Source organism: Nonomuraea sp. NPDC047529 (genome assembly GCF_040642995.1).
In the GTDB taxonomy this organism is placed as follows: Bacteria; Actinomycetota; Actinomycetes; order Streptosporangiales; family Streptosporangiaceae; genus Nonomuraea.
This window is the reverse complement of sequence record NZ_JBEYTJ010000001.1, coordinates 278698-334109: the sequence shown is the minus strand read 5'-3', so window position 1 is coordinate 334109 and position 55412 is coordinate 278698. Positions and strand designations below refer to the sequence as shown.

General features: G+C 70.5%; 53 protein-coding genes (2 of these 53 only partly in view). 25 read left to right on the top strand and 28 right to left on the bottom strand.

The window, feature by feature from the left end; genetic code table 11:
* The 4 genes in view from ABZ815_RS01705 to hisC are tightly spaced (at most 31 nt apart) and all read left to right on the top strand, a layout consistent with a single transcriptional unit that may run on beyond the window.
* Window positions 1–1624 carry the 3' portion of a DUF4434 domain-containing protein gene (locus tag ABZ815_RS01705; protein WP_357692837.1) on the top strand. The gene continues 173 nt to the left of window position 1, outside the view, so only the last 1624 of its 1797 coding nucleotides appear in the window; the start codon falls outside the window, past its left edge; it ends in the stop codon at window positions 1622–1624.
* 31 nt (window positions 1625–1655) lie between these two features.
* A complete protein-coding gene (locus ABZ815_RS01700) occupies window positions 1656–2312 on the top strand; it encodes an NUDIX domain-containing protein (protein WP_357692835.1) in 657 nt (218 codons plus the stop codon).
* Window positions 2309–2824, top strand: a complete 516-nt coding sequence (locus ABZ815_RS01695) for a GNAT family N-acetyltransferase (protein ID WP_357692833.1) — start codon at window positions 2309–2311, stop codon at window positions 2822–2824. Before ABZ815_RS01700 ends, ABZ815_RS01695 begins: the two co-directional genes overlap by 4 nt.
* A gap of 26 nt (window positions 2825–2850) precedes the next feature.
* On the top strand, window positions 2851–3909 hold the full coding sequence (hisC, locus tag ABZ815_RS01690; RefSeq protein ID WP_357692831.1) for a histidinol-phosphate transaminase: 1059 nt from the start codon (window positions 2851–2853) through the stop codon (window positions 3907–3909).
* Here hisC and ABZ815_RS01685 read toward each other — a convergent pair.
* Window positions 3906–4844 carry an EamA family transporter gene (locus ABZ815_RS01685; RefSeq protein WP_357692829.1) on the bottom strand — a complete coding sequence of 313 codons (939 nt, stop codon included), beginning with the start codon at window positions 4842–4844 and terminating at the stop codon, window positions 3906–3908. The two genes, hisC and ABZ815_RS01685, sit on opposite strands and share 4 nt — an antisense overlap.
* A gap of 160 nt (window positions 4845–5004) precedes the next feature.
* Here ABZ815_RS01685 and ABZ815_RS01680 point away from each other — a divergent pair, with 160 nt between their 5' ends.
* Complete coding sequence (locus tag ABZ815_RS01680; RefSeq protein ID WP_357692827.1) at window positions 5005–5463, top strand: rhodanese-like domain-containing protein; 459 nt, start codon at window positions 5005–5007, stop codon at window positions 5461–5463.
* A gap of 292 nt (window positions 5464–5755) precedes the next feature.
* On the opposite strand, the gene ABZ815_RS01675 is transcribed toward ABZ815_RS01680, so the two are convergent.
* The 4 genes from ABZ815_RS01675 to purD all read right to left on the bottom strand — a co-directional run bounded on the left by ABZ815_RS01675 (window position 5756) and on the right by purD (window position 10640).
* Complete coding sequence (locus ABZ815_RS01675) at window positions 5756–7045, bottom strand: GTP cyclohydrolase IIa (protein ID WP_357692825.1); 1290 nt, start codon at window positions 7043–7045, stop codon at window positions 5756–5758.
* Between the two features lie 201 nt (window positions 7046–7246).
* Window positions 7247–8512 carry a UDP-N-acetylglucosamine 1-carboxyvinyltransferase gene (gene murA, locus ABZ815_RS01670; protein ID WP_357692823.1) on the bottom strand — a complete coding sequence of 422 codons (1266 nt, stop codon included), beginning with the start codon at window positions 8510–8512 and terminating at the stop codon, window positions 7247–7249.
* 77 nt (window positions 8513–8589) lie between these two features.
* Window positions 8590–9426, bottom strand: coding sequence for a phosphoribosylaminoimidazolesuccinocarboxamide synthase (locus ABZ815_RS01665; protein WP_357692821.1), 837 nt, complete (start codon window positions 9424–9426; stop codon window positions 8590–8592).
* Window positions 9423–10640, bottom strand: a complete 1218-nt coding sequence (gene purD / locus ABZ815_RS01660; RefSeq protein WP_357692819.1) for a phosphoribosylamine--glycine ligase — start codon at window positions 10638–10640, stop codon at window positions 9423–9425. Before purD ends, ABZ815_RS01665 begins: the two co-directional genes overlap by 4 nt.
* A 473-nt stretch (window positions 10641–11113) precedes the next feature.
* Here purD and corA point away from each other — a divergent pair, with 473 nt between their 5' ends.
* A complete protein-coding gene (gene corA / locus ABZ815_RS01655) occupies window positions 11114–12130 on the top strand; it encodes a magnesium/cobalt transporter CorA (RefSeq protein ID WP_357692817.1) in 1017 nt (338 codons plus the stop codon).
* Window positions 12131–12167: 37 nt separating this feature from the next.
* Here the strand turns inward: corA and ABZ815_RS01650 are convergent, their stop codons facing one another.
* On the bottom strand, window positions 12168–13076 hold the full coding sequence (locus tag ABZ815_RS01650) for a glycerophosphodiester phosphodiesterase family protein (protein ID WP_357692815.1): 909 nt from the start codon (window positions 13074–13076) through the stop codon (window positions 12168–12170).
* A gap of 268 nt (window positions 13077–13344) precedes the next feature.
* On the opposite strand from ABZ815_RS01650, the gene ABZ815_RS01645 reads away from it, so the two are divergent.
* Window positions 13345–13881 carry a GNAT family N-acetyltransferase gene (locus ABZ815_RS01645; protein ID WP_357692813.1) on the top strand — a complete coding sequence of 179 codons (537 nt, stop codon included), beginning with the start codon at window positions 13345–13347 and terminating at the stop codon, window positions 13879–13881.
* Here the strand turns inward: ABZ815_RS01645 and ABZ815_RS01640 are convergent.
* From ABZ815_RS01640 to fbaA, 6 genes are all read right to left on the bottom strand, one after another.
* Window positions 13874–14509, bottom strand: coding sequence for a restriction endonuclease subunit S (locus tag ABZ815_RS01640; protein ID WP_357692811.1), 636 nt, complete (start codon window positions 14507–14509; stop codon window positions 13874–13876). The genes ABZ815_RS01645 and ABZ815_RS01640 overlap by 8 nt on opposite strands.
* Complete coding sequence (locus tag ABZ815_RS01635; protein WP_357692809.1) at window positions 14503–16140, bottom strand: N-6 DNA methylase; 1638 nt, start codon at window positions 16138–16140, stop codon at window positions 14503–14505. The genes ABZ815_RS01640 and ABZ815_RS01635 overlap by 7 nt, the downstream gene beginning before the upstream one ends.
* Window positions 16140–16781, bottom strand: coding sequence for a hypothetical protein (locus tag ABZ815_RS01630; RefSeq protein WP_357692807.1), 642 nt, complete (start codon window positions 16779–16781; stop codon window positions 16140–16142). Before ABZ815_RS01630 ends, ABZ815_RS01635 begins: the two co-directional genes overlap by 1 nt.
* A 268-nt stretch (window positions 16782–17049) precedes the next feature.
* Complete coding sequence (locus ABZ815_RS01625) at window positions 17050–18333, bottom strand: adenylosuccinate synthase (RefSeq protein ID WP_357692806.1); 1284 nt, start codon at window positions 18331–18333, stop codon at window positions 17050–17052.
* Window positions 18334–18450: 117 nt separating this feature from the next.
* Entirely contained in the window at window positions 18451–18861 is a 411-nt protein-coding gene (locus ABZ815_RS01620; protein ID WP_357692805.1) for a DUF3151 domain-containing protein, read from the bottom strand.
* A 34-nt stretch (window positions 18862–18895) separates the two neighbouring features.
* On the bottom strand, window positions 18896–19918 hold the full coding sequence (fbaA, locus tag ABZ815_RS01615; RefSeq protein ID WP_352357541.1) for a class II fructose-bisphosphate aldolase: 1023 nt from the start codon (window positions 19916–19918) through the stop codon (window positions 18896–18898).
* Between the two features lie 126 nt (window positions 19919–20044).
* Here fbaA and ABZ815_RS01610 point away from each other — a divergent pair, with 126 nt between their 5' ends.
* Window positions 20045–20755, top strand: a complete 711-nt coding sequence (locus ABZ815_RS01610) for a DedA family protein (protein WP_357692803.1) — start codon at window positions 20045–20047, stop codon at window positions 20753–20755.
* 54 nt (window positions 20756–20809) lie between these two features.
* Here the strand turns inward: ABZ815_RS01610 and pyrE are convergent, their stop codons facing one another.
* Window positions 20810–21343 carry an orotate phosphoribosyltransferase gene (pyrE, locus tag ABZ815_RS01605; protein ID WP_357692801.1) on the bottom strand — a complete coding sequence of 178 codons (534 nt, stop codon included), beginning with the start codon at window positions 21341–21343 and terminating at the stop codon, window positions 20810–20812.
* Between the two features lie 10 nt (window positions 21344–21353).
* Window positions 21354–22052, bottom strand: coding sequence for a hypothetical protein (locus ABZ815_RS01600; RefSeq protein WP_357692799.1), 699 nt, complete (start codon window positions 22050–22052; stop codon window positions 21354–21356).
* Window positions 22053–22159: 107 nt separating this feature from the next.
* Here ABZ815_RS01600 and ABZ815_RS01595 point away from each other — a divergent pair, with 107 nt between their 5' ends.
* Together ABZ815_RS01595 and ABZ815_RS01590 are read left to right on the top strand one after the other, a co-directional pair.
* Entirely contained in the window at window positions 22160–24502 is a 2343-nt protein-coding gene (locus ABZ815_RS01595; protein WP_357692797.1) for a sigma-70 family RNA polymerase sigma factor, read from the top strand.
* A gap of 186 nt (window positions 24503–24688) precedes the next feature.
* The gene (locus tag ABZ815_RS01590) at window positions 24689–25939 is read left to right on the top strand and encodes an NYN domain-containing protein (protein WP_357693539.1); all 1251 of its coding nucleotides are present in this window, start codon (window positions 24689–24691) and stop codon (window positions 25937–25939) included.
* A 52-nt stretch (window positions 25940–25991) separates the two neighbouring features.
* Here ABZ815_RS01590 and ABZ815_RS01585 read toward each other — a convergent pair whose 3' ends face one another.
* Together ABZ815_RS01585 and ABZ815_RS01580 are read right to left on the bottom strand one after the other, a co-directional pair.
* On the bottom strand, window positions 25992–26621 hold the full coding sequence (locus ABZ815_RS01585) for a response regulator (RefSeq protein ID WP_357692795.1): 630 nt from the start codon (window positions 26619–26621) through the stop codon (window positions 25992–25994).
* A 3-nt stretch (window positions 26622–26624) separates the two neighbouring features.
* Entirely contained in the window at window positions 26625–30818 is a 4194-nt protein-coding gene (locus ABZ815_RS01580) for a HAMP domain-containing protein (protein WP_357692793.1), read from the bottom strand.
* A gap of 462 nt (window positions 30819–31280) precedes the next feature.
* Here ABZ815_RS01580 and ABZ815_RS01575 point away from each other — a divergent pair, with 462 nt between their 5' ends.
* Complete coding sequence (locus ABZ815_RS01575) at window positions 31281–32483, top strand: SpoIIE family protein phosphatase (protein ID WP_357692791.1); 1203 nt, start codon at window positions 31281–31283, stop codon at window positions 32481–32483.
* A 49-nt stretch (window positions 32484–32532) separates the two neighbouring features.
* Here the strand turns inward: ABZ815_RS01575 and ABZ815_RS01570 are convergent, their stop codons facing one another.
* The 3 genes from ABZ815_RS01570 to rho all read right to left on the bottom strand — a co-directional run bounded on the left by ABZ815_RS01570 (window position 32533) and on the right by rho (window position 36588).
* The gene (locus tag ABZ815_RS01570; protein WP_357692789.1) at window positions 32533–34299 is read right to left on the bottom strand and encodes a prolyl oligopeptidase family serine peptidase; all 1767 of its coding nucleotides are present in this window, start codon (window positions 34297–34299) and stop codon (window positions 32533–32535) included.
* Between the two features lie 145 nt (window positions 34300–34444).
* Entirely contained in the window at window positions 34445–35455 is a 1011-nt protein-coding gene (locus tag ABZ815_RS01565; protein ID WP_357692787.1) for a putative RNA methyltransferase, read from the bottom strand.
* Between the two features lie 20 nt (window positions 35456–35475).
* Window positions 35476–36588, bottom strand: a complete 1113-nt coding sequence (rho, locus tag ABZ815_RS01560) for a transcription termination factor Rho (protein ID WP_357692785.1) — start codon at window positions 36586–36588, stop codon at window positions 35476–35478.
* Between the two features lie 394 nt (window positions 36589–36982).
* Here rho and ABZ815_RS01555 point away from each other — a divergent pair, with 394 nt between their 5' ends.
* From ABZ815_RS01555 to ABZ815_RS01545, 3 genes are read left to right on the top strand one after another with little or no spacing between them, the layout of a single operon-like run.
* Entirely contained in the window at window positions 36983–37123 is a 141-nt protein-coding gene (locus ABZ815_RS01555) for a hypothetical protein (protein ID WP_357692783.1), read from the top strand.
* Between the two features lie 10 nt (window positions 37124–37133).
* Window positions 37134–37874 (top strand): MBL fold metallo-hydrolase, encoded by a 741-nt coding sequence (locus ABZ815_RS01550; RefSeq protein ID WP_357692781.1) that lies wholly within the window; start codon window positions 37134–37136, stop codon window positions 37872–37874.
* A gap of 24 nt (window positions 37875–37898) precedes the next feature.
* A complete protein-coding gene (locus ABZ815_RS01545; RefSeq protein ID WP_357692779.1) occupies window positions 37899–38765 on the top strand; it encodes a hypothetical protein in 867 nt (288 codons plus the stop codon).
* Window positions 38766–38823: 58 nt separating this feature from the next.
* Here the strand turns inward: ABZ815_RS01545 and ABZ815_RS01540 are convergent, their stop codons facing one another.
* A complete protein-coding gene (locus tag ABZ815_RS01540; protein ID WP_357692777.1) occupies window positions 38824–40725 on the bottom strand; it encodes a nitrate- and nitrite sensing domain-containing protein in 1902 nt (633 codons plus the stop codon).
* A gap of 62 nt (window positions 40726–40787) precedes the next feature.
* On the opposite strand from ABZ815_RS01540, the gene ABZ815_RS01535 reads away from it, so the two are divergent.
* Window positions 40788–41201 (top strand): hypothetical protein, encoded by a 414-nt coding sequence (locus ABZ815_RS01535; protein WP_357692775.1) that lies wholly within the window; start codon window positions 40788–40790, stop codon window positions 41199–41201.
* A gap of 2 nt (window positions 41202–41203) precedes the next feature.
* On the opposite strand, the gene ABZ815_RS01530 is transcribed toward ABZ815_RS01535, so the two are convergent.
* Window positions 41204–41638 carry a hypothetical protein gene (locus ABZ815_RS01530; RefSeq protein WP_357692773.1) on the bottom strand — a complete coding sequence of 145 codons (435 nt, stop codon included), beginning with the start codon at window positions 41636–41638 and terminating at the stop codon, window positions 41204–41206.
* A gap of 74 nt (window positions 41639–41712) precedes the next feature.
* Between ABZ815_RS01530 and ABZ815_RS01525 the strand changes: the two genes are divergently transcribed.
* Window positions 41713–42240, top strand: a complete 528-nt coding sequence (locus ABZ815_RS01525) for a DUF6886 family protein (protein ID WP_357692771.1) — start codon at window positions 41713–41715, stop codon at window positions 42238–42240.
* Here ABZ815_RS01525 and ABZ815_RS01520 read toward each other — a convergent pair.
* The 4 genes from ABZ815_RS01520 to lysS are packed head-to-tail and all read right to left on the bottom strand — an operon-like array spanning window position 42215 to window position 46144.
* On the bottom strand, window positions 42215–43177 hold the full coding sequence (locus tag ABZ815_RS01520; RefSeq protein ID WP_357692769.1) for a 2-dehydropantoate 2-reductase N-terminal domain-containing protein: 963 nt from the start codon (window positions 43175–43177) through the stop codon (window positions 42215–42217). The two genes, ABZ815_RS01525 and ABZ815_RS01520, sit on opposite strands and share 26 nt — an antisense overlap.
* Window positions 43178–43196: 19 nt before the next feature.
* Window positions 43197–43925, bottom strand: a complete 729-nt coding sequence (locus ABZ815_RS01515; protein WP_357692767.1) for a glycosyltransferase family 2 protein — start codon at window positions 43923–43925, stop codon at window positions 43197–43199.
* A gap of 60 nt (window positions 43926–43985) precedes the next feature.
* On the bottom strand, window positions 43986–44534 hold the full coding sequence (locus tag ABZ815_RS01510; protein WP_357692765.1) for an AAA family ATPase: 549 nt from the start codon (window positions 44532–44534) through the stop codon (window positions 43986–43988).
* Window positions 44531–46144 carry a lysine--tRNA ligase gene (gene lysS / locus ABZ815_RS01505; RefSeq protein ID WP_357692763.1) on the bottom strand — a complete coding sequence of 538 codons (1614 nt, stop codon included), beginning with the start codon at window positions 46142–46144 and terminating at the stop codon, window positions 44531–44533. The genes ABZ815_RS01510 and lysS overlap by 4 nt, the downstream gene beginning before the upstream one ends.
* A gap of 89 nt (window positions 46145–46233) precedes the next feature.
* On the opposite strand from lysS, the gene ABZ815_RS01500 reads away from it, so the two are divergent.
* Window positions 46234–46749 (top strand): DinB family protein, encoded by a 516-nt coding sequence (locus ABZ815_RS01500; RefSeq protein ID WP_357692761.1) that lies wholly within the window; start codon window positions 46234–46236, stop codon window positions 46747–46749.
* Between the two features lie 3 nt (window positions 46750–46752).
* Here ABZ815_RS01500 and ABZ815_RS01495 read toward each other — a convergent pair whose 3' ends face one another.
* Entirely contained in the window at window positions 46753–47865 is a 1113-nt protein-coding gene (locus tag ABZ815_RS01495) for an ROK family transcriptional regulator (protein ID WP_357692759.1), read from the bottom strand.
* A 90-nt stretch (window positions 47866–47955) separates the two neighbouring features.
* Here ABZ815_RS01495 and xylA point away from each other — a divergent pair, with 90 nt between their 5' ends.
* Genes xylA through ABZ815_RS01480 form a run of 3 tightly spaced genes read left to right on the top strand, consistent with a single transcriptional unit; the run spans window position 47956 to window position 50947 of the window.
* Window positions 47956–49107 carry a xylose isomerase gene (gene xylA / locus ABZ815_RS01490; protein ID WP_357692757.1) on the top strand — a complete coding sequence of 384 codons (1152 nt, stop codon included), beginning with the start codon at window positions 47956–47958 and terminating at the stop codon, window positions 49105–49107.
* Window positions 49104–49847, top strand: coding sequence for a sugar phosphate isomerase/epimerase (locus ABZ815_RS01485; RefSeq protein WP_357692755.1), 744 nt, complete (start codon window positions 49104–49106; stop codon window positions 49845–49847). The genes xylA and ABZ815_RS01485 overlap by 4 nt, the downstream gene beginning before the upstream one ends.
* On the top strand, window positions 49844–50947 hold the full coding sequence (locus ABZ815_RS01480) for a Gfo/Idh/MocA family oxidoreductase (RefSeq protein ID WP_357692753.1): 1104 nt from the start codon (window positions 49844–49846) through the stop codon (window positions 50945–50947). Before ABZ815_RS01485 ends, ABZ815_RS01480 begins: the two co-directional genes overlap by 4 nt.
* Window positions 50948–50951: 4 nt before the next feature.
* Here the strand turns inward: ABZ815_RS01480 and ABZ815_RS01475 are convergent, their stop codons facing one another.
* Entirely contained in the window at window positions 50952–52232 is a 1281-nt protein-coding gene (locus ABZ815_RS01475) for an esterase-like activity of phytase family protein (protein ID WP_357692751.1), read from the bottom strand.
* Between the two features lie 228 nt (window positions 52233–52460).
* On the opposite strand from ABZ815_RS01475, the gene ABZ815_RS01470 reads away from it, so the two are divergent.
* The 4 genes from ABZ815_RS01470 (at window position 52461) to ABZ815_RS01455 (ending at window position 54143) form a co-directional block, all read left to right on the top strand.
* Window positions 52461–52739, top strand: coding sequence for a hypothetical protein (locus ABZ815_RS01470; RefSeq protein WP_357692749.1), 279 nt, complete (start codon window positions 52461–52463; stop codon window positions 52737–52739).
* An 88-nt stretch (window positions 52740–52827) separates the two neighbouring features.
* Window positions 52828–53190 carry a nuclear transport factor 2 family protein gene (locus ABZ815_RS01465; protein WP_357692747.1) on the top strand — a complete coding sequence of 121 codons (363 nt, stop codon included), beginning with the start codon at window positions 52828–52830 and terminating at the stop codon, window positions 53188–53190.
* Window positions 53191–53436: 246 nt separating this feature from the next.
* Window positions 53437–53772 carry a hypothetical protein gene (locus ABZ815_RS01460; protein WP_357692745.1) on the top strand — a complete coding sequence of 112 codons (336 nt, stop codon included), beginning with the start codon at window positions 53437–53439 and terminating at the stop codon, window positions 53770–53772.
* Window positions 53773–53789: 17 nt separating this feature from the next.
* Complete coding sequence (locus ABZ815_RS01455) at window positions 53790–54143, top strand: YbaB/EbfC family nucleoid-associated protein (protein ID WP_357692743.1); 354 nt, start codon at window positions 53790–53792, stop codon at window positions 54141–54143.
* A gap of 15 nt (window positions 54144–54158) precedes the next feature.
* Here ABZ815_RS01455 and ABZ815_RS01450 read toward each other — a convergent pair whose 3' ends face one another.
* Window positions 54159–55067: a hypothetical protein gene (locus ABZ815_RS01450; RefSeq protein ID WP_357692742.1), complete on the bottom strand. Its 909-nt coding sequence runs from the start codon at window positions 55065–55067 to the stop codon at window positions 54159–54161.
* Window positions 55068–55280: 213 nt separating this feature from the next.
* Between ABZ815_RS01450 and ABZ815_RS01445 the strand changes: the two genes are divergently transcribed.
* Window positions 55281–55412, top strand: partial view of a hypothetical protein gene (locus tag ABZ815_RS01445; protein ID WP_357692740.1) — the beginning only. 141 nt of this gene lie beyond the right edge of the window; only the first 132 of its 273 coding nucleotides appear in the window; it begins with the start codon at window positions 55281–55283; its stop codon lies beyond the right edge, outside the window.

Below are 55412 nucleotides of genomic sequence, written 5' to 3'. Positions count from 1 at the left end.
CTGTGGAACGTTCGACACCACCACCAAGAACTTCTACGCCGTCACCGGCTACTGGATCACGCCGAAGTCGAACCCCTGCACCTGGCGTCACCAGCTCCAGGAGATCCACCGGGCCGGCGGCGACACGATCATCAGGATCGGGTACGGCCTGCAGTTCCGCGGCGTCTCCGACACCGGCGAGGTGCTGGCGAAGGACGGCTCGCTCGACCCGCTGTACAAGGCGTGCGAGGAAGACGGCCAGAGCTGCCGCGACGCGCTTGAGCAGGACCTGAGGAAGGCCAACCCCGGGAACCGGGTCGGGCGCACGTACGTCTACCGCACCGACGAGGCGTTCGGCGACGACCTGTTCCGCTGCCCCAAGATGGAACACCGGGTCAAGGTCGGCGACCGGATCTACTACCGCATGGTCACCCCGCCCGACGGCTCCGACGACTCCACCTGCGACTTCAGCAAGAAGGCCACCTCCTACGACATGATCCTGGTGGCCGGCTCGGCCAAGGACAGCCTGAAGGAGCTGCTCGACCTGGCCGACCAGTTCGGCATGCGGGTGTTCCCCGCGCTGCCGCTCGCCCCGCGCGACCCCGCGACGCCGACCAGGGCGAACAAGCGGCACATCGGCACCCTCACCACGCTGACCCGGCGCATCCTCCAGGACTACGGCGTGCGCTTCGCCGACCGGCAGGCGCTGGGCGGCGTCTACCAGCCGTTCGAGGTGCAGATGGGCGCCACGCTGGCCACCAATCCCACCCTTGAGGTGTACGCCGACCAGCACCGGATCGTGGAGCAGGAGCTGGGCAAACCGATCCTGATCAGCCCGTACCTCGACGCCCGCAAGCGGGTCGGCTTCGGCCAGACGCCGGCGCAGGTGGCCGAAGCGTTCAAGGCGCTGGCAAGGACCGGCGTCGGCATCATCGCCCCGCAGGACAGCCGCGGGACGGGCAAGGTCGGCCTGTTCTGGCCGGACGAGCGCGACACCGAGGTGGACGACCGGCTGCGTCCGGTGGTGGGAGAGGCCGCGTACGGCACCGCGTACCACGGCTCGACCCGCGACTACTACCGGGAGATGGCCAAGGCGCGCGACGAGATGCTCCAGGCCGGTCACGAGGTGGAGCTGTGGGCGAACGTGGAGGCGTTCGAGCCGTCCGGCAAGCAGCCGTGCGCCCCGCAGGGCACCCGCGGCCAGACCGACAAGAAGCGCCTCGACCAGGCCGTCACGATGGCCGGCCGGTACGTCCAGAAGATCGTCTCCTACATGTGGAGCGACTTCATGACCTGCGGCGACCCCTCGCTCCAGGACGAGATCGCCTCCGACTGGCAGCGCCCGATCGCCGTGGACGCCATCAGGCGGCCCCGCGACCCCCAGGACGGCGTCGAGGTGCGCGGCTACAACCTCGACGGCAGCACGGTCCTGCTCGAATGGTCCGGCGGCACCAAGGAGCTGGTGGTCTCGGCCGTCGGCTGGCTGGACAAGGACCCGCTGGACGAGCACCCGGCCCGGATGGCGACGGCCTGGGTGCCGTTCGACTGGACCCAGGTGCCGCCCGGGGAATGGGTCAAGATAGGGATCAAGGGGGCGTCGGGTAAGCAGGCCACGACGCCGCTCCACGTACGCATATCCGCATAGGGCAGACGGGACTCCGTGTAACGTGCCGTCCATGGTCCCGAGCATCCCGGTCAGCGTCGACCTGGTCGTGCTCACCGTACGCAACCATGCTCTCAGCGCTCTGGTGTGGCGGCGCGACAACCCGCCGTTCCTGCGCCGCTGGTCGCTGCCCGGCGGCTTCATCCAGCTCGACGAGGACCTGCCGGCCGCCGCCCACCGCGTCCTCGCCGAGCGCGCCGGCCTCCCGGGCGCCCCGGTGCACCTGGAGCAGCTCCAGACGTACGGATACCCCGACCGCGACCCGCGTCAGCGCGTCCTGAGCGTCGCCTACCTGGGCCTGGCCCCCGACCTGCCGGCCTCGGAGAAGGCGCACATGAGCTGGCAGCCGGTCGAGGCGCTGAACGTCATGGCCTTCGACCACCGCCGCATCATGCTCGACGGGGTCGAGCGGGCCCGGGCCAAGCTGGAGTACACGTCCCTGGGCGCGGCCTTCTGCCCGCCGGAGTTCACCGTCGCGGACCTGCGCCGGGTGTACGAGATCGTCTGGGGCCGCCCCCTCGATCCCCGCAACTTCCACCGGAAGGTCACCAAGGCCGAGGGCTTCCTGGTGGAGACGGGCGCCACCACCACCAGAGACGGCGGCCGCCCCGCCAAGCTCTACCGCCGCGGCCCGGCCGAACTCCTCCACCCCCCTATGCTGCAGGAATGACCTCCCACCCGGACTGCGCTGCGGACGTCATCGAGACCCCTCGCCTGACCCTCGTACCCCTGCGGGTGGAGCACGCCGCGGAGATGGCGGCCGTGCTCGCCGACCAGCGCCTGCACGAGTTCATCGGCGGCGTCCCCGCCACTGAGCAGGAGTTGCGCGCCCGCTACGAACGCCTGGTCGCGGGCCCGTCCGGCTGGCACAACTGGGTGCTGCGCCTGCGCGCCGACGGCCGCCTGACCGGCTACGTTCAGGCGACCGTCGACGAAGGGACGGCCGAGATCGCCTGGGTGATCGGGGTGCCGTGGCAGGGCCGAGGTCTGGCCGCCGAGGCCGCCCGCGCCCTGGTCGCCTGGTGCGACGCCCAGGGCATCGGCACGGTCGTCGCCCACGTCCACCCCGACCACGCAGCCTCCGCCGCCGTCGCCGCCCGCGCCGGTCTGCACGCCACCGACCTCGTCCACGACGGCGAGACCCGCTGGGAACGCCGTCATCCGCTCCCGTCCCGGTGCTGATGAAGCGCCTGGCCTAAGGTGGTTGTATGCCTCGTTTCCGCCACATCCTGGACACCATGCCCCCCTACAAGCCGGGCAAGGCCGTGGTCTCCGCCGACGGCCGGTCGTACAAGCTGTCCTCGAACGAATCCCCCTACGACCCGCTGCCCTCCGTGGTGGAGGCAGTCGCCGAGGGCGCCCGTCAGATCAACCGCTATCCCGACCCCGGCGCGGTCAAGCTGACCGAGGCCATCGCCGAGCGGTACGACGTGCCGTTCGAGCACATCGCGCTCGGCGCGGGCTCGGTCACCGTCGCCCAGCAGTTGTTCGAGTCGGTCGGCGAGCCCGGCGTCGAGGTCGTCTACGCGTGGCGGTCGTTCGAGGCGTACCCGCTGCTGGCGGACCTGTCCGGGGTGACGTCCGTCCAGGTGCCGCTCGCGGGCGAGGACCACGACCTGGACGCCATGGCGGAGGCGATCAACGACCGTACCCGCATGGTCTTCGTGTGCAACCCCAACAACCCCACCGGCACCGCGATCCGCCGCGACGCGCTGCTGTCCTTCCTCGACCGCGTGCCGGAGAACGTGCTCGTGGTGCTGGACGAGGCCTACCGCGAGTACGTCCGCGACGAGGACGTCCCCGACGGCCTGACGCTCTACCGCGACCGCCCGAACGTCTGCGTCCTGCGCACGTTCTCCAAGGCGTACGGGCTGGCGGGCCTGCGGGTCGGCTACCTGATCGGGCCCGAGCCGGTGGCGGCGGCCGTCCGCAAGACGATCATCCCGTTCGCCGTCAACCACCTCGCGCAGATCGCCGCCGTCGCCTCCCTCAAGGCCGAGGACGAGCTGCTGGAGCGGGTCGAGCGGGTGGTCGAGGAGCGCAGCCGCGTCCGCGAGTCGCTGATCGAGCAGGGCTGGACGGTGCCGCCGACCGAGGCGAACTTCGTCTGGCTGCGGCTCGGCGAGCGCACCCTCGACTTCGCCGCCGCCTGCGCGGTGGAGGGCGTGGCCGTGCGGCCGTTCGCGGGGGAGGGCGCCCGGGTCTCCATCGGCGACCCCGAGGCCAACGACGCCTTCCTCACCGCGGCCAAGGAGTTCCGCGGTTAGGCGCTGACCTCTTGGGCGAGGGCCGCGGCCCTGGTCCTGGCGCGTCGCTCGGTGGAGACCACCAGGGCGACGCCGACCAGGATCACCGCGCCCCCGGCGATGATCTGCGGGGTGACGTGCTCGTTCACGATCAGCACGCCGAGGAGCACGGCGACGACCGGGTTGACGTACGCGTACGTGGACACCAGCGAGATCGGCGCGTTCCCCAGCAGCCAGGTGTAGGCGGTGAAGCCGACCAGCGACCCGACCAGCACCAGGTAGGCCAGCGCCATCCAGGAGCGTCCGGAGATCGCCGTCAGGTCGAGCCGTTCGCCGAGTGCGGTGCCGGTCACGGCCAGGCCGGCGCCGCCGACCAGCATCTCGATCGTGCTGGCCGCGAAGGGGTTGGCGGGCATGGGGATGCGCGCCGACAGGAACGAGCCGATCGACCACGAGAACGAGGCGACCAGGATCACCACGATCCCGGTGGTGTCGACCGACTGGCCGCCGGTCACCGACAGCGCGGCGACGCCGCCGAACCCGACGAGCACGCCCGCCAGCGTCAGCACGGCCGGCCGGTCCCTGACCATGATCCGGAACACGACCAGCCAGAGCGGCACGGAGGCCACGAGCAGCGCGGCCAGGCCGCTGGAGATGTGCTGTTCGGCCACGGCGACCATGCCGTTGCCGCTGGTCAGCAGGAGCAGGCCGACGAGCCCCGCCCCGCAGAACTGCCGCCACGACACCCGGAACGGCTCAAGGCCCTTCCTGATCATCAGGAAGCCGCCCAGCAGCAGCGCGGCCGTCACGAACCGCAGCGCGCCGCTCAGCATCGGGGGCATGGTCTCGATGGCGATCCTGATGCCGAGGTAGGTCGAGCCCCACACCACGTACACGATCGCCAGGGCGCTCCAGACCAGGAGGGTAGCCCGGCTGTCAGTGGTGTTCGCACTCATGGGTCATGACCTTACCGGGCCACTCGGACATAACACCGGCGAGTATCAGACTTCGGACCCTGGCGGGATATTAGCGATAGGCGGCTTTCGCGCCACTGTTGAGGAGGGCGGGCCGGCTGAGACGATCGCGACTGTCCAGCAATGAAGGGATATGTCGTAGATGTCAGCCGTCACCTCCACCCCGGCCGCCCCCAACGCCGCCGCCCTCGCCCACTTCGCCGCCCGCCTGTCCTTCGAGACCGACGTCTCGGACGTGGCCGCCGACCTGGCCGCCGGCGCGCCGGGCGTGGTGGTCGTCGACTCCCGCAGCCGGGAGAGCTGGGACCAGGGGCACGTCCAGGGGGCGGTGCACCTGCCCACGGCGGAGATCGCCACAGGGGCCGCCGGCCTGATCCCCGCGGGTGTCACCGTCGTCACCTACTGCTGGGGCCCCGGCTGCAACGGCGCCACGCGGGCCGCCCTGGAGTTCGCCAGGCTCGGGTACGCGGTCAAGGAGATGCTCGGCGGCTTCGAGTACTGGGCCAGAGAGGGTTTTCCGGTCGAGACCGCGTCCGGCGTCACGCGGCGGCCGATCGACGCGCTGACGGCGCCGGTGTCCGGGATCGCGTGCGCCTGCTGAAAGCGCCCCCAGTCCAGCCGAAACGACCGGCTATATCCAGACATGTCGGTCGGCTGATCAGCCCCGTCAGGTGGCCCACAGCCCCTTGCAGACGTATTCCGCGTGAAGGGGAGGGGAAAGTTTGGCGCCCCCGTCCGAATCCCGTCGATCGGGGGCGTTGTGAACATACCCGGATCTACTCGGGTCAACCAATAAGTCCCCAAGAGTCAACAGGATTGTCTGTACCTTTGACTCCCGAGGTCAAGAATTCGGCACCCGTCGCCCCGGAAAGGGGGCGACGGGCCCCGTACGGTCACCGCGGTCCGAGCTTCTCCACGATGAGCCGGTAGAGCTGACGCGGACGCCCCGGCTGCGGGGTGCGGTTCGGCGGTAGCGGCCACGCGAGTCCCTCGTCAACCAGCGTGCGCAGCAACCGCCGAGCCGTGCGTGGCGTCACCCCGAGCATCTTGCCCGCGCCCTCGGCGTCGACCACCGTGTCGCCGCCTTCGAGCTTGGCCGCCAGCCTGGCCAGTACCTCCACGCCCTTCGGTTTGAGCGCGTTCGACCCGGTGGGTGGCATCCGAGGGGCCGGGATGAGGGCCCGGCCCTCGCGGTCCACCGCGAACCCCTGGGCCTGCTTGCCCGCCTGGGTGCGGGCCAGCGCGGCCCGCGCGTGCGACTCCGCGTCGTGTGTCGTACGCCCCATCCCGACGCCCACCTCGACCGCCAGCCCCAGCTCGTCCCGGATCCTGGCCGCGAAGGGCAACACCCTGAACCCGTCGGTGGCCGCGGCGATCGAGCCCCTGGTCGCGGTGACCAGGTAACTGTGATCGTCGATCGGCCAGACGGTCGCGTTGATCCGGTTCGCCTCCTGGACCAGCAGCCGGTGCAGCGACAGCCGCAGCTCGTCGCGCCAGTAGCGTGGCGCCGCGCGCCGCACGGGCTCGCGCAGCGTCGGCACCTCCACCAGCACCACGGTGAGCTGTGACTCCTCCAGCCGGTGATGCGCCCCGAGCAGCGCCGCGGTGTGCAGCGCCGTCCGGACCGCCGCCGAGGTCGGCCTGATCCTGATGACCGGTACGCCCGCGGCATGCAGGCGTTCGGCCACCGCGGGCAGGCACGTCAGTGCTCCCGAGGTGGCGCCCTGGCGGGCCAGCCGTTCGTGGTAGGCCGCGATCGTGCCCGTGGCGCCGGGCTCGTCGCGGCTGTGCACGTCCGTGGCCGGTATGCCGAGGTCGGTGTACGCCTCCTCGACGTCCGCCCTGCTGACCACGTCCACGCTGACCCGTTGCGGGTCCATCCGGGTGTCCAGCGCCGCCTTGGCCAGCGCCGCCACCAATGCCGCTCCACCAAGTTGCACGTAGGTCGCGGGCATCGTCAGCACGCCTGATCGCCTGGCCAGGTCATAAGGGACCGGGCTGGCGAACAGACATGCGTCGACACCGGGACCGAGCCGCGTCACCTTGTCGGGCGCCTCCTGTTCGTCGCGGTACGCGGCCGCGACCAGGCGACACGGCAGCGGTGCCGCGGCGTGACCCATCAGCATGACTCGCTCGACCAGGTCGTGGGGTCCGACCACGCCGATGGTGAGGTCCGGTGTCATGGCGCCCGGGCGTGACACTCGGGGAGTTTCTTCGGCCCTCTCGACCAATGTTCGTCCCATCCTGCCGTCCGTTGCAGTGCTCTCTTTTGGAACGATCGCTCGCGGGGGCCGTAATGTCACGCCCGACTTTTCCGGAAAGTCGTTCTGGTTGACCGCCCGACAAGAAGTCTCAGCAGCTCAACGCGGTTTTTCTCATCTTTTTTAGCGCTCAGAAATCTCTCGTGTAATGTCCGCGCCGAGCGCGCGCATTCGCGACGCGAGATGTGCGTGGCCGCGATCGATGAGGTATCCCGACTCGATGACGGTCTCTCCTTCGGCCGCCAGACCGGCGAGCACGAGCGCGATACCGGAGCGCAGATCGTGCGCCGTGACTTGCGCGCCGGTGAGCGGCGTGCGGCCGCGTACGACGGCCCGGCTGCCGTCGACCTCGACGTCGGCGCCCATCTTGTTGAGCTCGCCGGCCAGGGCGAAGCGGCCGTCGAAGATGCGCTCGTGGATGTAGCTGGTGCCGTCGGCCAGGGCGGCCACGGTCATCATCGGCGACTGCAGGTCGGTCGCGAACCCCGGGTAGGTGTCGGTGATGATGTTGATGGGCCGCAGCGGGCGGTCGCACCGCACATGCAGCACCGCGCCCTGCCGGGCGAAGTCGACGCCCATCTGCTCCAGCTTGTAGCGGACGACGCCCAGGTCGAGGCCGGTGCCCACGAGGCTCAGCTCGCCGCCGGTGATCGCCGCGGCCATCGCGAACACGCCCGCGTCGAGCCGGTCGGGCATCACGGTGTGCTCGACGGCGTGCAGCTCCTCCACGCCCTCGACGGTGATGAACCCGGTGCCGCCGCCGCTGATGCGCGCGCCCATCTTGGTGAGCATGTCGATGACGTCGAGCACTTCGGGCTCAAGGGCCGCGTTCTCGATCACCGTCGTGCCCTTGGCCAGGGCGGCGGCCATGATCAGGTTCTCGGTGCCGGTGTGGGAGGGGGTGTCGAGGTAGAGCGTCGCGCCGGTCAGGCCGCTGGCCTTGACGTGGATGACGGTCTCGCCCTCGTCGACGACCGCGCCGAGCCGCTTGTAGCCCAGGTAGTGGAAGTCGAGGTTGCGGCTGCCGAGGTTGCAGCCGCCGACGCCCTCGACGATCGCCTCGCCCAGCCGGTGGAGCAGCGCCGGGGTGAACAGCACGGAGCCGCGGAACCGGCGCGCGATCTCGGCGGGCAGCACCGGGCTGCTCAGCCTGGAGGCGTCGATGACCAGCGTGCGCTCGGACTCGTGCAGCTCCACGTACGCGCCGATCGCCTCGGCCAGCTCGATGGCACGCCGGACGTCCTCGATGATCGGCACGTTCCGCAGCACCGTACGGCCCTTGGCGGCCAGCAGAGCCGCGCCGATCATGGGAAGCACGGCGTTCTTCGCGCCCTGGATGAACGCGGTTCCACGCAGTGCGTTGCCACCGCGCACGCGGTAACGGACCATTCGTGCGGCTCCTTGAAATCAACGGTGAGGCTCGATCGGGCCAACAGTAGTCGCTAACACCAGGTGGCCCAGCCGAATCATCCGCTAAAGGAAGCCCCCGTGATGCGCTCATACGCTTCCAGGTATCGCTGCCTCGTGCGCTCGACAACATGGTCGGGAAGTCGAGGCGGGGGGTTTCCGGAGGATTTGTCCCATCCGGATTCGGGCGAGAGCAGCCAATCACGTACATATTGCTTATCGAAAGAAGGTTGCGCCCGGCCCGGCTTCCACTCGTCGGCCGGCCAGAACCGCGACGAGTCCGGGGTCAGCACCTCGTCGCCCAGCGTCAGCACGCCGTCGGCGTCCCAGCCCAGCTCGATCTTGGTGTCGGCCAGGATGATGCCGCGCTCACGGGCGATCTCCGCGCCGCGCGTGTAGACGTCGATGGTGATGCGCCGCAGCTCCTCGGCGGTCTCCGCGCCGACCTCGGCGACCACCTGCTCGAAGGAGATCGGCTCGTCGTGCTCCCCCTGCGGGGCCTTGGACGAGGGGGTGAAGATCGGCTCCGGCAGCCGGGAACCGTCCTCCAGCCCGGCGGGCAGCGGCACCCCGGACACCGTGCCGGTCGCGCGGTACTCCGACAGGCCGCCGCCGGTCAGGTAGCCCCGGGCCACGCACTCCACCTGGACCATGCGCAGCGGCTTGCACACCACGCTGCGCGCCTCCTCGCCCCCGGACACGATGTGGTTGGGCACGACGTCCTTGAGCTGGTCGAACCACCACAGCGACATCTGCGTGAGGATGGCGCCCTTGTCGGGGATGTCCGGCTCCAGCACGTAGTCGAAGGCCGAGATCCGGTCGGAGGCGACCATCAGCAGCAGGCCCTCGTCGGTCTCGTAGAGGTCGCGTACCTTGCCGGAGTGCAGGTGCTTCATCGGGCGATGTCCGTCCTGTGGTGCGAGCCGCGCAGCTCGACGCGATCAACGAGGTCGTAGGCGTTGCGGCGGGCGCTCTCCTGGTCGGGGCCGCTGCCGACGACGGTCAGCACGCGGCCGCCGTTGGAGACGACCTCGCCGCCGGGGCCGCGCGTGGTGCCGGCGTGGATGACGTACGCGTGCTCGGTCTCGGCCAGGCCGGTGATCACGTCGCCCTTCACCGGCGCGTCGGGGTAGTTCTCCGCCGCGATCACCACGGTCACCGCCGAGCCGTCCTTGAACACCGGGTCGGGGCCGAGCTCGCCGGTCGCGCACGCCATCAGCAGCCCGCCGAGCGGCGTCTCCAGCCGGTCGAGCAGCACCTGCGTCTCGGGGTCGCCGAAGCGGGCGTTGAACTCGACCACCTTCGGCCCCTTCGAGGTCAGGGCCAGCCCCACGTAGAGCACCCCCTGGTACGGCAGCCCGCGCCGCCCCAGCTCGGCGATCGTCGGATGCACGACCTCGCGCATGACCTGCTCGGTGAGCCCTTCCGGAGCCCAGGGAAGCGGCGTGTACGCGCCCATGCCGCCGGTGTTGGGCCCCTCGTCGCCGTCGTAGGCCCGCTTGAAGTCCTGGGCGAGCTGGAGCGGCACCGCCGTGCTGCCGTCGCAGAGCGCGAACAGCGACACCTCGGGCCCGTCGAGGAACTCCTCGATCACCACCCGCTCGCAGGCCCGCGCGTGCTCCAGCGCCTGGTCGCGGTCGCGCGTGACGACCACGCCCTTGCCCGCCGCCAGACCGTCGTCCTTGACGACGTAGGGGGCGCCGAACTCGTCGAGCGCCGCGGCGGCCTCGGCCTCGGTCTCGCACGTGCGCGCCCGGGCGGTCGGCACGTCGGCGGCCTTCATGATCTCCTTGGCGAACGCCTTGGAGCCTTCGAGCATGGCCGCCTCGCGGGTCGGCCCGAAACAGGCGATGCCGGCCTCGCGCACGGCGTCGGCCACGCCCGCGACGAGCGGCGCCTCCGGCCCGACCACGACGAGGTCGGCCCCCAGCCGCGCGGCCAGCCCGGCCACCTGCGCGGGATCGACGGGATCGACGGGATGAACGGTCGCGACGCCTTCGATGCCCGCGTTACCGGGAGCACAGTGGAGCTCGCTGACCTGGGGATCGAGTTTGAGCGAACGGCACAGGGCGTGCTCACGCCCTCCGGAACCAATGACTAGAACGCGCACGTGCCCCATTGTCGCAGGCCCCGCCGCCCCGCCCGGCGCGGGTCTCGGGCACGTCCCGGGGACTTCGCGGGCACCGCTGATGCCGGAACAAGTGCGCATCTTTGTGTGGTTCTACCTGATCCCAGAGCCCTCCGGCGAGTATCGTCGTTTGGGTTCACCCGCCTGTGGTAGGTTAAGGCGGCTTTGCGGCGTCTCTTGTGATTGGAGGTGGTCCGGGATGAAACCTGGTGATCCCAGCAGTACGTGCTCTCCCACGTACGCCCCAGTTACCCCCGACCACTCCAATCCGGCAGCCTGATCGTGCCTCCACGCATTTGTGTCGATTGAGGTGACTTTTCATCGCGCGTGGAGCGTGCCAGGTCGGGCGGAAAGGGACTGCCATGCGCTCGTCCACGCTTTTCCGTCGCATCAACCGTCACCCTGTTCAGCCGCACGTCGCACGTCCGTCGGCCAAGCCGGCGCGTGAGGTCTGCGTGCCCCCTGTCGACTCCATCGTCGAATTCGGCGCCTACATCCAGGGCAAGAAGGTCTGTGCCCCGGGCATCGTCGAGTCCCTCGAACTCGTACGCGAGCACAACAACAAGGCCGACGGCGCGAACGCGTTCGTCTGGGTCGGCCTGCACGAGCCCGAGGCGCCCGAGGTGGAGTGGCTGTCGGAGGTCTTCGGCCTGCACCCCCTGGCCGTCGAGGACGCGGTCAAGGCCCACCAGCGTCCCAAGGTCGAGCGCTACGGCGAGTCGCTGTTCATGGTCCTGAAGACGGTCGCCTACCTCGACCACGACGAGCTGACCGCCAACAGCGAGATCATCGCGACCGGCGAGATCATGGTGTTCCTCGGGGTCGACTTCGTGGTGACCGTGCGCCACGGCGAGCACTGCCCGCTCACCCTGGTCCGCGAGCGCCTTGAGGACAAGCCCAAGCTGATGAACCGCGGCCCGGCCGGCGTGCTGCACGCCATCGCCGACCACGTCGTCGACCAGTACCTCCAGGTGGCCGACCTGATGCAGCTGGAGCTCGAAGAGGTCGAGGCGACCGTCTTCGCCGACGTCAGCTCCCGCGACATCAACCGGATCTACCAGCTCAAGCGGGAGATGCTGGAGATGAAGCGGGCCGTCACCCCGTTGCAGTCGCCGCTGTCGGCGCTGCCGCAGCGCCGCGTCATCCCCTCGGAGATGCGCGAGTACTTCCGCGACGTCGGCGACCACCTGTCACGCGTCTGCGAGCAGGTCGAGGCCTCCAACGAACTGTGCAGCTCGATCCTTCAGGCCGCGCTGGCCCGCTCGAACGCCCTGGCCAACGAGGACATGCGCAAGATCTCTTCGTGGGTCGCCATCCTGGCCGTGCCGACGATGATCGCCGGCATCTACGGCATGAACTTCGACTTCATGCCCGAGACCAAGCAGGTCTGGGGCTATCCGGCGGTGCTGGCCGTCATGATCACGGCCTGCGTGCTGCTGCACCGCGGCTTCCGCCGCAACGGCTGGCTCTGAAGCGGCTTCCGCCGCGACGGCCGGCTCCGAGCCGCGCTCAGACGCTCACGGGCTTGAGCGGCCGAACCCCCTCCGGCAGCTCAAGGCCACGCTCGCGCCACAGCTCCCGCATGCGGTCGGGATAGTCGGTCACGATCCCGGCCACGCCGAGGTCGATCATCCGCCCGGCCAGGGCCTGTTCGTTGACCGTCCAGACCGCCACGTCGAGGTCCGCCGCGGCCGCCTGGGCCATCAGCTTCTCGTCGACCATCACGTGCTCGGGCGAGAGCGTGGTGGCGCCGGCCTCGCGAGCGGCGGCGGGGACGTCGTCGCCCAGCCCGCCCTCGTGCCAGTGGAGCGTGTCGAGCTCGATCAGCGCGAACCGCCTGGTCACCGGGGCGAGCCGGGCCGCGTGCCCGATGACGCGCCAGTCGAAGCTGAGGACGGCGGCGTTGCCCAGCCTGCCGTGCCGGTCGAGCTCCTCCACCACCAGCTCGGTGAACATCTCGGGGTCGGCCGTCAGCTCCGGCCTGGTGGGGTCGGACTTCAGCTCGACGTGCAGCCGTACGTGCTCGGCCTCGTAGGCGTTGACCAGCCCGAGCACCGCGCCGAGCGTGGGCATCCTGGTCTCCGGCATGGCGACCTGGGTGAGCGCGAACGGGTCGTCGAGGTGGCGCGGCAGGCGTACGCCCACGTCGAGCGTACGCAACTGGGCGAGGCTGAGCGCGTTGATCGGCTTGCCCACGTACGGGAAGAGCGGATCGCCCTGCCGCAGTGGCCGGCGGTCGGCACTGGTGACGGCCGACACGGTGAGGTCGTGCGTGAGCACGAGGCGGCGATCGGCGGTGAGGGCGACGTCGAGCTCAAGCGCATGGACGCCGAGCTCCATCGTGCGGCTCAGCCCTGGCAGGGTGTTCTCCGGCCACAGGCCCCGCGCTCCCCGGTGACCATGAATCTCAACGCGCACACCGGGGACACTACCCGGCGCGAGCCCAGCTGAGGCAGTGCCACGCCGTGTCCTTTTTATCCTGCTACGCCCTGGTCGAAGGCTGAAGGCCGCCAAGCGAACCCTCCGGCCGCTTATTACACGATAAATGCAACTACCTTGCAATAAGCTGGAACCCATGACGGAGGTTCTCAAACACGCCCATTCCGCAACAGTCCGGGCATGGGTGGATGGCTGGGCGATCTCCCGCAGCGCACCGCGGCCCGTCCCCGAACCATGGGGCCTCAGAGTGGACGTCGGCCTCCCCGGCCACGTGGCGCGGCACATCGTCGCCACCCCGACCCCGGAGATCCTGGCCCACCTGACCGGCACGCTCACCGTCCCCGGCACCTGGCTCAAGCTCTGCGCCCCGGCCGAGTCGGTCACTCCCTCGCTGCCCCCGGAGTGGTCCGTGCAGGAGCAGGAGTACATGATGACCACCGCTTCCCTGCCGCGCATCACCCCGAAGGCCCCCGCGGGCTACACCCTGGCCGTCACCACCAGGGCCGGGGTGACCGTGGCCCGGCTGCTCACGGCGGCGGGCGAGGTGGCGGCGCGCGGCCAGTTCGCCGTCGCGGGCCGCGCCGCCGTGGTCGACCAGGTGGAGACGGCCGCCGAGCACCGGCGCCGCGGCCTCGGCACGGTCGTCATGAACGCGGTCGCCGCCGCCGCCGTGTCCCGTGGCGCCCGCACCGGCGTCCTGGTCGCCACCGCCGCGGGCCAGGCCCTTTACGAAACCCTCGGCTGGACCCTGCACACCCCGATGACCGCCGCCGTCCTCACCTGAGAGGACTTTCCTCTTCGGCCGCGATCGTGACCGTTCCGGAGAACAACAGCGGAATCGTCGCGTCCCGAAGAGCTGCAGTGGTCCTGGCGATCCGTTCGTGGGCCGCCACCTTCTCGTTCAGGACGTGGAGGGTGCGGCCGATCGACCTTTGGACCTCGAAGGGGGCGAGCGCGACAGGCAGGGTGCCGAGGACGCCGGTGCTGACATTGGGAATGGGGCTGCGTACCGCGTTGCGCTCCAACCAGTCCAGCACAGCCGGATGGCTCAGGTAGGAGTCGAGGTAGCGCGCGTCCACGTCGCCACTGGGACGGATCCTGATGATGCCGGTGCCGAACACCCAACCCTCATGTTCCGAGGTCGCCGACGCGTGTCGGCCGATCGCGCCGGTTCGCACACAGGCAATGTCTCCGGGCTTGAGCTGGTAGCGGGCCAGCCTTCCGCTTTCCTCGTCGCTCACGTGATCGAAGGTTCCAGTGATGCGACCGCCGACGAGATTCTTGGGTTTGATCACGGTAGTGCGCCCGTCAGGGCTCTCCTGCAGCGCGGCACCGGCCGTGAGTTCGCAGATCTCGGCGAGATTGGTCTCGGTCCAGCCGGCGGGCAACTCACCGATCAACGCGCTCACCATGTGAGTCTCTTCAACGCCTGGTCGGCTTCGGCGTCCGCCTTCGCCGCTGCCACATGCAACTGGTCCAGTTCTCGGAGCAGTGTCTCGACGTCCTGCCCTCCGTGCTCCGAACGGCTTGGAAGCTCTGGTCTGACGTACCTGCTGGGATTGAGGTTGTAGTTCTGTCGCCCCAGCTCCTCGATGGTCTCTGCCGAAGAGGGCGGCACCTCGCGCCGCGGCGCCCTCTCCGCGCGCCAGTCGGCGAGGACGCCGGCGATCGCTTCGTGATCCTCGTTCGACAGCTCACGTTGGTAGCGGCGGGAGAGCCGCCCCATCGCCGTCGCGTCCACGAACAGAACCTCCTGTCGCGGCCTTTCCTCCCGGCCCAGCACCCAGACGGTGGCGCCGATGCCCGTTGTGGGGAAGAGGCGTGGAGGCAGGGCTATGAGTGCTTCCACCATGCCGTCGTTCACGAGAGCCTTGCGAATCGCGCGCTCGCGCGGGTTCTCGGAGAAGGCGGTGCCGGGCACCATGAGAACCGCGGCTCTCCCGCCGGGCGACAGGCGTTCCAGCACATACTGCAACCAGGCGAAATTCGCGTTTCCGCGTGGAGGGGGGCCGTAGCGCCATGGCCGCCGGTACGCCGGATCGTCTTCGCACCAGTTTCTGACGTTGAAGGGAGGGTTTGTGATGATGTGGGAAAAGCGCTCATGAGGAGGCCGCGGGTCGCACAGCGCCTCCAGGGTCTGGATGCCGAGTCGGGCGTCGACGCCGTGCAGTTCCATGTTCATCCGGGCCAGGGGCAGGCTGTCCCGCTGGAGCGTGTCGCCACGGATCGTCAACTGTTGTTCGGGATCCGTCTCCTGCGCGCGCTCGACGGCCGCGAGAAGCAGCTCTCCGGATCCACAGCTCGGGTCATAGACCTGTGCCGGCGCCTCGGCTGCGGTGACGTCGACCAAGACACGCGCCACAGAGCGTGGTGTGTGAAATTCGCCGCTACGCTTGCCTTCCCATAGTGCGAAGCGATCCATGAAGACGCGAAAGGCCTCGGCGGCGCCCATCGTACGGACCGCCCTGTCAACGATGCCGGCGACTTCGGCGAGCATCATGTGCCCGCGCTTGATGTCGGGCAGCATGCCGTCCATCTCCCATGCCAGCTTTCGCAGGGCGTCGGTGGCCCACGCCGACTCGCGTCCTCTGTCACCAGATGCATCTGTCCAGCCGGCCCCGTCGCGTTCCCGCGCGTAAATCAGGCCAAGTACCAGATTGCGGTAAGAGCCCACGTCATGGACGCCGCGCAAGCGCTCCAGGCCCCTCCACAAGTCCTCCTCGGGGGTCACCAGAGAAGCGGCGGCCGGCAGCGCGGGTGGGGCATCCACGGTGCCACCCGGCTTCGGCGCCGCAAGGTTTCTCCGGAAGCGCTGGCCGAAGGTGGTTCCCAACTGTTCGTCAGGCAGCAGTCGATTGACCGCGATCGGCCGGTGGTCGAGCCAGGACGCGATCGAGTCGACAGGGAAGTAGTCCTCGCCGCCGATGCGCTCCGGTTGGGGGAACCCCTTGTGACGGCGTTCCCAGTTGCTCACCGCCGGCCGCTTCACCTGGGCGAGCCGAGCAATGTCGGGCCGCGACACGTAACCGTCGGGTGCGGCCATCACCGCGCGCCTTCCGGACGGCGGGCCAGCACGCCGGGCAGGCGGTCGATGGTTTGGAGCCATGTGACGAGCTTCGGTTCGACGTGGCCGAGCAGGCGATAGATCTTGGCGTGATCGGCAGCCAGATGCCGGTGGTGCACGGGCTCGTGATGCATGATCCGGTTACGCAGGAGCAGCATGGCCTGGAGGTTGTCACGCAGCGGCTCCCTGGCCCCCTTGTAGTGCGGGAAGGCGCGGTGGAGAGCGGGCACCCACAAGTGGCGGTCATACCGACGTCCCAACAGCGACACCCAGAAGCCGAACGACAACTCGGCGACCACGTTGTCCGCGCCGGGGCGACGGTTGTTCCTGCGGTGCAACTCGCTCTCCACCCTGAGCACCTTGTCGGCGTCATGCTCCTGCAACGGAGCCACGTGCCACCAGTCGGCTCGCCCGAACCTCTCGCACAGTTCACGATGCTCGGCGTTCCGCAGGCTGATCTCCAACCAATGCAACGGCTGGTAGAACGCTTCGGACACTTCGACGTTCCACTGGTACAGATTCCAAGCAGGCGAACTGTCTCCGCTGAACGCGGCAAGGTACGGCGCGAAGCGTGGCTCGGAGATCGTTCGCTCGATCCACCCAGGCACGTCAGTACGCATGGCGAAACCCTCCAGAGCACGGCTGACTCGTAGCGGCACCTCGGGGTATGCTGTAGTTTGTACGCCCCGGGTCCGCCTCTGCTCCGCATGCCGCCCGGGGCACGGCTTTTTCTGCGATCGCAGTTGTACGAGCTGCCGCCTCAGAGGGCATTCGCTGTACCTTGACGGTACACCGCGCCCTTCCCCCGCGATCAAGCGTATGGCAATACAAAAACTGTTAACCCTCGACGATAGGGGGACGGCAACGCCGTCCCCCTTACGGTCAGCCTCAGACCAGCGAGCGGACCACGACGGTCTGGTCTCGGCCCGGGCCGACGCCGATCGCCGAGATGGGCGCCCCGCTCATCTCCTCCAGCGTCCGCACGTACGCCTGCGCGTTCGGCGGCAGGTCGTCGAACGACTTGGCGTTGGAGATGTCCTCCTTCCAGCCCGGCAGCTCCTCGTAGACCGGGACCGCGTGGTGGAAGTCGGTCTGGGTCATCGGGATCTCGTCGTGCCGGACGCCGTCGACCTCGTACGCCACGCACACCGGGATGCTCTCCAGCCCCGACAGGATGTCGAGCTTGGTGAGGAAGTAGTCGGTGATGCCGTTGATCCGGGTCGCGTAGCGGGCGATCACCGCGTCGAACCAGCCGCAGCGCCGGTTGCGGCCGGTGGTGACGCCGTACTCGCCGCCCGTCTGGCGCAGCCACTCGCCCGTCTCGTCGGTCAGCTCCGTCGGGAACGGCCCCGAGCCCACGCGGGTCGTGTACGCCTTCAGAATGCCGATGATCTTCGTGAGCCGGTTCGGCGGGATGCCCGCCCCGGCGCACGCGCCCCCGGACGTCGGCGAGGAGGAGGTGACGAACGGGTACGTGCCGTGGTCGATGTCGAGCAGCGTGCCCTGACCACCCTCCAGCAGCACGAACTTGCCCTCATCCAGCGCCTTGGAGAGCACGAGCGAGGTGTCGGCGATGTGCGGCTTGAGCCGTTCGGCGTAGGCCAGGTACTCCTCCAGCACGGCGGCCGGGTCGATGCCGCGCCGGTTGTAGACCTTGGTCAGCACCTGGTTCTTCTCGGTCAGCGCGACCTCGATCTTCTTGGCCAGGATGCCCGGGTCGAGCAGGTCCTGGACCCGCACGCCCATCCGGGCGATCTTGTCGCCGTACGCGGGGCCGATGCCGCGTCCGGTGGTGCCGATCTTGGCCTTGCCCAGATAGCGCTCGGTGACCTTGTCCAGCGCCTTGTGGTGCGGCATGATCAGGTGCGCGTTGGACGAGATCAGCAGGCGCTCGGCGGAGATGCCCCGCGCGGCCAGCCCGTCGATCTCGCTCAGCAGCACCCCCGGGTCGATCACCACACCGTTGCCGATCACCGGTACGACGTCCGGCGACAGGATCCCTGTCGGCAGGAGATGCAGAGCGTATTTCTGGTCACCGATGACGACGGTGTGTCCCGCGTTGTTGCCACCCTGATAACGGACGACGTAGTCGACGTCGCCACCGAGCAGGTCGGTGGCCTTGCCCTTGCCTTCATCGCCCCACTGGGCCCCAACGAGAACGGCAGCCGGCATTGTTCAGTCTCCCGAGCACAAAACGAAACCCCTGGCGCAAGTGCGACAGGGGCTCTTGCGTAGAGAGACTACCCGAGTCTGCCTATTCGTCCCAAGGCGCGTGCCCCCAATGGGGTGCTAACCCTTGGCCAGCGCCTCATATCCGGTTTCGGTGCTGTCCTTGAGGAACTGCAGGCAACGCTCGGCCTCGTCCTTCTCGCCGATGGACTGCGCGGCCCTGGACAGGGCGTAGAGGCAGCGCAGGAAGCCGCGGTTGGGCTCGTGCTCCCAAGGGATGGGACCGTGGCCCTTCCAGCCGCTCCTGCGCAGCTGGTCGAGGCCGCGATGGTAGCCCGTGCGGGCGAAGGCGTAGGAGGTGACGGCGTGGCCCTGCGCGAAGTATTCCTCCGCGAGCGCGGCCCAGGCCGCCGGGTGGGCCGGGAAGCGGGCGGCCACGTCGGCGGCCTTGGCCCCTGATTCGAGCGCCTCCCTGGCCTCGGGCAGGTCCGGCAGGTGAGTCGGGGGCGGCCCGGCGAGAAGGTTATCCATAGGACAAGTCATACCCGCCGTGCCGCCCAAGTGGCTAGGAGATCTTCGTCCCACTGCTCTTGAGGTTGTGGCAGGCCTCCGCCACGCGGGCCGCCATGCCGGTTTCGGCGCTCTTGCCGTAGGCGCGCGGGTCGTACGCCTTCTTGTTGCCGACCTCGCCGTCGACCTTCAGGACGCCGTCGTAGTTGCGGAACATGTGGTCGGCGATCGGCCGGGTGAAGGCGTACTGGGTGTCGGTGTCGACGTTCATCTTCACGACGCCGTAGGAGATGGCCTCGTGGATCTCCTCCAGCAGCGAGCCGGAGCCGCCGTGGAAGACCAGGTCGAACGGCTTGTCCTTGCCGTACTTGGCACCGACCGCGTCCTGGATCTCCTTCAGCACGCTCGGCCGCAGCTTCACGTGGCCCGGCTTGTAGACGCCGTGCACGTTGCCGAACGTGGCGGCCAGCATGTAGCGGCCCCGGTCGCCCACGCCGACGGCCTCGGCCGTGGCCAGCGCGTCCTCGGCGGTGGTGTAGAGCTTCTCGTTGATCTCGCCGACGACGCCGTCCTCCTCGCCGCCGACCACGCCGATCTCCATCTCCATGATGATCCGGGCGCGGGCGCACTTGTCCAGGAGCTCCTTGGCGATCTCCAGGTTCTCCTCCAGCGGCACGGCCGAGCCGTCCCACATGTGCGACTGGAAGAGCGGGTCGAGGCCCTTGGACACCCGCTCCAGCGAGATGTCGATCAGCGGCCGCATGTAGCCGTCGAGCTTGTCCTTGGGACAGTGGTCGGTGTGCAGCGCCACCGTGACCGGGTACTTGGCGGCGACGACCCGCGCGTACTCGGCCAGGGCGGTCGCGCCCGTCACCATGTCCTTGACCGTCGTGCCGGAGAGGAACTCGGCGCCGCCGGTCGACACCTGCACGATGCCGTCGCTCTCGGCCTCGGCGAACCCGCGCAGGGCGGCGTTCAAGGTCTGAGAAGAGGTCACGTTGATCGCCGGATAGGCGAACCCGCCCGCCTTGGCACGGTCGAGCATTTCGGCGTAGACCTCTGGAGTCGCGATGGGCATGAGTCATCTCCCTGAGAAGTACGGCTTCGCGCCTGCCCAGTATCCCGGCTCCCCACCTCAACTGGTAGTGACAACGCGAGCCGGATGGCCACATCCGATTCGCTCGGCTCCAGGTAGGCTCACGGGGTGGACTGGCTCTGGAATCTCCTCGACCCGACGTGGTGGCTCACCATCCTCGGCGCCTTCGCCACCATCGGCGTGCTGGCCATCATCTTCGCCGAGACGGGTCTGCTGCTCGGCTTCTTCCTGCCGGGCGACTCGCTGCTGGTGGCGGCGGGGATCTTCAGTTCCGCGTCGCTGGTCGTGGGCGAGGCGCCGCCGATCTCCTTCCCCGTCCTGGTGATCGGCACACCGCTGTGCGCCATCGCGGGCGCCCAGCTCGGCCACTTCCTGGGGGCCAGGTTCGGCAGGAAGATGTTCGACAGGCCGGACTCCCGGCTGTTCAAACGCGAACACGTGATGCGGGCCGAGGAGTTCTTCCAGAAGTTCGGGCCGGCCAGGGCGGTGGTGCTGGCGCGGTTCGTGCCGATCGTCCGCACGTTCATGAACCCGGTGGCCGGCGTGCTGGAGATGCCCGCCAGGCGGTTCTTCCTGTGGAACGTCATCGGCGGCGTGGTCTGGGTCGAGGGCCTGGTGCTGCTCGGCTACTTCCTCGGCAGCAAGGTCGACCCCAAGCAGATCGACAAGTACATCCTGCCGGGCGTGTTCATCATCGTCTTCATCTCGCTGATCCCGATCATCATCGAGGTCGTCAAGAAGCGCCGCGAGCGCAAGCGGATGCCCCTGCCCAACGGCAAGCACCACCGCGTGCCCTCCAGCACCGACCCTCAGCACTGATCCCGCCGTCGACCGTCCCTCGCGCCCCGGGTGAGCAGGGCGCGAGGGAGGCCGTCACAGTCCGAGGTCCCGGAGGGTGAAGGCGGTGCGGTAGTCGAGCCCCTCCTCCGCCATCCGCGCGCCCGCGCCCCGGTCGACGATCGTGGCCACGGCCACCACCTCGGCGCCCGCCTCCCGCAGCGCCTCGACGGCGGTCAGCGGCGAGCCGCCGGTCGTCGAGGTGTCCTCCACGGCCAGCACCCGGCGCCCCTTCACCTCGGGCCCCTCGATGCGGCGCTGCATGCCGTGCGACTTCTGCGCCTTGCGCACCACGAACGCGTCGAGCGTGCGCCCGCGCGCCGCCGCCGCGTGCAGCATCGCGCAGGCCACCGGGTCGGCCCCCATCGTGAGCCCGCCCACGGCGTCGAAGTCGAGATCGTCGGTCAGGTCGAGCATCACCTTGCCGACGAGCGGCGCGGCCACCCCGTCGAGCGTGATGCGTCGCAGGTCGAGGTAGAAGTCGGCCTCCTTGCCCGAGGAGAGCGTGACCTTGCCGTGGACGACGGCCTTGCGCTTGATCTCGGCCAGCAGGTTGTCGCGGTCTGTCATGCGCCCAAGCTTAGGGTCCCAGGGTCAGCGTCCTGATGAGAGCGAGGGCCTGCGCGTGCGCGCGGGGGAGCCGGCGCACGCGGACGCGGGGGTGGCGGCCGTACAGGATGTCGGTGGTGCGCAGGCGGGCGAGCCGGTCGGGCAGCCGCTCGTCCTCCGTGGTCACCGCGCCCACGCGGACGGGCGCGAGCAGCGCCAGCGTCTCGCCGCCGGTGAACACCTTGCGCAGCGCCGTCGCCAGGTTGAGCGCCGCCGCCAGCCGCTCGGCCGGCTCGCCGATCGGCCCGTACGGCTCGGCCACCACCAGCAGGTGCCCACCCGCGGCCGCCCCCCGGTAGAGCTCGCCCAGCCTGGTACGCAGGTAGCCCACCGTGGCCAGCCCGGTCAGCGGGTCCTCGCACCGCAGGTCGTTCATGGGCGCGAAGCTCTGCTCGGCCCACCCCGCCGCGTACGCCCGTACCAGGGGGAACGACGGCTCGCCCTGGTCGGTGACGGCGAACAGCGCCGCCAGGTCGTTCAGCCCCTCGGTGATCCCCACGCCCGCCTCCGCGCGCGCCGCCCCCAGCTCCTCGCAGGCGCGCGGCAGGTCGCCGCCGCGCGTCGCGGCCTTGATCGCGTACTCCACGGCCGGAGCCCACCAGTCGTCGGCCAGCGACCATCCATCCGCCGTGCTCCGGCCGCGCCAGCGCGTCCGCACGTCCTCGCCCATGCGTGCCTCCCCTAGGTCCTCAGAGGTAAAGACGGCGCTGCGGTTTAGTCATGACGGAGAATGCGGAATGATTGCGCGGGGCAACCCACCGTAATCGTGAGGTCACAATGAGTGTGGAATCGCCGCGTAGCGATGCCGACCTTCTGAAGGAGGTCAGGGCCGGAGACGCGACCGCGTACGGACGGCTCTACGAGCGTCACGTGGCCGCGGCCCGCGCGCTGGCCAGGCAGTTGGTCAGGGGCGAGTCCGAGGTCGAGGACGTCGTGGCCGAGTCGTTCACGAAGATCCTCGACCTGGTCGGCAGGGGCGGCGGGCCCGAATCGGGGTTCCGCACGTACCTGCTGACCGTCGTGCGCCGCACCGTCTACGACCGCGGCCGGGTCGAGAGCCGCCAGGTGACCACCGGCGAGATCGAGCGGTACGACCCGGGCGTGCCCTTCGCCGATCCCGCGCTCGTCGGCCTCGAACGGTCGATGATCTCCCGCGCGTTCCTGTCGCTGCCCGAGCGCTGGCGGGCGGTGCTCTGGCACACCGAGGTGGAGAAGTGCAAGCCCGCCGAGGTCGCGCCGCTGCTCGGGCTGTCGGCCAACGGGGTGGCGGCGCTGGCCTACCGGGCGCGCGAGGGGCTGCGGCAGGCGTACCTGCAGATGCATCTGCGCGCGGCGCCGCAGCACGAGTGCCGTCCGGTGCTCGGCAAGATGGGCGCCTACGTCAGGGGCGGCCTGGCCAGGCGCGACTCGCGGGCGGTCGACGACCACGTGAACGGCTGCGAGGAATGCCACGGCGTGCTGCTCGAACTGACCGACGTCAACCGCGGCCTGCGCGTCATCGTCGGCCCGTTGATCGCCGGGCCGGTGTTCGGCGGTTACGCGGCGGCGTTGGCCAAGGTGGGCGCGGCCGGCGGAGGCACGGGCTGGCTGCTGCGGCTGTTCGGGCTGCTGCGGCGGACGCCCTCGCGGCAGCAGGTCGTGGTGGCGGGCGGCGTGGCGGTCGCGTCCGCGGCGGTGGCGGCGTTCGTGCTGGTGTCCGGGGAGTCGCCGGCGGTCAGGCAGCCGGCGCCGCCGCCCGCGCCCGTGGCCCAGCGGCCTCCGGCGTCGGTGCGGCCGGTGCCGCTGCCCGTGCCGAGCGAGCCGCCCGCGCGCGTGCCGCCGCCGGAGGAACCGTCGGGCAGGCCGCGGCTGCGGGCCACGATCGGCGCGCTCGGCGCCCTCGTACGCGCCCAGCCCGGCATCGTCGGCATGCGCCTGCGCAACGACGGCGACGGCCCGAGCGGCGAGCTGGCCGCGACCGTCGAGCTGCCGCCCGGCGTGACGCTCCTCCCGTCCGCCCGGCGCGGCCAGGGGGTGGCGCTGCTCGATCCCGTGGGCACGGTCGACGGCTGGTCCTGCCGGCAGGCCGGTCAGGGCGCGCGGTGCGCCAGGCAGCCGCTCGCCGCCGGGCAGGGCACGGCGCTGTTCCTGCGCGTGCTGGTGTCGGAGCAGGCGCCGGAGGGCGCCGGGCCCGCCGTGCGCGTCGACGCGGACGGCCTGCACGTCAAGGCGCGGGCCGAGCAGGGCGTGCGCACGGCGGGGGCGTCGGCCAGGTTCGCCACCGAGGGCAGGGTCGCCGTCAGGGCGATCGGCAACACGCTGCTCACCTGCCCCGAGGAGCACGACGGCTGTGCCGAGGCCAGGCGCCGCCAGGGCGACCAGCGCGACAACGACCTGTGGCCGATGACCGCGCTCGACCAGGACGCCAGCCCGGCCACCACCGCCTCCAGCGCGGCCCGGCTCACCCTGCCCAAGGACGGCCGGGTCGTGTGGGCGGGCCTCTACTGGTCGGCGAGCGGCGCGGCGGCGGGGCCGGTCAAGGTCAGGGCGCCTGGGCGGCGCACGTACGTGTCGGTCCGGCCCGACCACGTCACGACCCTCGACATGCCGCTCGGCCCGGCCTACCAGGCGTTCGCCGACGTCACCGCGCTGGCCGGGCAGGCGCGGCCGAGCGGCCTGTGGTGGGCGGCCGACCCGCCGATGGCGGAGGGGGCCTCCAGCCACGCCGGGTGGAGCCTGGTGGTGATCGTGTCCGGGCCGCGGCAGCCGTACAGCCAGGCCGTGGTGCTCGACACGGCCACCGTGATCGGCGGTCCGGTCAGGAAGGTGCGCATGCCGCTCGGCGGCCTGAGCCCGGCCGCCGCGCCCGCCAGGGCCGAGCTGGTGACCTGGGAGGGCGACGCCGACCTCGGGGGCGACAAGGTCTCGCTCGGCACCGGCGCGATCACCCCGGCGGGCGGCGACCGCGACCGCGCCAACGTCTTCGACGGCTCCTCCAACGGCGCCACGGGGATGACCTTCGGCGTCGACGTCGACACGGTCGACGCCGAGCTGGGCCGCGACCCGGGGCTGACGATCGTGGCCGACAGGGACGTCGTGCTGTTCGGCGTGGCCGCACTGAGCGTCAGGGCGCGCTCATGACCACGAACAGGACAAACTGGTACGGTCTGCCTAAAACCTCCGGTCGGACGGCGGCCCGCGGTCGAATCGTCGGGATTCACCCTCGCGCGATCACCTGCTTTCATTACCCTGAGAGAGGGCCGCCGAGTCCGGTCTCTGACGGTGCAGAGCCAGCAAGGTCGGACCACCAGGAAAGGGGCGGTGTCAGTGGATCGCTGCGCGCTGTTCGTGGACGCCGGCTATCTGCTGGCAGACGGAGCGATGGCCGTGCACGGCACTCGCCATCGCGAAGCCGTCGCCTGGGACTATCCCGGGCTCCTCCAGCTGATGACCAACCTGTCGCGCGAGCGCACGGGCCTGCCGCTGCTGCGGTGTTACTGGTACGAGGCGACCGTCGAGGGCCGCCGCACCCCGGAACACGACGCGCTGGCCGACATCCCGGGCCTCAAGCTCAGGCTCTCGCGCATCCGGCCGGGCCGCCGCGAAGGCGTCGACGCCCAGGTCCATCGCGACCTCATGACCCTGGCCCGCAACAACGCCATCTGCGACGCCGTCGTCGTCAGCGGCGACGAAGACCTGGCCCAGGTGGTGTGCGACGCCCAAGACCTCGGCATCAGGGTCACCGTCATCCACATCGCAGCCGACGGCGGGTGGGCCGTGTCCCGGTCGCTTCGGCAGGAGTGCGACGACCTGGTCGAGCTGGGCGGCGTCCACCTGCGGCCCTACGTCACCATGGTGAGCGGCGTCACCGAGTCCTCCAACGGTCACCACCAGCCGCTCAGCAACGGGCACGCCGCGCACTCACTGCCGCCCGCCCCGCCGGCCTCGGCGCCGCCGTCCCCGACGGCCTCGCTGCCACCGGGCTCGTCGTCCTCGGGCAGCCACGCGGCCAGTCCGCCCTCCGGGAGCCACGCGGCGCCCTCCGCCGGGCAGCCGTCCGCCAACGGGCCCGCTTCCTCGGCCGGGCGGGGGCAGGCGTCCACGCCGCCGGTGCTGCCGTCCTACTCGGGGTACCAGGAGCAGCCGCCGTCCATCCCGCCGTCCGCCGCGCCGGCGACCGGGCCGTTGCAGCAGCCGCAGTCCGCCTCGCCCAGCACCGGGCAGTTCGCCACTCCGTCGTCGGGGGGCGCGTACCAGCCGTCGCAGCTCGGGCCCTACACCGGGCCGCAGGCCGCCCCGGTCTCGCCGCCGTCCGCGGCGACCGCCGGGGCCACCACGCTGGCCGACGCCGTCAAGGCCGCCCACCGCGAGGGGCACGACTTCGGCGAGTCCGTGGCCCGCGACGCGCCCGCGCTGTGGCTGGAGGCCGTGCTCGCCCGCAAGCCCCGCATGCCCTCCGACCTGGAGGCCCGCCTGCTGCAGGGCTCCTCGCTGCCGATCGACTTCCTCCTGCACGACGAGGTCCGCCACGCCCTGCGCCGCGGCTTCTGGGACGCCCTCGAACGCGCCCGCCACTGACCGCCACGCCCGGGCGCCGTAGGTGGCGGCCCGGGCGTCCGGTGGGACGGCGTCAGGAGAGCGCGTCGAAGCCCGCGCGCAGGTGGGTGAGCCGGTCGGCCAGGTCGCCCAGCGGGACGGCGAGCGCCGGATCCTGCGACTTGCGGGCCAGCTCCCGTACCCGGGCCAGCTCGTCCTCCGCGGCGGTGAGCCGCCGGGACAACTCCGGCAGGACCGAGGCGTGGTCACCCGCTCCCGGCGGCAACTCGGCGGTCAGCCGCTCCCGGAGCAACGACGCCTGCTCGGCCAGTCGCTTGTTCATGTTGTAGAGCTCGGTGAACACCGACACCTTCGCCCGCAGCACCCACGGGTCGAACGGCTTGGTGAGATAGTCGACCGCCCCGGCCGCGTAGCCGCGGAAGGCGTAGTCGGGAGCGCTGTCGACCACGGTCAGGAAGATGATCGGGATGTTCCTGGTCCGCTCCCGCCGCTTGATGTGGGCGGCCGTCTCGAACCCGTCCATGCCCGGCATCCGGACATCGAGCAGGATCAGCGCGAACTCGGTGTTGAGCAGCGCCTTGAGCGCTTCCTCGCCGGACCTGGCGCGTACGGGCACCAGGTCGAGCGAGCTGAGGATCGCCTCCAGGGCGATCAGGTTCTCCTCGCGGTCGTCGACCAGGAGGATCTTGGCACGGTCAGGCATCGATCACGACCCTTCGGCGGTTGAGGGCGATGAGTCGTTCGTGGCTCCTCGCCCACGGCTGAGCCAGCCGCGCAGCCGTTCGAGCAGGCGGTCCACGTCGACCGGTTTGGGCACGTAGTCGGACGCGCCCGAGGCGATGCTCTTCTCGCGATCACCTCGCATGACCTTGGCGGTCAGCGCGATGATCGGCAGATCGGCGAACTGCGGCATGCGCCGGATGGCCGAGGTCGTGGCCCAGCCGTCCATCTCCGGCATCATGATGTCCATCAGTACGAGCGCGACGTCCTCGTTCCGTTCGAGCTGTTCGATCCCCTCACGGCCGTTCTCAGCGTAGACGACCGTCGATCCGTGCCGTTCCAGCACGCTGGTGAGGGCGAACACGTTGCGGATGTCGTCGTCGACGATGAGGATCTTGGCGCCGTTGAGCGGGTCGTCGCCCTGCCACTGGGCGGGCGTCTCCACCGGCGCCTCGACCAGCTCGGGCATCGGCATGTCGAGCGGCATGGGCGGCTCGGGCATGGTCGCGGCGGCGGCCTGCTCCTCGGCGGGCGAGGTCATGAGCTGCCGGCGCGGGGCCGTGCTGCCGTCGGTGGCGGCCAGCGGGCCGGTGTAGGAGGCGGGCAGGTAGAGGGTGAACGTGCTGCCCTTGCCCAGCTCGCTGTCGACGTGGATCTCGCCGCCGAGCAGTCGCGCTATGTCGCGGCAGATGGCCAGGCCGAGGCCGGTGCCGCCGTACTTGCGGCTGGTGGTGCCGTCGGCCTGCCTGAACGCCTCGAAGATGACCTCGCGCTTGTCGGGCGCGATGCCGATGCCGGTGTCGATCACCTGGAACGCCAGCAGGTCGGTGGCGTCGTGGAGGGTGTCGTCGTCGAAGTCGACGCCCCGCGGCGCCGCCGCGACCCGCAGCTTGACCTCGCCCTTCGGGGTGAACTTCACCGCGTTGGACAGCAGGTTGCGCAGCACCTGTTGCAGGCGCTGCTCGTCGGCCCGCAGCTCGCTCGGCACGTCGGAGGCCACCTCCACGCCGAACGACAGCCCCTTGTCCTGGGCCAGCGGCGCGAAGGCCGCCTCCAGCAGGTCGACCATCTTGGGCAACGACACCTGGATCGGATGGATGTCCATCCGGCCGGCCTCGACCTTCGACAGGTCGAGCATGTCGTTGATGAGCTGGAGGAGCGACGACCCCGCGCTGTGGATCGTCCGGGCGAACTCGACCTGCTGGGAGGTCAGGTTGCCCTCGGCGTTCTCGGTCAGCAGCTTGGCCAGCACCAGCAGGCTGTTGAGCGGCGTACGCAGCTCGTGGGACATGTTCGCGAGGAACTCGGACTTGTACCGCGAGGAGACGGCGAGCTGCTCGGCGCGCTCCTCCAGCGTGCGGCGGGCCTGCTCGATCTGGAAGTTCTGGATCTCGATCGCGCGGTTCTGCTTGGCCAGCAGCGCCGCCTTGTCCTCCAGCTCGGCGTTGGACCTGCGCAGCTCCTCCTGCTGCCGCTGGAGCTCGTCGGAGCGCTCCTGGAGCTCACGGGTGAGCCGCTGGGACTCGGTCAGCAGGTCTTCGGTGCGGGAGTTGGCGATGATCGTGTTCATCGTGACGCCGATGGTCTCGACGAGCTGCGTCAGGAAGTCGAGGTGCACCTCGCCGAACGGGGTGAAGGAGGCCAGCTCCAGCACGCCGAGCACGCGGTTCTCGAACAGGATCGGCAGCACCACGATCTGGGCGGGCGTGGACTGGCTGAGCCCGCTGTCGATGGTGATGAACTGCGGCGGCACGTCGTCGAGGATGATATGCCTGCCCTCGGCCGCCGCCTGGCCGACGATGCCCTCGCCGATCGCGAACCGCCGGCGCGGCCCCCGGTCGGGACGCACGCCGTAGCCGCCGATCAGCGTCAGCTCGTGGTCGCCCTCGGGGTCGATGCCGTAGAAGGCGCCGTAGCGGGCCGAGACCAGCGGCGTCAGCTCGCTCATCGTCAGCTTGGCCACCTCGAACAGGTCGCGGTGGCCCTGCATGAGCCGGGAGATGCGGGCCAGGTTGGACTTGAGCCAGTCCTGCTCCTGGTTGGCCTGGGTGGTCTCGCGGAGGTTGGCCACCATCGAGTTGATGTTGTCCTTCAGCTCCGCCAGCTCGCCCTGCGCCTCGACGGCGATCGAACGGGTCAGGTCGCCCCGGGCCACGGCGCTGGTCACGGTCGCGATGGCACGCACCTGCGTGGTCAGGTTGCCGGCCAGCTCGTTGACGCTCTCGGTGAGCCGCTTCCAGGTGCCCTCGACGCCCTCGACCCGGGCCTGGCCGCCGAGCTGGCCCTCCGAACCCACCTCGCGGGCCACGCGGGTGACCTCGGAGGCGAAGGAGGACAGCTGGTCGACCATCCGGTTGATGGTGGTCTTCAGCGCCAGGATCTCGCCCTGGGCGTCGACGTCGATCTTTCGGGTCAGGTCGCCGTTGGCCACGGCCGTGGTGACCTCGGCGATGTTGCGCACCTGGTAGGTCAGGTTGTTGGCCATGAAGTTGACGTTGTCGGTGAGGTCCTTCCAGACGCCCGACACGCCCTGCACCCGCGCCTGGCCGCCGAGCTGCCCCTGCGTGCCGACCTCGCGGGCCACGCGGGTGACCTCGTCGGCGAACGACGAGAGCTGGTCGACCATCGTGTTGAGGGTGTCCTTGAGCTGCAGGATCTCGCCCTGCGCGTCAACGGTGATCTTCCTCGACAGGTTGCCCTGCGCCACCGCGGACGACACGGCCGCGATCTGGCGCACCTGCGAGGTCAGGTTGTTGGCCATCGAGTTGACGTTGTCGGTGAGGTCCTTCCAGACCCCGGACACGCCGCGCACCTGAGCCTGGCCGCCGAGCTGCCCCTCGGTGCCCACCTCGCGGGCCACACGGGTGACCTCGGAGGCGAACGAGGACAGCTGCTCGACCATCGTGTTCATGGTCGACTTGAGTTCGAGGATCTCGCCCTGGGCGTCGACGTCGATCTTGCGGGTCAGGTCGCCGTTGGCCACGGCCGTGGTCACCTGGGCGATGTTGCGCACCTGGTAGGTCAGGTTGTTGGCCATCGAGTTGACGTTGTCGGTGAGGTCCTTCCAGACGCCCGACACGCCCTTCACCTCGGCGCGCCCGCCGAGCTTGCCCTCCGTGCCGACCTCGCGGGCGACGCGGGTGACCTCGTCGGCGAAGGACGAGAGCTGGTCGACCATCGTGTTGAGGGTGTCCTTGAGCTGCAGGATCTCGCCCTCGGCGTCGACCGTGATCTTCTTCGACAGGTTGCCCTGGGCGACCGCCGTCGCCACGGTCGCGATCGAGCGCACCTGCGAGGTCAGGTTGTTGGCCATGAAGTTGACGTTGTCGGTGAGGTCTTTCCAGACGCCCGACACGCCGGTGACCTGCGCCTGGCCGCCGAGCTGGCCCTCGGTGCCGACCTCGCGGGCCACGCGGGTGACCTCCTCGGCGAAGCCCGAGAGCTGGTCGACCATCGTGTTGACGGTGTTCTTCAGCTCGAACATCTCGCCCACGGCGTCGACCGTGACCTTGCGGCTCAGGTCGCCCTTGGCGACCGCGGTGGTGACCACGGCGATGTCGCGGACCTGCGCGGCCACGCGCGAGGACATCGTGTTGACGGCCTCGGTGAGGTCGCGCCAGCTGCCCGACATGCCGCGCAGGTTGGCGCTGCCGCCCAGCCTGCCCTCGGTGCCCGCCTCGCGGGCGACCCGGGTGACCTCGGAGTTGAACAGGGCGAGCTGGTCGACCATGCCGTTGATGGCCTTGCCCAGGCGGCGCACCTCGCCGCGGGCCGACCGGTCGAGGTCGATGCGCCGCGACAGGTCGCCCTTGGCCACCGCGTCGATCACGTCGGCCGCGCCGCTGACCGGGCTGACCAGGGCGTCGATCAGCATGTTGACCGACTCGACGCTCTCCGACCAGGCCCCGACGCCGGGGCCGGGCGTCAGCCGCTCCCCGAAGCGCCCTTCCTTGACGACTTCCTTGCGAACTCTTGCCAGCTCGTTCGCGAGATGTTCGCGGCGATCGGCCACTTCGTTCAGCAACAGACGCACTTCACTGAGAATGCCGGGGGGCGCGTGAGGGACCCGACGCCGGAAATCGCCGTCACGCCAGGAGAAAAGGGTCTCCAGCACGGGAACGAGATCCGATTCTGTATAGGTCCTCTCCTCCGGGCTTGATGCGGCCTTGGCCGTGGTCATGGGGCCTCCTTCACTCGCGACGGGTCCCGGCGAGTGATTCAAGTCTGTCACGATGAGTAGCTCGTAGTCCTGCCCTTGGATTTACCCCAAGTCAGTGAGAAGTGTGGTAGGCACGATGGGATGACTGCATCTCCCCATGCGGTGCTGGCCGCGACCTTCGCGCCTGGCGATACCGCTGTGACGGCTGCGATGAGGTTCACGCGCGAGGTGATGACCGCGTGGGCCACTGTCAGCGTGCTCCACGCCGCCGAGCAGGTGGCCGGAGATCTGACGGAGCAGGTCTCTGACGAGCCGTTTGAGGTGATTTGGAAGCATTATGGAGATGCCGTCCAGGTCGAACTACGGCAGCGGATCACCGCTCACGGTGATCCGAAAGCTCCTTCCGTGCACGTGGAAGAGTGGGGAGTCACCTTCGCGGGCGATTCCCGTGTCCATTGGGCAAGGCTCACGCTACCCGGCTCGGTGGACCAGGTGGCCGCGGAATGGCTGGAGGAGAGCGCGCGGGGCCCTCACTGGCTCGGATTCCTGGCCGACGCGAGCGACCTGCTGGCCGGCACCCTCGACCCCGACATGGTCCCGGCGATCATCGCGCAGATCGTCGTGCCGCGCCTGTCGAACTGGTGCGCCGTCTACACCGCCGACAGCTCGGGCGGACCGCTGCGGCTGGTCTACCTGTGGCACGCCGACGAGGCCCGCATCGACGGCCTGCGCGAGCAGCTCACGGACATGAACATCGGCGCGGCCGACACCAGGGCGACGTCCATCATCCACCTGAACGACTCCCAGGTGCTGGCCGTGCCGCTCACCGCGCGCGGCCGCGGGCTCGGCATGATGTGCCTGGGCCGGTCCGACCGCTTCCCCGACGACGTCATCCAGTTCGCCGAGGACATCGGCAGGCGCGCCGCGCTGGCCATGGACAACGCCCGGCTCTACGCCCAGCAGGCCGCCGCCAACCGGGCGCTGCAGCGCAGTCTCCTGCCGCCCAACGAGCCCGAGGTGCCCGGCCTCGACTACGGCGTCATCTACGAGCCCGCCGGCGAGGCCAACGAGGTCGGCGGCGACTTCTACGACCTGTTCAAGGCGGGCGACGACTCCTGGCGCTTCGCGATCGGTGACGTCTGCGGCACCGGCCCGGAGGCGGCCGCGGTGACCGGCCTGGCCCGTCACACGCTGCGCCTGCTGGCCCGCGAGGGCTACGGAGTGGCCGCGGTGCTCGGCCGGCTCAACCAGGCGATCCTGGAGGAGGGCGAGCGGGCCCGGTTCCTCACGCTGCTCCACGGCGACATCACGCCCGTGGAGTCCGGCCTGGAGGTGCGGCTGGTGTCCGCCGGCCATCCCGAGGCACTGCGGCTCAGGCCGAGCGGCAAGGTGGAGGCGGTGACCACGCCCCAGTCGCTGCTCGGCGTCTTCCACGAGGTCGTGTTCGAGGCCGACACCATCCATCTCGACCACGGCGACGTGCTGCTCGCGGTGACCGACGGCGTGACCGAGCGGCGCTCGGGCGGCCGGCTGCTCGACGACGACGGCGGCCTGGCCAAGCTGCTGGCCGAGTGCGCCGGGCTGTCGGCCAGGGCGGTGGCCGAGCGCATCCGCAGGGGCGCGGCGGAGTTCGCCGCCGAGCCGAGCGCCGACGACCTCGCCATCGTGGTACTCCGCGCACGCTGACCGCGCGGGAGCGCCCCCGCAGGAGCGCTCCCAAAACGTGCGCGAGAAGTCAGCCGATGTGTACGTGCTTGCGGGCGAACTCCAGTTGCAGGGCCGTCTGCGCGATGCGTTCGGCGACCACGAGCGAGCCGCGGATGGCGCCGTACGTGTAGAGCTCGTGCTCGCGTCCGTGCTCGGCCAGCTTGGCCACGTACTTCTCGATCTGGCGCAGCGGGCAGCGGGTGTCGTTCTCGCCGGCGAGGATCAGCAGGGGGCTCTTGATCTGGTCCACGTACGTGATCGGCGAGCAGAAGGCGTACCGCTCGGGCTGCTCGTCGGGGGAGCCGCCGAGCAGGGCGCGCTGGTAGGCGCGCAGGCTCTCGGCCTCGTCCTCGTAGCAGGTCTGGTGGCAGGCGATGGGCACCGCGGCGATGCCCGCGGCCCACAGGCCGGGCTGGACGCCGAGGCCGAGCAGCGCGAGGTAGCCGCCCCAGGCGGTGCCGGACAGGACCAGCCGGGCGGGGTCGATCGTGCCCCGGTCCACCAGCGCCCGGCGCACGGCGGCGATGTCGGCCAGCTCGATGTGCCCCACGTCGCCGTGGAGGGCGTCCCGCCAGGCCGAGCCGTAGCCGGTCGAGCCGCGGTAGTTGACGCGGACGACGGCGAAGCCCGCGTCCACCCAGGCCGCGACCTCGGGGGAGAAGCAGTCGCGGTCGTGGTCGGTCGGGCCGCCGTGCATGAGGAAGACCGTCGGGAAGGGCGCCGCGCCGATCTCGGGCTTGGACACCAGCGCGTGGATGCGCCCGCCGGGCCCCTCGACGTCGAGGTCCTCGACGGGCACGCTCGGCGGCGCCGTCGGGCCGCCCGCGTTGTGCACGACCTGGCCGTTGCTCGACCGGATGACCGGCGGGCGGGAGCCGCTGGACCAGGAGTACTCGATGTGGCCGCCGGGTCGCGCCGCGGCCTCGTCGATCACGCCGTGCGGGGTGTCGATGAGCGTCAGGACGCCGCCCGCCAGGTCGTAGCGGTGCAGGTAGCTGCGGGCGCGGTGGTCGCGCACGATCAGCAGCCCGCGGCCGTCGTCGAACCACTCGGCGGCCAGGTCGCCGGGGTCCTTCAGCCAGATCTCGCGCTGCTCGCCGGTGACCGGGTCCCAGACCAGGGGTTCGTGACGCTGGCGGCGCTCGTGCAGGGTCAGCAGGCGGCGGTCGCCGACCACCGGGGCGAAGCGGAGGCCGTGCACGCCCCTGTCGGGGCCGTCGTAGAGCTCGCCGACGGTCTCGCCGTGCTGGTCGACCACGCGCAACGCCGGACGGCGGAAGTCGCCGTACTCGCCGTGGTTGATGGCGATCAGGGAGCCGTCGAGGGACATGTCGGTCACCCAGGCGGCCTCGGCGTGCTCGTAGAGCAGCTCGGCCGGCGCGCCGGGGCGTACCAGGTGGATCCTGAACGTGCCCTCGCTGGCCAGGCTGATGGCGGCCAGTCCGGTCGCCGACAGCGCGATGCCGCCCGGCTGGCCCGGCGGCAGGCCGGGGGCGGCCGGCTCGCTCGGACCGCCCGCGAAGGGCTGGCGCCACCAGGTGCCGAACTCGTCGCCGTCGGTGTCGGCGAACCAGTAGATCCACTGTCCCGCCGGGTCGATCGCCGCGTACGCGGTGCCCTTGGGCCGGTCGGTGACCTGGCGCACGACGCCGGTGCCCCGGTCCCAGGCGTAGACCTCCCACGTGCCTGTGGCGTTGGAGCGGTAGATGGAGCGGTTGGGGGCCTGGCGGGCCCACGTCGGCAACGTCATGCGTGACGCGCGGAACCTGGCCTGCCAGCGTTCCTCCGCCTTCATCCGGCGCGCCCCCTCCCATCGATGGCCCGCGCCCTCGGGGTGCGGGATGCCGTCCAGTATTGCGCCTGAGTCCGGGAAATACTCGGGGAATGTGGGGGAATTTCGTACTAAATGCCCCATCAGTAACACCAGTCGCAGATGCCCGTCAAGGAACAGGTCTTGAACGGGGCTCAGGCTCGAAGATAGACAGATGAAACGCGGCTCTGACCGTAACTTTATTCTGGCTATTCTTGGCATGCCGGCTGAAATAGCCTGATACGCGGGCTGTCAGCTCGGCGGAATCAGTGTGCCACGCGCTCGGTCCCATTCCCACGACCTGGATCAGTTCATCCTGTCCGAGGTCCATGTCGAACTCGATCGTGCGCCGCCCGGTCTGGGCGAACCCGTCCATGCTGCGGGCGACCCGGCGATCCTTCTCCTCGTCCACCGAGAGCAGCCCCAGCTCCTCGACCAGCGGGCTCAGATGCGCCGCCGCCGGCGTCGCGACGACCGCGGCCCCGCCAGGACGCAGAATTCTCCGGAACTCGGGCCCGTTCCTGGGCGCGAACACATCGATCACCACATCGGCCACCCCATGCCGGATCGGGAGCGGCCGCCACACGTCCGCCACGAACGCCCCCAGCCTCGGATGCGCCCGCGCCGCCCGCCGTACGGCGTGCTTGGACACGTCGAACGCCATCCCGATGCCATCGTCCACCGCGTCCAGCACGGCCGCCAGGTAGTGCCCGGTGCCCGTGCCGGCGTCGACGATCACCGGTATGGCCCTGCCCGCCGCGCCGCGATCCTCGACGGCCGCCGGTTCACCTTCTGAACCGGCTTCCACTCCCGCCCCACCGTACGCTCTCGACCCGGTTTCGTCATTCGATTCAGTAGAAGATTCACGTTTTTCTGGAGTTGCCACCCTGGCGCGCACGGTCTCCGCCAGCGCCTCGGCCAGTGGCGCGTAGTGCCCGGCCGTCAGGAACGCGGCCCGCGCGGCCACCATCGCCGGGCTGTCGGCGGTGCCGGGCGGGCGTGACCCGGTGAGCAGGCTGACGTACCCCTGCTTGGCCACGTCGAAGGAGTGTCCCTGGGCGCACCGGAGGGCGCCGTCGGCGAGCTCCACGTCCGCGCGGCAGACGGGGCAGATCAGGTGTTCGACGATGTCGGCCAGCATGCGCCCATTCTCCAGCGGCCTCACGCCGCCGTGCGCAGCGCCTCCAGCAGGAACGCGGCGTTGGACGGCGTCGTGCGCAGCTTGCCGATGAGCGTCTCCAGGGCCTGCTGCCGCTCCAGCCCGGCGAGCGAGCGGCGCAGCCGCCAGATCGCCTGCCGCTCCTCGGGATGCATGAGGATCTCCTCGCGCCTGGTGCCGGAGGCCTCCAGGTCGACCGCGGGGAACAGGCGGCGCTCGGCCAGGTCGCGGGCGAGGTGGAGCTCCATGTTGCCGGTGCCCTTGAACTCCTCGTACAGGCTGTTGTCCATGCGGGAGCCGGTGTCCACGAGGGCGCTGGCGAGGATGGTCAGCGAGCCGCCGTCCTCGACGTTGCGCGCCGCGCCGAAGAAGCGCTTGGGCGGGTAGAGGGCGCGGGCGTCGATGCCGCCGGTGAGCACCCGGCCGCCGCCGGGCGCGAGGTTGTTGTAGGCCCGTCCGAGCCGGGTCAGCGAGTCGAGCAGCAGCACGACGTCGCGGCCGCCCTCCACCAGGCGCTTGGCCCGCTCGACGGCCAGCTCGGCGACGGCGGCGTGGTCGCGGTCGGGGTGGTCGAAGGTGGAGGCGAAGATCTCGCCCTGGACGGAGCCGCGCATCTCGGTCACCTCCTCGGGCCGCTCGCCCACGAGCACGACCATGAGATGGACCTCGGGATGGTTGCGGCTGACCGCGGCGGCCAGCGCCTGCAGGACCATCGTCTTGCCGGCCTTGGGCGGCGCCACGATGAGACCGCGCTGTCCCTTGCCGATGGGCGCGACCAGGTCGATGACCCGGGTGCTGAGCGATCCGGCCTCGATGACCAGCCGCTCGTCCGGATGGACGGGCGTCAGCTCCTCGAAGTGCGGCCGGCCCCGCCACTCGGTCAGGCCGTTGACCGACTCGACGCCGGCCAGCCTGTTCCCGGCCACGGAGGCGACGACGTGGTCGCCGCGCCGCAGGCCGAGCTGCTTGACCTTCTCGGGAGGCACCCGGACGTCGCCCGGCCCCGGAAGGTGTTCCGCGCGGATGAAGGCGGACTTCTCGTGCACGTCGAGAAGGCCGCTCACCTGCCGTACGGGCGTTTCCGCGCGCTGTTGCGGAATGGTGTGAACAGTCATGAAGAGCCCCTTTGGGGGAGATGCGCCGAACAATGGCCGGCGAGTTCGATGAGGAAGCCGGGCCGGGAAAACCGAGGCGGGCTTCGGTGTGGAAGACCAGCGGAGCTGACAGCTCAACGCTTGTGGGGAAGATACCACACGTTCCGCCCCATGAAACGTCTAGCCCTCTTGGACTATTCCTGGACGGTTCTGGTGTGTTCTGCCGCGCGAGACGGCCCGTACGCGTGACAATGTTCTTCATCGCACCGCGCCGTGAGGAAACCGCCGGCCACCGGTGCGCCCGAACGCCACAGAATCCCCGTCCAGCGCAGCGGCACCGTGTCAAGTGACATGCAGGACCCCTGCAACTCGTCGGGGGTTCCATGGACACATCACAGCTCCTTGGGGGATCACCATGAACGCCGTCCAGTGCCCGCAGTGCCACCACACCCTCGACGAAGGCCCGATCATGTACCGGTGCGCCCACTGCTGCCGCGCCGTCTACGCCGCCGACCTCGAGAACGAGTACGTGCCGCGCGAGCCCGTCGCCGCCTAACCTTGGCGGGATGAAGCACAACCCCATCACCGTCTCCGGCGTCGAGGTGACGCCGCTCTGCGACGCGGTGGGCCCGATGGGCCCCGCGATCCGCCTCCCGCTCGCGGAGATGTTCCCCGGCTCCGGCTCGGGGGACGATCCGTGGGTCCTGCACTTCCACTGTTACCTGCTGCGTGACGGCGCAGGCCGCCTCACCCTCGTCGACACCGGCATCGGCGGGGAGGACTCCCCGGCGGCCAGTTGGGCGCCCGTCCCCGGCGTGCTGACGGACGAGCTGGCGGCGGCGGGCGTCACGCCCGCCGACATCGGCACCGTCATCCTCACCCACCTGCACAGCGACCACGCCGGCGGCGCGGTCGCGGACGGCGCCCCGGTGTTCGAGAACGCGCGCTACGTGCTCCAGCGGGCCGAGGTCGACGCCGCCGCCGGGGTCGTGGCCGACCGGCTCCTGACCCCGCTCAAGGACCAGCTGCACATCGTCGAGGGGCAGGCCCGGGTCGCGCCGGGCGTCCACGTCCAGCACACGCCCGGACACACCCCCGGACACCAGATCGCCAGGGTCGGCGACCTGGCCATCACCGGCGACCTCGTGCTCCACCCGGTGCAGCTGGCCGATCCGGGCGTCCACTACGCCTACGACGACGACCAGGAGACGGCCGCGCGCACGCGCACCGAGGTCCTGGCGGCGCTGCGCGCCGAGCGGGCGACGATCGCCACCGCGCACTTCAGCGAGCCGTTCATGCGTCTTTGATCCGTTACGGCACCATTGGCTCTCATGAAGATTCGTGTTGTGGCCGGTGTCGCTCTCGGCGCCGCCCTGGTCGCCCCCGCCGCGGCGTCGGCGGCCACCGCGCCCGAGCTCTCGGGCGCCGCCGTCTATGCCGGCGCCGGCAACCAGCTCGCCCGCTACGAAGGCGGCGAGTGGAGCACCCTCGCCAAGATCGGCGCGCTGCCGCAGTTCGCCGCCTCGCCGGACGGCAAGAAGGCCGCCTGGGTGACCGGCGGCGGCAACCTCCAGGTCAAGGACGGCGCCAAGACCGTCACCGCGGCCACGAAGCTCCAGGGCGGCACGCCCTGCCTGACCCCCGTCTGGTCGCCCGACTCCACCCAGGTCGCCTACGTCGGCAAGGGCGAGACCATCATGGCCGTCAAGGCCGACGGCACCGGCGCGCGCAGGCTCGGCACGTCCAAGGGCGTGTGCCACCTGGCGTGGGCGGCCGGCGGCCGTTACCTCGCGGGCTACACCGGCGAGGCCGACGCCGTCTACCGGCTCGACGTCAGGACCGGGAAGTCCGTCAGAGCCAAGGGCGTCAAGCTCGTCACGCACGTGCAGAGCCTGTCGCCGAACGGCCGCGCCGCCGTCGTCGAGTTCCCCGCCAACCCGAACGCGCTCGGCGACGGGAGCTGGCCGGCCGCCTTCAGACCGACCGTGGTCGACCTGGTGACGGGCAAGAAGCTCACCCCGGCCGTCAAGGGCCGGCTGATCGGCGCGTTCTACCTGGCCGACGGGCGGCTGGTCGTCCGCGTGGCGGGCGGCGCGCACAACACGCTGGTCGTGCTGGACGCGGCGGGCAAGGAGACCCAGCGGATCGAGGAACCGGCCAAGGCCAGAACCCAGGCGCTGCTGCAGGTGCTGCCGTAACGCGCGCCCGTGCTGAGCGCGCCTGGCTGCCGGTGAGGGCCGGCCGGTCGGCCCTCGTCTAGTTGCTGGTGAGGGCCGGTTGGTCGGCCAGGAGGGCCGCGGGCAGGAAGACCATCGCGGTCAGGCCGCCGTAGGGCGACGGCGCGAGGGTGACCTTGATGTCGTGCCGGGCGGCCAGCCGGCCGACCACGAACAGGCCCAGCCGGTCGCTCTGCGCGAGGTCGAACTCGGGCATCTCGGCCAGCCGGTCGTTGAGCTCGTCCAGCTCGACCCTCGGCAGGCCGAGACCGCGGTCCTCGATCTCGATCATCAGGCCGTTCGGGGTGCTCGCGCTGCGCACGTCCACCCTGGTCCGCGGGGGTGAGAAGAGCGTGGCGTTCTCGACCAGTTCGGCCAGCAGGTGGGCCACGTCCGTGACGGTCGCGCCGAGCAGCGCGGCCTGCGGCGGCTGCAGGATCTCGACGCGCTCGTACTCCTCGACCTCCGCGACCGCGGCCCGCAGGACGTCGAGGATCGCCACCGGGTTGCGCCAGCCGCGCCCGGGGGCCTGGTCGGACAGGATGATCAGGCTCTCCGCGTGCCTGCGCATGCGGGTGGTGAGGTGGTCCAGCTTGAACAGGTCGGACAGGATCTCGGGCTCCTCGGTGGCCCGCTGCATGCCGTCGAGCTGGAGCAACTGGCGGTGCAGCAGCGACTGGTTGCGCCGGGCCAGGTTCACGAAGACCTGGCTGACGCCGTGCCGCAGCCTGGCCTGGTCGACGGCGGCCTCGACGGCCGTGGACTGCACGTGGTTGAAGGCCCGCACGATGTCGGCGACCTCGGAGGTCTCCGTCCTGACCTCCAGCGGCGCGACCTCGGCGGCCGAGGGCGGGCGGGTGTTCGTACGCAGCCGCTCGATCAGCCCGGACAGCCGCACCTCGGCCAGTTCGGTGGCCGCGTCGCGCAGCCCGGCCAGCTCGCGGACCAGCCGTTTGCGGAAGCGCAGCGACAGCAGGATCGAGGCGAGCACGGCGAGCAGGCCCGCGCCCCCGGCCACGCCGATCTTGATCAGGATGCTCTCCGCGGCGGGCGTCACCCGGGCCACGATGCCCTCGACGGCCCGGCCCTGGTCGCGTTCGAGCACCGCCCACAGGTTCTGGCCGTCCACCTCCCAGGTGGCGGCGGTGGCGGGCAGGCCGTTCATCGCGGCCTGGCCTCTGATGGCGTCCTCGGCGTCGAGGAACTCCTTGTAGACGGGCGAGGCGGCCAGCTCCTCGTACGGGCCGCGCAGGCCGTCGTCCAGGTGCGAGAGCGCCTGCGAGTACAGCAGCCGCCGGGTCGCCACCATCCCGGTGAACGCCTCGCGCTCGACGGCCTCGACCCGTCCTCTGGCCAGCACCACGACGATCATCGCGCGCTCGCGCGAGACCAGGTCCTTGGCCTCGCCGAGCATGGTGACGGCCCTGGCCTGCCGGTACAGCGACATGTCGGGCACCAGCACCATCGCGTCGTACATGCGGAAGGAGGCGTCCACGATCTGGCTGTAGCCGTCGATGACGGCCAGCGGCGCGACCGTGTCGCCGTCCACCTCGGCGCGGATGCCGGACAGCAGGTCGAGCTTGCCGTTGAGGGCGTCGAGCTGCGTGCGCATCTCGGGCGACATGTCGCGCTGGTCCTTGGCCAGCTTGCGGAAGGCCGCCACGGCCCGGTCGGTCTGCCCGCGCTGTCTGGCCAGCTTGTCGGCGCCGCGCCGGGTGGCCAGGAACTCGACCGAGGCCAGCCGCTCGTCCTGGAGCTCGACGTTGACCCGCTCCGACGGCGTGGTCAGGTGGGAGGCCAGCTTGTTGATCTCCAGCAGGCGCAGGCCGTCACCGCCGGTCAGGGCCGCCGCGAACGCCCACAGCCCGACCAGGGACAGCAGCGGCACGAGCAGCAGGATGAGGAGCTTCAGAGCAATGGGACGGCCACGCGTGGGGGGCATGCGACCTCCGGGTGCATGATGAGATCGCCTCGCAGATTACACCCCCATTTGGAAGGATTTCTGTGCGTCTTCCGCGTTCCGCCGCCGGTTGGACCATCGGCGTCTTCGGCGTGCTCGCCTTCGCGCTCGGGCTCGTCGGGCTGCTGTCGCCGGACTCCCTGCTGGTCCTGCTGGGTTTCGAGGTGCTCGACGTACGCCCGTCCGGCGACTACACGCTGGTCTACATGGCTGCTTCGTCGATGGCGGCGGTGAACATGGGGGTCTATTACGTTTTCGCGGCATCCGCCGACTACACGCCGTTCTTCCGGTGGACCGTGCCGTTCAGGCTGGTGACGTTCGCGGTGTTCACGACGCTGGTGCTGACGGGGGCGGCGCCGGCCGAGTTCTTCGGCGTGGGCCTCTGGGAAGGGGCGGGGGCGCTGGTCACCGGGTTCGCGCTCTGGCGCGAGGGCAGGTTGCTGCCCTCGCGCTCATGAGCTCACGGCCTGGTGTCGTCGGTACGGCCGCCGGCCACGAGCCGGTCGCCTTCCGCCGGTTCGTGCGCCACGTGACGCCCGGTCACGCCGTCATCGGTGGCCCGCTCGGCGGCCTCGGCGGCCTCGGCGGCACGGTCGCGTTCGAGCCGTCGTTCGAGGTCGCGCTTCTCGCCCTCCAGCCGGGAGACCCGGTCGGACGCCTCGGCTCGCGCGGCCCGCAGCCTGCGGCGCTTCCTGGCGGTCCTGCGCGACCCGGAGCCGATCAGCCAGAGCCCCGCCAGCAGGGCGGCCGCGGTGACCGCCCCCGCGACGAACATCTGGACGTGGTCGAGCTGGTAGGTGTTGCCGAACAAGATGTACCTGGAGCTCTCCTCGGTCGCCACCAGGGCGACCGCGCCGCCGGCGAGCAGGACCAGGATCAGACCCAATAAGACCATCCGAACTCACCCCTTGTCGTCAGAGCGTGTTTCTTCTGCCCTGACGCGGGCGGGGTATGCGCATGATGGCGGGTATGAGACCCGAGCCAGGCCAGGTGCTGCATTTCTCCGAGGACCCGACCATCGAGCGGTTCGTGCCCCATGTCGCGGGGACGTCCTCGCTCGTCGAGCCGTACGTGTGGGCGGTGGGCCACGACCGCTGCCCCGACTACTGGTTCCCGCGCGCCTGCCCGCGGGCGATGGCCTGGCGCGGTCCGGACACGGCCGACGAGGACGTGACCAGGATCGTCGGCGCGGGCTGCGGCGATCGCGTCCACGCCGTCGAGTACGCCTGGCTCAAGGCCATCATGGACGTCCGGCTGTACGCCTACCGCCTGCCCGCGACCGGCTTCGCGCCGATCGGCGACCCGCCGCACGCCGTGGTGTCGAGGGCGCCGGTCGTCCCGGTCGGCCCTCCGGAGCCGGTGGGCGACCTGTTCGAGCTGCACGAGCAGGCCGGGATCCAGCTCCGCGTGCTGGACAACCTGTGGCCGTTCTGGCACGAGGTGACGGGCAGCAGCATGCAGTTCAGCGGGATCAGGCTGCGGAACGCGCGTCGATGAGCGCGGTCAGCTCCTCCACCGGCATCGAGGCGGGTGGCAGCTTCTCGCGGGCGTACCTGTTGGCCTCGCGGCGCAGCACCTCGTTGACCGGCGTGGGCACGCCGTGCTCGCGGCCGAGCAGGACGATCTCGCCGTTGAGGTAGTCGGCCTCGATCGAGCCGCTGCCCCTGGCCAGGCTCTGCCAGGACGATCCGCCGCCGCGCTCGACGCCTTCGATGGGGACGACGTCCACCTGGTGGCCGCGGACCCTGCGCTCGTCCTCGGGGGTGGAGTAGGGGATGCCCGCGTGGTCGAACACGCGCATGGCCTCGGCGCGGGCTCGGTCGAAGAGCTCGACCATGCCGTCGGCGTGCCCGACGAGGGCTTCGACGGCGTTGCCGAGGTTGCTGAGGAGTTTGCCGTGCTTCCAGCGCATGACGTCGGGGGTGGCGCTGGCCAGCAGACCGTGTTTGCCGAGGTCGTCGGCGATGCGCCCGGCCAGGTCGTCCACAGCCTGGGGATAGCGTCCGACGTGCAGCAGGCCCGAGTACGGGTGGCCGTAGGCGGCCACGACGCCGGGTTCGAGGTGCTGGGAGGGCAGCCACACGCACATGCCGTAGACGTGCTCGGACCTGCGCAGGACGGTGCGCTCGTTGGCCACGCCGTTCTGGGCGCAGACGACCGGCAGGTCCGCCGGCCAGGGGTCGAGGGCGGCCGTCGTGTCCTGCGACTTGGTGGCCAGGATCAGCACGTCGCCGTCGCGGGTGGGGACCGGGCCGGAGGTGGCGGGGATGTGCAGGGTCTCGTCGGATTCGGGGGTGATCAGGCGGAGTCCGTCACGCTTGAGCGCCTCGTAGTGCGCGCCTCTCGCGACGAGCAGAACCTCGTGCCCGCCCTGGTGGAGGCGGGCGCCGATGGTGCCGCCGACTGCTCCTGCTCCGATCACTATGTAGCGCATTGTCCGAGAATGTCACTTCCTACTTCGCCAGCGCCACCTCGGTCTGGGGGACCAGGGCGGTGCCGCGCGTCCGCTCGCGCATGATCGTCTTGAGTACGCGCCAGCCGTCGCGCACGGCGTGCAGGTTGCTCGCGCCGTGGATCCGGGAGCGCTCGTGGCTGGGCACCTCGTGGATGACCAGACCGGCCTGGGCGGCCCGGACGTTCATGAGCGTCTCGATCTCGAAGCCGTCGCAGTCGAGCTCCATGGCGTCCAGGTGGTCGCGCCAGAAGGCGTTGTAGCCGTAGCACAGGTCGGTGAAGCGGGTGCCGTACAACAGGTTGGTCAGGCCCGTGAGGAACTTGTTGCCGAGCGAGCGGATGGGGCTCAGGTCGTCGGAGCCGCCACCGGGGGCGTACCGGGAGCCCTTGGCGAAGTCGGCGCCGTCGATGAGGGTCTCGACGAAGGAGCGGATCTCCTTGCCGTCGGTCGAGCCGTCGGCGTCGATCATGACGATGATGTCGCCTCTGGCGGCCTGGAAGCCCTCGATGAGGGCGTTGCCCTTGCCGCGCCGGCTCTGCACGACGACCCGGAGGTCGGGGCGCAGCCTGCGCGCGACGGCGACGGTGTCGTCGGTCGAGTTGCCGTCGACCAGGATCACCTCGTCGATCCAGTCGGGCAGCGTGGCGAAGACGTGGGGGAGGTTCTCGGCTTCGTTCATCGCGGGGACGATGACACTGACACTGGCGGCGAAGGGCTGCTTGTTCATGGGTACAAGGTGCACCTGCACACATGCAGCCCACTTGACACTGCCTTGCAGTGATCCTACTTATATGCGATCTCCGCTGACCAATGCCTCGTCGGCCCGCGCGACGATCTCGGAGACGGTCTCGTCGGGGGTCTGGCCGGAGGTGTCCAGCCACAGGCCGATCCGCGGTGTCCCGGCCCGTAAGGTGGCGTCGAGCTGGGCGATCGTCCAGGCGCCGTAGCCGGTTTTGGCGCGTTCGCGCTCGCGGCGCTCGACGGCGGCGGCGTCGGGGGCGAGCACGACCACCCGAAGCGGACGGGTGCGGATCCACGTGGTGAACCGCTCCAAGTCTTCACCAAGAACCACATCTTGCACAATTGACGTGAATCCGGCTTGGAAATACAAGTCCGCCGTCTGGGCCGCGAGCCGGTAGCGGAGGTGGAGCTGGCGGACCGCCTCGTCCGCCGCCTCCTCCGCCCTTGGCGTCATCTCGGCCCGGCCGCGCACGACCATGCGGCGGAAGGCGTCGCCCCGGACGTGAACCGACCGCGGCAGGCGCTCGGCCAGGGCCTGGGCGACCGTGGACTTGCCCGAGGCCGAGATCCCGGTGACCAGGACGACGCCCTTCACCCGCCGACGAGCTTCCGCACCCGGTCGGCGCCCACGGCCATGAGCAACGTGGGCAGCCGGGGCCCGGTGTCGCGGCCGACCAGCAGCCGGTAGAGCAGGACGAAGAACGCGCGCTGGGCCGCCTTCAGCTCCGGCGTGGGCTTCGCGTCGGCGTCCAGGCCGGCCTGGAGCTTCGGCACGCCGTAGACCAGCGCGGTGAGGCCGTCGAGCGTCCAGTCGTCGAGGCCCTCGGCCAGCAGCCGCAGCGACTCGCGCTCGGTCTGGCCCAGGGAGTCCAGCAGGGCGTGGTCGGGCGTCTCGCGCACGCGGGTGCGCTGGTCGGCGGGCAGGTGGTCGGCCACCCAGCGCCGCGCCCGGTCGAGCCGGGGGCGGGCCTGGCCGAGGTCGTCGACCGCGTCGAGGTCGCGCAGGATGCGCAGCGCCTGCTCGTCGTGGCCGGTGGTGATGTCGAGGATCGAGGCGAGCGTGCGGTAGGGCACCGGGCTCGGCGTGACCGGCAGCGGCCCGGCAGCGGTGCCCACGGCGCGGCCGTGGGCGGCCAGCTCGGCGGGCTGGGCCTGGCCGGCGGCGACCTTGCGGGCCAGGGCGTCCCACTCGTCGTAGAGGCGCTGGATCTCCTGGTCGAAGGCGATCTTGAAGGACTGGGCGGGCTTGCGGCGGGCGTACAGCCAGCGCAGCACGGGGGCCTCCATGATGGCCAGCGCGTCGGCCGGGGTCGGCACGTCGCCCTTGGAGCTGCTCATCTTGGCCATGCCGGTGATGCCGACGAAGGCGTACATCGGGCCGATCGGCTGCTCGCCGCCGAACACCTCGCCCACGATGCTCCCGCCGACGATCCAGGCCGAGCCGGGGGAGTGATGGTCGACGCCCGACGGCTCGAAGACCACGCCCTCGTACGCCCACCGCATCGGCCAGTCGACCTTCCACACCAGCTTGCCGCGGTCGTGCTCGGCCAGGCGCACGGTCTCGCCGAACCCGCACTCGCAGGTGTAGGCCAGCTCGGTCGTCTCGTCGTCGTACGCGGTGACCTTGGTGAGGTCGCGCTCGCACAACTCGCAGTACGGCTTGTACGGGAAGTAGTCCTCCACCTCCCGCCCGCCGTCCTTGGTCCGGTACGCGGCCAGGATCGCGTCGATGCGCGACCGCTCGCGCACGGCCAGCAGGATCTGCTCCCGGTAGGCCCCCGAGGTGTACTGCTCGCTCTGGCTGATGCCCCGGTAGTCGACCCCCAGCTCGGCCAGCGCGGCGACCATCGGCGCCTTGAAGTGCTCGGCCCAGTTGGCGTGCGGGCTGCCCGGCGGAGCCGGCACCGAGGTCAGCGGCTTGCCGATGTGCTCGGCCCAGGCCGGGGCGATGCCCGCGGGCACCCTGCGGAAGCGGTCGTAGTCGTCCCAGGACAGCAGGTGCACGCATTCGAGGCCGCGCCGCCGGATCTCGTCGGCGACGAGGTGGGGGGTCATGACCTCGCGCAGGTTGCCCAGGTGGATGGGGCCCGAGGGGCTGAGCCCGGAGGCGCAGACGATCGGTTTGCCCGGGGCACGACGCTCCGCCTCGGAGATCACCTCGTCCGCGAACCTGGAGACCCAGTCGGCCTCTGCACTTTCCGCCATCGAGCCATTGTCGCGGCTCGCCCGGGTCATACGCGAACCAGCCGAAAATGCGGTGCGTTGCAGAGCAGCCGTGCAGTAGCCTCCCGCGCATGACGCCACCCCGTGTACGTCCGCCTTTCGTGGCCGACGAACGTACCCAGCTCGTCGGCTGGCTGGACATGCAGCGCGCGATCGTCCACTGGAAGTGCGAGGGCCTGTCCGAGGCCGACGCCCACCGTGTCGTCCTGCCCAGCTCGCCGCTGATGACGATGGCCGGCCTGGTCGCCCACATGCGCTGGACCGAGCACTGCTGGTTCGAGGTGCTCTTCCTGGGCGGCAGCTCCGAGGGCAACCCGCAGTTCCTGGAGGAGCCCGAGGATGCCGACATGCTGGTCGAGGGCGTCACGCTGGCCCAGCTCCTCGACGACTACGCCAAGCAGTGCGAGCGCTCCAACGAGATCGTCGCCGCCCACTCGCTCGACGACGTCGGCAAGCACCCCGACTTCCGGTCGGCGGCGTCCTCGCTGCGCTGGGTGCTGATCCACATGGTCGAGGAGACCGCCAGGCACGCCGGTCACCTCGACATCGTCAGAGAGCTGGTCGACGGGAACAAGGGCTACTACTGACCCTCACAGGCCCAGCACGTCCGCCGGGTCGGCGATGATCCGCTGAATGACCATCCCGGCCGCCCCGAGCACCGCCGCGTCCGCGCCGTTGGACGAGACGACCAGGGCGGGCGGCGCGCCGCGCATCTGCCCCAGCCGGGCCCCCAGCACGTCCCGGGCCGGCGACTCCAGCCACGGGAAGAGCGGGGCGAAGATCCCGCCGAGCACGATCCTGCCGGGGTCGAGCAGGTGCACGGCCGAGGTGAGCGCCACCCCGAGCGCGTCCCCCGCCCGCGCGCAGGCGTCCAGCGCCCGCCGGTCGCCCGCGGCCAGCGCGTTCACCAGGGCGGCGACCGAGTCCAGGCCGCCGAGCAGGGCGTCCTGGCCCGCGTACACCTCCAGGCAGCCCCGGCCGCCGCAGCGGCAGGCGGGGCCGTCCGGGGTCACGACGACGTGGCCCAGCTCGCCGGCCAGCCCGTACGTCCCCCGGAACACCGTCCCGTCCACGACCAGGCCCGCGCCGACGCCGATCTCGCCGGAGACGTAGAGGAAGTCCGTCGCCCCCGAGCCGAACCACAGCTCGCCGAGCGCCGCCAGGTTCGCCTCGTTGTCGACCGCGCACGGCAGGTCCAGCAGGTCGGCCACCCGTACGTCGCGCCAGCCCAGGTGGGGGGCGTTGCGCAGTAGGTCGCCCTCGACCGTGCCGGGTACGGCCAGGGCGGCGCCGATGATCCGCAGCCCGGCCCCCTCGGCCTCGGCGGTGACCTCCTTCACCAGGTCGCGCAGCAGCTGGAGCACGCCCGCCGGGTCGGAGCCGCGGTTGTCGGCCGGACGGGTGCGGCGCAGGCGTACGGACCGGGTGAGGTCGACCACGCAGGCGGCCAGGTAGTCGATGTTGACCTCCAGCCCGAGCGCCGCCACGCGATGCCCGCTCAGCTCCACGGCCACGCCGGGCCGTCCGCGCTCGCCGTCGCGCACCGCGCCCGACTCGCTCACCGCCCCGGCCTCCAGCAGGGCCGCGACCAGGCTGGACACGGTGGTCTTGGTCAGCCCGGTGCGCTCGGCCAGCCCCGCCCTGGTGAGCGGCCCCTGCCGGTGGACGGCCTGGAGTACCACGGCCAGATTGCGGGCACGCATGGAATCATGCCGGACCCCCCTTGACGTCACCATGCATGCCTCCTCAGGATTATGTGCAGATTATGGACTAAAGGTTGGGGACACCGACACATGTCATCCTTCACTCCGACACCCGCCGACCGCTTCACCTTCGGACTCTGGACCGTGGGCTGGCAGGCCCGTGACCCGTTCGGGGACGCGAGCCGTCCCGCGCTCGACCCGGTCGAGAGCGTGCACAGGCTGGCCGAGCTCGGCGCGTACGGCGTCACCTTCCACGACGACGACCTGCTGGCCGTCGAGCCCGACCGGGACAAGGCGATCGCCGCCTTCCGCAAGGCCCTGGACGAGACCGGGATGAAGGTCCCGATGGCCACCACGAACCTGTTCACCCACCCGGTGTTCAAGGACGGCGCGTTCACCAGCAACGACCGCGACGTCCGCCGGTACGCCCTGCGCAAGGTCCTGCGCAACATCGACCTGGCCGCCTCGCTCGGCGCGACCACATACGTGTGCTGGGGCGGCCGCGAGGGCGCCGAGTCCGACGCGGCCAAGGACGTCAAGGCGGCCCTCGACCGCTACAAGGAGGGCCTGGACCTGCTCTGCCAGTACGTCCTCGACCGTGGCTACGACCTGCGCTTCGCCCTGGAGCCCAAGCCCAACGAGCCGCGCGGCGACATCCTGCTGCCGACCATCGGCCACGCCCTGGCGCTCATCAACGACCTGGAGCACCCGGAGATGGTGGGCCTCAACCCCGAGGTCGGCCACGAGCAGATGGCCGGGCTCAACTTCGTCCACGGCATCGCCCAGGCGCTCTGGCACGGCAAGCTGTTCCACATCGACCTCAACGGCCAGCACGGCCCCAAGTACGACCAGGACCTGATCTTCGGCCACGGCGACCTCAAGAGCGCCTTCTTCCTGGTCGACCTGCTGGAGAACGGCGGCTACGACGGCCCCCGCCACTTCGACTACAAGCCGCTGCGCACCGAGGACCCCGACGACGTGTGGGACTCGGCCGCCGCGAACATGCGCACGTACCTGATCCTTAAGGAGAAGTCGCGCGCCTTCCGCGCCGACCCCGAGGTCCAGGAGGCCCTGCGCGCCTCCCGCGTGGACGAGCTGGCCCGGCCCACCCTCGCCCAGGGCGAGACCTGGCAGGACCTGGCCGGCGACGACTTCGACCCCGAGGCGGCGGCCCGGCGCGGCTTCCACTTCACCCGGCTCAACCAGCTCGCCCTTGAGCACCTCATGGGGGTCCGCGGATGACCCGGCCGCTCAGCGTCCAGCTCTACACCGTCAGGGACCAGCTCGCCGCCGACCGCGACGGCACCCTTGAGCGCATCGCCGGCATCGGGTACGGCGCCGTCGAGCCCTTCGACCCGACCGACGACCCCAAGGGCTTCCGCCAGGTGATCGACGACCTCGGGCTCGCGGTGAGCAGCACGCACGCGTACGCGCTGCTCAGCAGGGAACCCGCCGAGGTCTTCGACGCCGTCGCCACGGTCGGCGCCGACCTGGTGATCATCCCCGGCGGCGTCCCCGAGGCCGAGTTCACCACCCGCGACGGCCTCTCGCGCACCGCCGACCTGCTCAACGGCCTGGCCGAGCAGGCGGCCGGGCACGGCATGCGCATCGGCTACCACAACCACTGGTGGGAGATCGAGCCCAGGATCGACGGCCGGCACGCCATCGAGGCGCTGGCCGACCTGCTCGCCCCCGAGGTGTTCCTGGAGATCGACACGTACTGGGCGGCCGTGGGCGGCGCGGACGTGCCCGCCCTGCTCGGCCGCCTGGCCGGTCGCACGCTCGCGCTGCACGTCAAGGACGGGCCGGTGGTGAAGGAGGAGCCGCACACGGCCGTCGGGTCGGGCGCGATGCCCGTGCCCGAGATCCTGGCCGCCGCGCCGGACGCCTGGCGCATCGTCGAGCTCGACACGTGCGCGACCGACCTGTTCACCGCACTCGCCGACAGCCACGCCCACCTCACCCGCCTGGAGCGCTCTTGAGCAGCGGACCCGTCGGTGTCGCGGTCGTCGGCGCCGGGGTGATCAGTGCCCAGTACCTGCGCAACCTCACCGCCTTCCCCGACGTGCGGGTGCTCGGCGTCGCCGACCTCGACACCGATCGGGCCGCCGCGGCGGCCCGCGAGCACGGTGTGCCCGCCTCGGGCGGCCTGGCCGAGATCCTCGCCCTGCCCGAGGTCGAGATCGTGGTCAACCTGACGGTCCCGGCCGCGCACGCGGCCGTCGCGCTGGAGTCCCTGCGCGCCGGCAAGCACGTGTACGGCGAGAAGCCGCTCGCCCTCGACATGGACCAGGCGGCCAAGGTCATGGCCGAGGCCGCTAACCTGGGCCTGCGCGTCGGCGGCGCCCCCGACACCTTCCTCGGCCCCGGACTCCAGGCCGCGGCGCACGCCCTGCGCTCCGGCCTGATCGGCGAGCCGGTCGGGATCACCGCCGCGTTCCAGAACCTGGGCCCGGAGTCCTGGCACCCCGATCCCGAGTTCTACTACCGGCCCGGCGGCGGTCCCCTGTTCGACATGGGCCCCTATTACCTGACCGCGCTGGTCTCCCTGCTCGGCCCGGTCGCCCGGGTCGCGGGCGGCACGCGCAGGGCCCGCGCCGAACGGATGATCGGCTCGGGCCCCAAAGCCGGCACCCTGTTCCCCGTGGACGTGCCCACCCACGTCAACGCCCTGCTGGACTTCCCCGGCACGGCCACCGCCACCGCGACCTTCAGCTTCGACTCGCCCGTCAGCCGCAAGCTGATCGAGGTCGTCGGCACCGAGGGCGCCCTGCTCCTGCCCGACCCCAACACCTTCGGCGGCCCGCTGCTGGCCCGCGGCCCGCACGACGCCGACTGGCGCGAGCTGCCCGTCGCCGACGGCACGGCCGGGCGCGGCATCGGCGTGCTCGACCTGGCCCGGTCGCTGCGCGCGGGCACGCCGCACCGGGCCTCGGGCGAGCTGACGCTGCACGTGCTGGAGCTCATGACGGCCATCACCGAGTCGGGCGAACGCGCCGAGTTCCGCCCGATCACCTCGGCCGTGACGGCCCCCGAACCCCTGCCCGCGGACTGGGACCCGTACGCGAGCACGTTGTCCTAGGAGCTCAGAAGAGCGGCTTGGCCAGGCGGATCGTCAGGATCCGGCTGGTCACGCCGGAGTCCACCAGGCGGCCGTCGGCGTCGAAGGTGCCGAGCCCGAAGTCGTTGTCGTTGGCCACGGCGAGCGTCACCGGGTCGAGCAGGGCGACGCCCTCGATCTTGCCCGGCAGGCCGGCGATCGCCGCCAGGTCCACGGACAGCGCCTTGGTGGCGACGGTGACGTTCGACGGCAGCGACGCCTCCAGCGACGGCGTGGTGGCCGGGTCGTCGTGCGGGCCGCCGAGCAGGTTCGTCGCCCGGCGCAGGTCCACGGTGTAGAGGCGGGCCACGGCGTCGGTGCGCTCCTGGAGGAGCAGGCGGCCGGGGCTCAGCACGTTCAGGGCCGAGATCTTCATGTCGCCCTGCTCGGCCGCCGGGTCGAAGGTGGCCACGTTCTCCATGGTGTAGGCCCACTCGCCGGTCGGGCGGCCGGTACGCAGGTCCACCCGCAGGATGCGGGCCGTGCTCGACGCCTTGCCGGTCTTCTTGTCGGGGTTGGCGAGCGGGCTCTGCACGGCCAGGTACAGGGCGCGCTCGGCCTGCGAGACGCCGAGCGCCTCGATGCCGCGGTTCTGCTGCCGGGTCGCGAGGATCGCGGGCAGCGTCTCGTGGACCGGGTAGCCGGTGCCGGTGAGGTTCAGGCCCTTGGGGACGTACCGGGCCAGGATGCGGCCGTCGCCCGCCACGTGGAGCAGCGAGGGGGAGTACTCGTCCACGAGCCAGAAGCCGCCGCGGCCGTCGGTGACGATGTCCTCGGTGTCCAGGCCGTTCGGGTCGTAGGTGAGCTGGGTCAGGCCGTCCCAGGTGTAGGGGACCTCGTCGTGGCCGGGCTGGTTGGACAGGCCGGTGATCGGGGTGCCGTCGGAGGTCTTCAGCGGGATGCTCTCCACAATGCGCGCCACGCCCTGCCGTACGGCCACGCGGACGATCGCCGGCGCGAACTCCGGCACCGGGAACGTGCGCCGCTTCTCGCCGTTCACCTTGGGCTCGCCGTTCGGGCCCCGGTCGGTGACCATCCAGTACTCGCCCGCGCGCCGGGCCGGGAACAGGCCGCTGCCGAGGCCGCCGAGCTTGACGCCGCGGGAGTCCTTGACGAGGCCCGGCTCGAAGGCGGCCAGGTCGGGGGCGGGCAGCGTCACGTCGGACAGGACGCGCGGCTGCCGTCCGGAGGCGGCGTCGGCGGGCGCGGCGACGGTGGTGGCGAGGGCCGCGCCGACGGCCAGCATGGCGATGAACGAACGAGACATGACGCTTCCCTTGGCAGCAAAACTACAGACAAGGGTCGAAAGGTATCGACGCTTGATGTCCTACCGCTGAAGGGCAAATGAATTCACCCCACGACATCACACGAAATTTCGTGACGACCGGTGACATGCCGCACGGTCTGACGCTGAGCCGGTTTCCGAGCCCTTGCCTGCCGGCGAGGTCGCCGATCCGGTCGTTCCCTTCCCCTTGTTGAGGGAAGAAGAGGAAGCATGACCCAAGACCCCTTCGAACCCCCAGGAACCGGGCTCATCACGTCCTGGATCGCCCTCCTCGACAACGCCCGCCACGAGAACCGGGTCATCTCGGTACGCCTGCTGAGCGGCGACTCCTTCACCGGCCACGTCACCCGCCGGGGCGACTCGGTGGTCACGGTCGAGTCCTCGGACCGGGCGTCGGGCGGCGTCCGGGAGCACAACCTCGCCATCAGCGCGATCGTGTCGATCACCTTCGAGCCGCCGGCCGGTCCCGGCGGCGCCTCGCCGGCCTGAGCGCCGGACGCGGCCGGTCCGTCGCACGGGAACGCGTCGTCCCGTATCGTCCGCACCAGCGACCCCGTCCACGTGAGGAATGATCAACATGTCCCACGATGTGGTACGACGCGTTTTCCGCACGGTCGACTCGTTCGACCCCGACAAGTTCGCCGAACTGCTGGCCGAGGACGCCACTCTGGTGTTCGGCAACGCCGAGCCCATGGTGGGACGCGACGCCGTCGCCGACGGCCTGCGGACGTTCTACTCGACCATCGGCGGCCTCCGGCACCGGATCGTCAGGGACTGGCAGGTGGGCCCCGACACGATCGCCGAGACCGAGGTCACGTACCGGCGGCTGGACGGCAAGGACGCCGCAGTGGTGGCCGTCTCCATCTGGCGCACCCGGGACGACGGCCTGATCTCGGACTACCGCATATTCGCCGATCTCGCCCCGGTCTACGAACCCTAGCCCCTGCCCCCTATTCCTGTCGGTATTGTGGACAACCTCGTGGGCCCCGCCCGGTGGCCACGTACCGACAGGAGAACCGCCATGAGCACCCCCGTTCCTCCTACCCCGACCCCGAGCAGCACCCCCGCCCCGAGCCCCAGCAATCCGTCACCCAGCGAGCCCCCGCCGCCGCGCCCCGCGCCACCGTTCCCGGCCTCCGGCGCGAGCCCGGCGGCCCCCCGGGGGCCCGGGCTGCCGACCACCGAGGTGTACGGCAGCACCTTCACCAAGGCCGCCGGCGCCCTGCTCGCGGAGCGCACCGAGCTGGCGACCGACATCCGCCGCATCCTGGACGCCATAGCCGCACTGGGCGACTTCGCCGGCACGGACGGGACCGCGAACACGTTCCGAAAAAGCTATTCCACGGCCCTGAACAAGGCCGAGACCTACGTCGAAGCCTTGCGCGACGTATACCCGGCAGTGGCCGACCGCCTGGACGACATGAAGACCAGCTTCGACGTCGCGAACTGGGCGACCATCGAATCCCTGCCCGAAGTGTCCGACCCGCCCAAGCTTTCCCCCAAGGACGGAAAGCTCACCTGACACCCCAGGAGTCCCCCATGACCACCCCCGAAGACCCCACTCCCTATCTCGACGACGAGATGCGCCACCTCCTCGACCGGTTCCAGGCCGACGTCCGCCCGCTGGAGGAGTTGCAGGAGAGCCTCGACGCCGTCCGCGGCCGGGGTGAGGCCGCCGACGGCCAGGTCAGGGCCGAGGTGACGCCGACCGGCGCGCTCGGCGGCCTGCACATCGACCCGCGGGCCATGCGACTGGGCGCCGACGCCCTGGCCGAGGCCGTCCTGGCCGCCGCGAACGCCGCCGCCGAGGACCTCGCCGCCCAGATGACCGGCCTGATGACGACCGGTCTGACCCCTTTCGCCGACGAGATCCGGCGTTTCACCCGGGAGTGACGACGTGGCCGGCCCTCAGTACCGTCGCCATCTCCTGAACTGGTCCTGGCCCGCGGCGACCCCGAGCTTGGCGAGCATCTGCTGCCAGGTCGGCAACAGGCTGACCGGGTCGTCCACGACGTCCCCGGGCCTGTTGAGCGCGTTGGCGGTGGTGCTGAAGATGGTGGATCCGGTCAGGAACACGACCGCGTTCCGCGCCGCCGGGTTCTTCGGCAGCACGTTCGCGGCCTTGCCGAAGTTCGCGGGGTCCACGTGGTAGAAGACCATGGCCGCCGCGAAGTTCTTCAGCATGTACTCGCCGCGGTCGCCCCACGACCCGGTGTCCTCGCCCCTCGCCAGCTTGAACCCGTCGACGACCGCCTGGTCGAGAACGGTGTAGGCGAAGCTGCCCCCCACCGCGTAGATGAACCGCTTCCCCACGGCGTTCTCGAACATCCTGATCAACAGCCGCGCCTGCGATCTGCGTATCGCCCAGTTGATCATCACCTGGACCTTCTTGTCGATCACCGGCCAGCAGAAGAACATCAGCAGTTCCATCCACTGGATCATGGCCATCGTGCGCAACGTGTGCTGGGTCCGCTCCAGCAACTCCGCATAATCCTCGACGGCGTCCGCCAATCCCCGGATGTAGGCGGAAACCCGCGGCGGATAGGGCGCGATCTCCTTGGCGAAATACCGCCTGAACGCGTCAATTCCCGCGCCGGAACTCGGTGGCCGCCAAACCCTGCTCGCCACCTCCTCCACGTCGTCCAGGCTCGCGTCCACCCGTCCCGCCAGCTGGCGCAACAATTCGGCGGCCGCCCGCGCTCTGGCCGGATCGCCGTCGGGATAGGCCACGCTCAACATCTGCAGCACCACGCCCCCGACCCCGACGGCCGAGAACATGAACCCTGCCATCGGCAGCGCTCTGGAAGACGGACTCATTGGACAACTCCATTCTTCTGGCGGTAATCATAGGATCATCCCACCAATCTCATTGATTACGCCAGCCCCAGGCAGAACTGAAGCCTTGAATCGGCACGCAATTGCTCAATAGCCTCAAGGCGGCTCTGTTCTGCAGCGGAGGTATCGGTAACCCCCGAATTCGCTCACATCTCCGCCGGTTACCATCCCGATCCGGCACTCTCGATGTGTCACGTGGAACGACTGCGGACACCGGGCAGCTACGTCACCGGGACGGTCGCCGGTCTGCCGATCGTCGCCGTACGGGACGAGTCCGGCTCCCTGATGGACATGAGCACGTACCAGGTCACCGCGTACGGCATCTAC

What these genes read in the sequence shown, in the direction of transcription:
- ABZ815_RS01595 (WP_357692797.1), top strand. Translation starts at nt 22,160, where the DNA reads ATGAGTGTGGAATCGCCGCGTAGCGATGCCGACCTTCTGAAGGAGGTC.
- pyrE (WP_357692801.1), bottom strand. Translation starts at nt 21,343, where the DNA reads ATGACAGACCGCGACAACCTGCTGGCCGAGATCAAGCGCAAGGCCGTC.
- ABZ815_RS01640 (WP_357692811.1), bottom strand. Translation starts at nt 14,509, where the DNA reads ATGGTGAGCGCGTTGATCGGTGAGTTGCCCGCCGGCTGGACCGAGACC.
- ABZ815_RS01630 (WP_357692807.1), bottom strand. Translation starts at nt 16,781, where the DNA reads ATGCGTACTGACGTGCCTGGGTGGATCGAGCGAACGATCTCCGAGCCA.
- rho (WP_357692785.1), bottom strand. Translation starts at nt 36,588, where the DNA reads ATGACTGTTCACACCATTCCGCAACAGCGCGCGGAAACGCCCGTACGG.
- ABZ815_RS01550 (WP_357692781.1), top strand. Translation starts at nt 37,134, where the DNA reads ATGAAGCACAACCCCATCACCGTCTCCGGCGTCGAGGTGACGCCGCTC.
- ABZ815_RS01540 (WP_357692777.1), bottom strand. Translation starts at nt 40,725, where the DNA reads ATGCCCCCCACGCGTGGCCGTCCCATTGCTCTGAAGCTCCTCATCCTG.
- ABZ815_RS01695 (WP_357692833.1), top strand. Translation starts at nt 2,309, where the DNA reads ATGACCTCCCACCCGGACTGCGCTGCGGACGTCATCGAGACCCCTCGC.
- fbaA (WP_352357541.1), bottom strand. Translation starts at nt 19,918, where the DNA reads ATGCCCATCGCGACTCCAGAGGTCTACGCCGAAATGCTCGACCGTGCC.
- ABZ815_RS01570 (WP_357692789.1), bottom strand. Translation starts at nt 34,299, where the DNA reads ATGAAGGCGGAGGAACGCTGGCAGGCCAGGTTCCGCGCGTCACGCATG.
- ABZ815_RS01565 (WP_357692787.1), bottom strand. Translation starts at nt 35,455, where the DNA reads ATGCTGGCCGACATCGTCGAACACCTGATCTGCCCCGTCTGCCGCGCG.
- ABZ815_RS01515 (WP_357692767.1), bottom strand. Translation starts at nt 43,925, where the DNA reads ATGAACAAGCAGCCCTTCGCCGCCAGTGTCAGTGTCATCGTCCCCGCG.
- ABZ815_RS01555 (WP_357692783.1), top strand. Translation starts at nt 36,983, where the DNA reads ATGAACGCCGTCCAGTGCCCGCAGTGCCACCACACCCTCGACGAAGGC.
- ABZ815_RS01545 (WP_357692779.1), top strand. Translation starts at nt 37,899, where the DNA reads ATGAAGATTCGTGTTGTGGCCGGTGTCGCTCTCGGCGCCGCCCTGGTC.
- ABZ815_RS01585 (WP_357692795.1), bottom strand. Translation starts at nt 26,621, where the DNA reads ATGCCTGACCGTGCCAAGATCCTCCTGGTCGACGACCGCGAGGAGAAC.
- ABZ815_RS01465 (WP_357692747.1), top strand. Translation starts at nt 52,828, where the DNA reads ATGTCCCACGATGTGGTACGACGCGTTTTCCGCACGGTCGACTCGTTC.
- ABZ815_RS01475 (WP_357692751.1), bottom strand. Translation starts at nt 52,232, where the DNA reads ATGTCTCGTTCGTTCATCGCCATGCTGGCCGTCGGCGCGGCCCTCGCC.
- ABZ815_RS01470 (WP_357692749.1), top strand. Translation starts at nt 52,461, where the DNA reads ATGACCCAAGACCCCTTCGAACCCCCAGGAACCGGGCTCATCACGTCC.
- ABZ815_RS01665 (WP_357692821.1), bottom strand. Translation starts at nt 9,426, where the DNA reads ATGAAGCACCTGCACTCCGGCAAGGTACGCGACCTCTACGAGACCGAC.
- ABZ815_RS01675 (WP_357692825.1), bottom strand. Translation starts at nt 7,045, where the DNA reads ATGACACCGGACCTCACCATCGGCGTGGTCGGACCCCACGACCTGGTC.
- hisC (WP_357692831.1), top strand. Translation starts at nt 2,851, where the DNA reads ATGCCTCGTTTCCGCCACATCCTGGACACCATGCCCCCCTACAAGCCG.
- ABZ815_RS01625 (WP_357692806.1), bottom strand. Translation starts at nt 18,333, where the DNA reads ATGCCGGCTGCCGTTCTCGTTGGGGCCCAGTGGGGCGATGAAGGCAAG.
- ABZ815_RS01525 (WP_357692771.1), top strand. Translation starts at nt 41,713, where the DNA reads ATGAGACCCGAGCCAGGCCAGGTGCTGCATTTCTCCGAGGACCCGACC.
- lysS (WP_357692763.1), bottom strand. Translation starts at nt 46,144, where the DNA reads ATGGCGGAAAGTGCAGAGGCCGACTGGGTCTCCAGGTTCGCGGACGAG.
- ABZ815_RS01495 (WP_357692759.1), bottom strand. Translation starts at nt 47,865, where the DNA reads ATGCGTGCCCGCAATCTGGCCGTGGTACTCCAGGCCGTCCACCGGCAG.
- ABZ815_RS01500 (WP_357692761.1), top strand. Translation starts at nt 46,234, where the DNA reads ATGACGCCACCCCGTGTACGTCCGCCTTTCGTGGCCGACGAACGTACC.
- ABZ815_RS01700 (WP_357692835.1), top strand. Translation starts at nt 1,656, where the DNA reads ATGGTCCCGAGCATCCCGGTCAGCGTCGACCTGGTCGTGCTCACCGTA.
- ABZ815_RS01520 (WP_357692769.1), bottom strand. Translation starts at nt 43,177, where the DNA reads ATGCGCTACATAGTGATCGGAGCAGGAGCAGTCGGCGGCACCATCGGC.
- ABZ815_RS01485 (WP_357692755.1), top strand. Translation starts at nt 49,104, where the DNA reads ATGACCCGGCCGCTCAGCGTCCAGCTCTACACCGTCAGGGACCAGCTC.
- ABZ815_RS01685 (WP_357692829.1), bottom strand. Translation starts at nt 4,844, where the DNA reads ATGAGTGCGAACACCACTGACAGCCGGGCTACCCTCCTGGTCTGGAGC.
- murA (WP_357692823.1), bottom strand. Translation starts at nt 8,512, where the DNA reads ATGGTCCGTTACCGCGTGCGCGGTGGCAACGCACTGCGTGGAACCGCG.
- ABZ815_RS01455 (WP_357692743.1), top strand. Translation starts at nt 53,790, where the DNA reads ATGACCACCCCCGAAGACCCCACTCCCTATCTCGACGACGAGATGCGC.
- ABZ815_RS01450 (WP_357692742.1), bottom strand. Translation starts at nt 55,067, where the DNA reads ATGAGTCCGTCTTCCAGAGCGCTGCCGATGGCAGGGTTCATGTTCTCG.
- ABZ815_RS01680 (WP_357692827.1), top strand. Translation starts at nt 5,005, where the DNA reads ATGTCAGCCGTCACCTCCACCCCGGCCGCCCCCAACGCCGCCGCCCTC.
- ABZ815_RS01600 (WP_357692799.1), bottom strand. Translation starts at nt 22,052, where the DNA reads ATGGGCGAGGACGTGCGGACGCGCTGGCGCGGCCGGAGCACGGCGGAT.
- ABZ815_RS01620 (WP_357692805.1), bottom strand. Translation starts at nt 18,861, where the DNA reads ATGGATAACCTTCTCGCCGGGCCGCCCCCGACTCACCTGCCGGACCTG.
- ABZ815_RS01530 (WP_357692773.1), bottom strand. Translation starts at nt 41,638, where the DNA reads ATGGTCTTATTGGGTCTGATCCTGGTCCTGCTCGCCGGCGGCGCGGTC.
- xylA (WP_357692757.1), top strand. Translation starts at nt 47,956, where the DNA reads ATGTCATCCTTCACTCCGACACCCGCCGACCGCTTCACCTTCGGACTC.
- ABZ815_RS01635 (WP_357692809.1), bottom strand. Translation starts at nt 16,140, where the DNA reads ATGGCCGCACCCGACGGTTACGTGTCGCGGCCCGACATTGCTCGGCTC.
- ABZ815_RS01580 (WP_357692793.1), bottom strand. Translation starts at nt 30,818, where the DNA reads ATGACCACGGCCAAGGCCGCATCAAGCCCGGAGGAGAGGACCTATACA.